A 57,671-nucleotide genomic window follows, 5' to 3' on the forward strand; every position below is an offset into this window, starting at 1 on the left:
TTCACACCGCCAAATCGAGTGGTATCAATACCATTTGGGATGGCTTGAATGGGTGCGTGAAGACCCTGCTCAGATAAGACTTGGGCTACGCCTTCAGAGACAGCCACAATTCTAGCAGTTGATTTACTTAGTTTACGCGTTTGGTATATCTTCCAAGGTGTATAGCGCTCTTTAGAGTTGTGTTCCACTTGTACCAAGCAAGGTACTTGTGCCAATAGCCCTGCCCGTCTTCCCAGTAAATGCTCAGGAAACCCATGCGCAACCAATATATCAGGTCGCCATTGCACACATAGTTTTTTTAATTCGTGAAGGGTCGCAAGATGGTTAGTACCTGTGACAACCTTGTAATCGATATCTTTACCTTCAAGTTCAGCAAGCTTTTCTGGTACGGTCGTTTTTTTGCGACGCAGTACTAACAGGTTTTCAGTCGATTCTATTTGATTGTGTGCCTCAACCAAATCAATAGCAACTTTCGTGGCTCCTGAAAAGCCACCAGTGACAAAATGTAAGACTCTCAACGGCTTCTCCATTAATCTATTCAAAGTAAAGCCAGACTTAGCTAAAAATAATGTTTTGTGACGCTCTCAATTTGAACGCACCTGCTTTAAGAATCGATATGCTAAGCAGCCGTGTTTGTAGATGGACACCATAGCTAGATATAGCTTGAAACTAAGCGACGTTATGATACCGCATCCATAAATTATGTGCGAGCGTATAGTTATAGTGTATGAACTTTACTTTAGAATACCGATTAATACCACTCAACAAAAAAGCTAAGACTTAAAACAGTCTTAGCTTTTTTATCTCATACAACATAATTCTAAATATTAATCAATAAAACTTAACCAATCCATATATTGCTCATTGCGACCATGTACTACATCAAAGTACAAGGTTTGTAGCTGCTCAGTCAAAGGTCCACGTCCACCATTGCCGATAGTACGGTCATCATATTCACGAATAGGTGTGACTTCAGCCGCCGTACCCGTCATGAATATCTCATCCGCCAAATAAAACTCATCACGAGTGATACGGCGTTCAACGACTTTGATGCCTAGATCATCGGCAAATTGAATGATAGTACGACGCGTGATTCCGTCAAGTGCACCGCCCGCTAAATCTGGTGTATGCAATACACCATCTTTTACTAAGAATAAGTTTTCGCCTGCACCTTGGCAAACGTAACCCTGCGGATCCATCAAGATAGCTTCGTCATAACCATTACGAGTGACTTCTTGGTTTGCCATGATGGACACTGGATAGTTGCTCGAGGCTTTTGCCTTACACATGGTCACATTGGTCATATGATGAGTAAATGAAGAGGTTTTTACACGGATGCCGTTCTTGATGCCCTCTTCACCCAGATAAGCGCCCCAATGCCAAGCAGCAACCATTGCATTGATACTGTTATCACGTGACGATAAACCAAGCTTTTCTGCACCGACCCAAATTAGTGGGCGGATATAGGCTTCTGCCAAGTTGTTTTGCTTGACCACATCTTTGTGCGCCTGCTCCAGAGTCGCTGCATCAAACGGTACATTCATTTGAAAGATTTTTGCAGAGCCTAACAGACGCTCGGTGTGCTCTTTTAGACGAAAAATTGCCGTACGATTATCAGCAGTTTGGTACGCGCGCACACCTTCAAACACAGCCATGCCATAATGCAGGCTATGCGTCAGCACATGGACTTTGGCATCTGGCTGCTCAATCATTGTGCCATTCATCCAAAGCTTACCATCTTGTGTTGCCATATTCATTTTATAATCCTTATGTTAGCACTAACGGCTATTTTTTTAGGTATAGTCGACGCACGTATAAATGCTTCAACTAGAGGTTTCGTTTAATCGTATTTATCAACATCATATGATAACACCGCAGCGTCAAATTTTATTGCTAAAATATAGTGTTATCCTTACTAAGTAATAACCAACAACTGACAGCTTTATCGTAATGTGTCGCCGATTATATCATTGGCGGTGCTAGCAAATGAAATCTTTTAGTTTGAGTATCACAGGCTATTATTTATAAGCAAAAACCTTCTTAAGAATTGGGCGAATCGCCATCGGACAAATTAACACCCATCAAATGTTGCCATTGCGCTTGTACTAATGCTCGTGTTTCTTTCCACAGTGACTCATCCACCAATAGCGATTGCTCTGATAGTGCCAATTGATGAGTAGCAGCACGAATTCTGAGGTAAGCATCCGTTAAATCTTGGCAGACTTGCTCCTCCCAAATACCTAGTGATGCCACTTCTTCGAAAATACGAACGTTGTCGCTCCATTTGGTCAGGCTCGGATGCTCATGCGAATAAGCCAATACTGCAAATTGCGCTAAGAATTCAATATCGATGATCCCGCCTGCATCTTGTTTAAGATGAAACTTACCTGCTTGTTGCTGCCATTGACTGGTGCCCAGATGTTTTTGCATCTTAATACGCATACTGGTGACTTCTGTACGCACCTGCTCTATCGTGCGCGGTAATGACAATACGTCTCGGCGAATATCACAAAAACGTGCCGTCACTCGTTTGTCACCGCAAATCGCTCGTGCCCGTACCAAGGCTTGATGCTCCCACGACCATGCCTTTTCTAGCTGATAGGTTTCAAAAGCATGACAAGACACCACCATCATGCCAGCATTACCTGAGGGGCGTAGACGCATATCAATCTCATAAGCGCGGCCATCTCGAGTTTGGGTATTGAGATAGTTCATCAGCTTTTGTACCAAACGGGCAGCAAACTTCATACCGCTGACTGATTTTTCACCCGTAGTCATGCCCTGCTCTTTTATTTTGTGTAAAAACACCAGATCCAAATCTGAAGAATACGACAGCTCTAGCCCGCCAAGCTTGCCATAACCAATGATGGCAAAACCGCAGTCTGCCTCAGTCACTGGATCGCCATCTTGTCCAATAGGATAACCGTAGCGTTTGACAATTTCTGCAAAAGCCCGTTCTAATGCGGCTTCTAGTACCACCGCTGCGATATAAGTGAGAGAATCCGACACCTTCATAATCGGACGCTCAGCCAATACATCACTGGCGGCGACCGCCAACACTTGGTTCTTCTTAAATAGTCTTAATACGCTGAGCAGCTCTTCTTCGTCATTAGGCTCTACGCGCAATAGCTGTTGACGCAAAATATCACGCAACTCAGGCTTGTCTGGTAAATGCCGATAGCGCTGCTGTAAAAAAGTATCTAAAAGCACAGGATAATGTGCCAACTCTTTGGCAATCCAAGGACTGGCCGACAGCATGGGTATCAGCTCAATTGTCGCATTGGGATTTTCTGCAATCATCACCAAATAGATAGAACGACGACAAATCGCTTCGAGCAATGTAATGAGACGCGGCAAAGCGGTATTGGCCAATTGCTGCTGCTCTTGATGAGCGAGTAACGCATGGATAATCACAGGATAAGCGTCATCCAACCGCTCGCGAGCCTCATCGCTTAAGTTAGCGACCATCTTTGACTGCCAAAAATCTTGTAATAGCACTCGGTTTTCTGCCGTTAACACATCATTCAATCGTGCAATCTGTTCATCAAGATGTTCGGGCTCAAGATCTGTGTCTTCATGATCCGGTACCTGACGTTCGGTCACCATACGCTCAAAGGGAACATTGACATTGTCTCGGTGGTGGTTAAGGGTATCTAACAGTGCGTTCCAATCATCAAACCCAAGGGTAACCGCCAAGTTATACTGCCACTGCGGATCATGTGGCAAACGCTGAGTCTGTTGATCATTAATCGCTTGAATGGCGTGTTCAAGCCGACGTAAAAAACGATACGCGGCTTGGAGCTCTTGATAAGTAGTCCTCTCTAAATACTCAAGCTTATGTAATACCTGCATCGCTTGTAAACAAGATTTCACCTGTAATTGAGGATGCCTGCCACCATAAATCAACTGAAAGGCCTGCACAATAAATTCAATGTCTCTGATACCACCAGCACCCAGCTTGATGTTATCCAAATCCTCCCGCTGAGCGACTTGGTTTTGAATAAGCGATTTCATCTCCCTGAGCGCTGAAAAAGCACTATAATCCACGTAATAACGGAAAACAAAGGGCTTGATGAGCGCTTGTATCTCATCATAAAACGGCTGTTCTAGCTGCCCGACTACTCGCGCTTTTAACCATGCAAAACGCTCCCATGCACGTCCATGTTGAGAGAAGTACTTCTGCAATGCGGACAGATGAATGGCCAAATCACTACCGTCACCCCAAGGGCGCAGACGCATATCGACCCGAAAGACAAAGCCATCAGCCGTCTTTTGATCCAGTAATTTAATAATACCTTGACCGAGCCTTGTCATAAACCGCTTATTATCTATGCTGCGCGTGCCTTTTGATTTATCACCGTTGGTTACACCGCGAGCCTGATGAACAAAGATAAGGTCTATATCACTCGATAGGTTCAGCTCATGAGCGCCAAGCTTTCCCATCGCCATAATCGCCATGTCATCAATTTGCACGTTACCTTTAGCATTGATAAAAGTCGGTTCGCCGTACTGTTTAATTAAATGCTGGTAGGTGTAATCTTTGGCAAATGAGATACAGCCGTCTGCAAACTCAGACAGCTCGTCGGTCAATTGCTCAAGTGCTATCAGTTGTAAGGCATCTTGCCAAATCCAGCGCATCATCAGCAGTGTACGTAGATGACGCAGGCCACTCATCACCTTCACTTCATCAGCAAGTTGGTAATTATCATCTAACGTATAATCTTGAATCAAATCATCGATTTGCTGCCGAGTTAGGGTTCGATCTAACGGGTAGCTACGTAAAAACGTTTGGCATGAAACCGTTCGACTCTCCCAAATCTGATAAGCGAACTCGCTTGCCGTCTGCAATATTTGCAGCTGTTCGGTTGTATACTGACAATCTGTACCATGGGTCGCACGTGAAGGCATAGCGGATGACATAGGGAACATAACTCCTTGCATAGAGTGATAAGACTACGTGAACTTAGCGCATAAGTTTATCGTTTTTTCTTACGAAGTAGTCACAGCATCAACTAACGATACGCAATATGTCGGTATTTAATATAAAACTACGTTTAATGACAGTGACCCTATTTGCTTTTGAGCGCTTTATGGTAGCATAAACAACTTTAGTGCAGATGATTGAAAAGAGTTCTTATGACAACCATGACCCCATTGCTTCTGATTACTGCTGATCCTGGCCACCCACTTGCCCATTTAGCGCTACGCTATGCACGCGCTTACCTGATAAATGCCGCCAATAATAAAGATACCAATGATAATGTCACCTTAAACGTGTTTTTTTATGGCGATGCGGCGCATACGGCCAATGGTTTACGCTGGCAGTCGGCGGATCAAATTAATTTAACCAAAGAGTGGCAAACGCTCGCTGAGCAGTTCCAGTTAGCGCTGCCTGTCTGTGTCAGTACTGCTCTCAGTCGCGGCATTAGCGACACGGATAACAGCAAACGCCATCAACTTAATGGTGACAACCTTGCCACCGGCTTTTCACTGGTCGGACTGAGTGAGCTTGCGATGATGATGCAAGGCGACTGTCGTTTGATGCAATTTTGATGACTTGCCGTGCAGACAGATTACATCTTATGATAATAACTGTCAGCGACCAATTAGATTAGGAATTAACCATGAAATTATTAATTCAGCTGCTCACGCCGACTGAAATGGCGAGTTATGAAGGCTGTGCGCTTGCATTAACGCTAGCCACCTTTGGTCATGAAGTACAGCTGTATTTGGATGCGCCTGTTTTTGGCTTGTTGATGCAGCCTGCGTCGCGTTTGCACGGCATGATTCAGTCGCTTGAGCTATATGACATGCCAGCCGCTTGGCTACCTGACGATGTCTTTAGCGGGTGGGTCACGGGTATGCTGCCTATTGATTTGGCTTCACAATTGACATTGATACCTGAAGTGGTGAATGCTTCAGACTTTGAGCAAATACTACGCTTTTAGCCTCGCCATTTTATTTGTAATACTTTAAATACTAGGACGTGTCCTCATTTTAAAAATAGAGATGAAAATGAGGACACGCCTTATCCTAAATCTAGCAACGAATCGGACACTGTTATGGCAACTTTATATCAAATACACAGCACAATGGATACGCTCAGGCGCAGTGTCGATGAGATGTCACGGACATGGCGCACCGGTGACAGTATTCTCTTGCTTGGTAGCACCGTGGCTTTTATCAGTTGGCTTGATGCCTATTTGAATGACAGTCAAATACAAGGCATCGCAAATATTTATGCCTTAGCCGATGATGTAGCGCAGCTGAGTACCAATACCAGTGCGAAGCTCAATTTAGAGACCAAGTTGAATGGGCTGTTAACCGATGAAGAATGGGTCAATCTAACTCAGAGCACTAGTGTTAGTAATACCAGTGCTAGTAATACCGATGCTAATAATGCGAGGTTTGATAAAGTAGTGACCATTGCCTTATGAATAACGATAATACGATCAATCACGATATAACCAATCATGATATAACAGCGGCAATCAACGTTGAATTGGATCAAGACGGTCATTTATGTGACCATAATATCTGGACCCCTGAAGTCGCTCAGCAATTGGCCAACACTCTAGAGGTGCATCTAGAAACTGAGCATTTACAAATTTTACAGCAGGTACGGGCATTTTTTACTCAGTTTAATCACGCACCAGCCACGCGCCCACTGATTAAATGGTTACAGAAAACCTTGCCAGAGCATGATATCAGCAATCAGAAACTACAGCAATTATTCAACACTGGCTTGGTTGCCCGCCATGTCAATCGCCTTGCCGGTCTGCCCAAACCACCCAACTGCTTATAAGATATATGGCATATATGATTGATAAGGTGTTATGAATGGCGATGAATACCTAAATGTTGGATCATCGCCTGCAATCAGTAAAAAATGCATGGCTATTTTGGGTCGTACACTGTCAACGTCTCATACCCGATACTACGACCTTCATCACCAGTGAAGCCTTGCTGACGCCATACCTCATATAGACATATCGCCACACTATTCGATAAGTTTAAACTGCGTGAATCAGCCAGCATAGGCAAGCGCAACCAGTGATCAGCGCCGATATCTTCACGTATATCGTCTGCCAGACCTGCTGTTTCAGAGCCAAATACTAAGGCGACATTAGGTATCTGCTCAGGCATCAAAGCACGATCAGATTCGGCAGCCATCTGTTGCCCACCAAAGTCATAGTCATAAAAAGGCTTGCTCAGTTTGGTGGTCAATGCTGTGACAATATGACAATCCGCTGCCTGTAGCGCCAGTTTTGCTGCTGCCCAATCATCATGTACTTGTAGGTGCGCGTATTCATGATAATCCAAACCTGCACGCCGTAGCTTTTTATCATCAAGCTCAAACCCTAATGGCCTGACCAAATGTAGCTGCGCGCCCGTGTTGGCACATAAGCGGATAATATTGCCCGTGTTACTAGGCATTTTGGGCGCTACCAACACAATATGAGTGGTCATATCGACTCCTTAAGTCGTCAAATCTGCATATTATCGTCGATCCGAGATAACGTGGACAGACTCTACTAAAATGATGGTTATTTGAATTTCTGAGCAAAAGGTAATTAAAAGTTACAGTTTACTGCCAATAATTACATTTTGATACTTTGCACAGTTTTTAACTTTCACTATGATGTCTCTAACGGATATCGAGATAGTATTTATCAATTATTATCTTATCCAATAACCCCTCAGTGAGGCTCAAGCCTAATGCTTAGCATCACTGTTATTATTTATAACGACCCATTTTTGAGGATTCTATTATGAAAAAATTAATCATCGCATCTTTAACTGCTATGTTTGTTCTAACTGGTTGCAACACTTTTAAAGGTTTGGGCCAAGACGTATCAAGCGCTGGCGAAGCTGTTACTGGCGGCGCACAAGACGTACAAAATAAAATCTAAGTATTGATTTTTTTGCGTATTTGAAAGGCTTGTCATTTATGTGATAAGCCTTTTTTTATAACTTTATTTTTCGATCGTAAAGACTGACATTAAAGACGCAGTGAATATCTCCAATTATAAGAAAGCTCGCAATATCTGATTGAGATAACGTTGACCCAATAGCGTTGGCTGTAGCCGCTCAGTATTGTCTACTAGCAATCCCTGAGCAATCAATTGCGCCACTTGTACAGCAATATCATCATCACTCAGCCCTGTCCTTACGGTAAACATCGACCAAGCGACGCCATCATGTAGACGTAGCGCATTCAGCATAAACTCACTGACCAACTCCTCACTATCAATTTCCTGCCAACCCACCATTTTTGGTGCGCTTTGTTTAACAAAAGAATCAGTGTTATCTTGATAATCCACATAATCTTTAGGCAGTCGTGACTTACTAAAACGATAAATACCAGAATCTGCTAGCGAGTCATTCTTTAAGCCATTCTCTGTTAATGCTGATGCTTCATGAGCAATCGTTACTTTACCATGTGCACCCGCACCAATCGCTAGGTAGTCACCAAATTGCCAGTAATTAACATTGTGACGGCATGCTTTATCTGACGCGCCTGCCCACGCGGATACTTCGTAATTGCGGTAGCCCAACTGCTGCAACAACGCTTGACCTGCCTGCTCAATATCTGCCAAGTTATCCTCATCTGGCAAAATCGGCTGGCTACGGTAAAATACAGTATTGGGCTCAATCGTTAATTGATACCAAGAGATATGCGTCGCCCCAGCATCATGCGACATCTGGATATCGTTCAGCGCCTCATTCATCGTTTGCTGCGGTAACCCATGCATCAAATCGACATTGACTCGCTCAAACCCAGCCGCGACCGCCGCACGAATCGCTGACAATGCTTGTGCAGGGTCATGTATGCGACCAAGGGTTTTTAGCTTATCAGCCGCAAAACTTTGTACACCTATTGACAAACGATTGATACCCACCTCTAAATATTGGGAAAAAGGCGCATGCTCAAGCGTGCCCGGATTGGCTTCCATCGTTACTTCAATGCCATCAGCAAACTTAAAGATGCTACGTAAGCCAGTAAACAATCGCTGGTATTGCACAATGGGTAGCAGTGAAGGCGTACCACCACCGATAAAAATTGAACTAATTTCACGCGCTTGGGTTAACGACTGCTGCATGGCAGCATCTGACAGCAGCGCATCCACATATTCGTCATACATAGATAGCTGCATATCCATCGGCAGCTCATGCGAATTAAAATCACAATAAGGGCATTTTTTGACACACCACGGTATATGAATATAAAGCGCCAGTGGAATGGCACTTACCTGTATCCCACTCGCAGTCTTATTAGAGATGCTGAGATTATCAGAAAAATGAGCAGATTTAATATTTGACATAAACGAAGGTATCTATAAAAAAGGTTACATAAATGGATGACTGCTGTCACTAGCAGAAAGTAGCGCTAGGATAACGGCTAATGTGATTAAAAAAAAGGCTATCTTAAAGAAAAGCCGATCAATAACAAAATCAGTCACAAACATGCATGTTAACCCTGTACTTTTATAGGCAAAATAGTGAAGAATAATGGCATAAAATGGCATTGTATTAAATGACATTGCATACAGTGATATTGCAAATAATGAATGGCTGATAATGATAAATAGGATAAAGATATGGCTTATTGGTTAATGAAGTCCAACCCCAAGTTTTTTGGTATTGATGATTTGCAACGCCTAGAGACCGACAGTTGGGATGGTGTGCGCAATTACCGCGCTCGTAACTTCATGCGTGACGAGATGCAGGTCGGCGACAAGGTATTCTTTTATCACTCTAGCGCTAAACCGTCTGGCGTCGCTGGCATCATGAGGGTAAGCAAAGCAGGCTACCCTGACCCTTGCCAGTTCCATCCTGAGCACCGTCATTACGATCCTATTGCCACCGAAGATGAGCCACGCTGGTATATGGTAGACGTCACTTTTGAGCAAGCGTTCATTGATATTCTACCACTATCAGCCCTTAAATTTTTACCCGCACTTGAGGATTCATTATTAATGAGAAAAGGCTGTGAGCAACTTACCGTGATTCCACTAGACGCCAAACACTGGTACGCCATTATGGATATGGCAGAAACACTTAATCTACTATCTGAGCAACCAGTGGTTAGATAGTAACGATTGAGTAAGGTTTTTAGTGTTATCAACGAACACTTATTGATGCGCTGTCTGCAAAAAATTTGCTATATTTGCGACTTATGCTCAATAATTCATTTATCGATTTTCTTTATCACACCTTTATCCCCATTATCAGGACCCGCTTATGAGCGCACCCAAACTACTATTATCTGTATTAACTGTCAGCATGTTCAGTCTTACTCTTAGCGCCTGTGGCAGTGACGGGGACAAGGTGAAAGAGGAATATGACCGAATAGAAGATCAGGTGAAAGATGAATATGATCGTGTGGAAGACAAGGTCAAAGAGAAGTATAAAGAAGTCGAAGATAAGCTGAGCGATGATGAAAAATCCATGGCCGAGATTCTGGAGTCGGTATTTTTACCAGAAGAATCACTCGATAATTTCTTGGACAAAATAACCCCAGAAGGCGGTCGCGGCGGTTTATATGTCGGACACTTTATTGAGATTGACGATAGTGACAGCGACGATATCGATATCGGTGCCGTTTACTTTGACATCAGCAAAGATGGCGCTGGCAGCGTCGATGGTAGCGTTAGTTATCAGCAGCAAGCCTGCCAAGAAAATAACACTTTGGGTATCAACTCAGCCATCAAGGTTGACAACTATATCGCGGGTAAAATAACAGGCAGTCTCGATACGTTAGCATTCTTAGACATTAAGTATGTCAATGATTTGGGCGTAGAAACACCAAACTTATTAACCACTTTTGCGGGGAGCTTTGAGGAAAAAGAAGCAGGATCACCTTGGAGAGGTAGCTTTGAGTATCAGGATGGCCTTGGCGGTAAAAAACTAACCAGTAGCGAAAAAAATTGCAACGTCACCTACACCATCAGCGATCGCTCTAATTTTAAGACTTACCCACTTGATTATAGTCTGGGCAAAATGACTCTTGATGTCATCGGTAATGGCAGTCAAAAGACCGTCACTTGGCAAAATCCTGCCAATACCAAGTATTTACTGGTCAGCCAAATTGATGTCAACAAAGCCGAGTCTGGTGCCAACGGCTATGTGCAGAATGTGATATTAAGTAATCTTGAAACGCAGTTTACCCCTGTCATTCCAGCCATGTCCACCAATTACGTGATTGTCGTGCAAGCCTTTGATGCCAATAATACCTTGATTGGCTATCAAGCGGTGGTGCAAGATTTGCCTGAGTCGCTATAAATGCCTGCTGATGTGCCTATAAGTTAGAATGGTTATCGTCCAGTGCACACTCTATGGAATCGATTACCTTTCACAGTCAGTTTTTAAGAGCTATATAACGCTTTTAAAGCGTTGACATCATAGCGTGGCTTCTTTACCATTCTATTTATTTATGACCCGTCAATCCACTGCTTGGATTGACGGGTCATTTTTATTTTTGTGCCTGCCTTTTTTTTGCATACTCTGTCTATATGGGCTTGCTCATATTATTTATCGGAGTATTATCGTCGGCACGACTCCCCCTTTTACATCCAGCCAAAAAATGGATTAGCTTAGTTAAACGTGCTTAGGGCATGTCCTCATTCTCATTTGCTTTTCTGCTCAAGTTTTTGGTCATGGTATGACCGTCTCGCTATTGTTTTGTTGATGGCAATATTTGCTCATCTATCATAATTACCGCAAAGAATAAAAAGTTGCTCACTATGGTTTTCCCATTATCTTTTAGAGATTTTAAAAGCTACAGCTTACGCTTAGGCGTTCTCGCGCTTCCTATTTTAATTACTCAGTTTTGCCAAGCAGCACTTGGTGTGGTCGATGCTATCATGGCAGGTCAAGTCTCCGCGCTTGATTTGGCGGCCGTCGCCGTTGGCTCTGGTATTTGGCTGCCGCTGTTTTTATTAGCCACTGGCATTTTAATCGCCACCACCCCTCTTATTGGTGAGGCGATTGGTCAAAATAAGCACCACCAAGTACCGCATATCACGCAGCAGTCTTTATGGACCGCCAGTGTCATTGGTATTATGGGCTTTATCATCGTTAATTTAGCACCTAATGTACTTGGGGTCATGGGTGTGCCTGAAAACATCCAACCGATAGCAACGCAGTATTTGCATGGCGTGTCGTTTGGTTTTCCCGCTCTGGCTGTCTATGCGGTACTACGCAGTTATTGCGAAGCACTTGGGCGACCTGAGCCAGTGACAGTGATTAGTATCATCGGACTACTTGCCGATATTCCCCTTAACTATATTTTTATCCACGGTCTGTTTGGCATGCCTGAAATGGGCGGCGCAGGCTGTGGGGTCGCAACGGCCATTGTGTTATGGATAAACGTTTTATTACTGGCGGCTTATACCAGCTTTACTAAGCGACAGCAGTTTGCCAGCACGCGCTTCTTTTATGCCTTTGCCAGTCCTAATCGTGAACAGATTAAAAAGCTCCTTAAACTTGGTATTCCGATTGGTATCTCTATCTTTTTTGAAGCCAGTTTGTTCAGCTTGGGCGCTCTTGTTATCAGTCCATTAGGTGAGCTAGCAACCGCATCGCATCAGGTGGCATTAGCAGTGACTTCCCAGCTGTTTATGATTCCGATATCGGTCGCGATGGCACTGACAATCATGGTATCCAATCGTTTTGGCGAAAAAAACCTCATGGCGTTACGTCAAGTGCAAGCCACTGGTCTTATCTGGACAGTATTGATTGCGCTCACTTGTATGATTGGTATTTGGCTATTTAGGCCGCAATTGGCAGCCGCATTCTCTGATAACCCAGCCGTTATCACGCAATCTATGCATTTACTTATTTTTGCTCTTGGTTATCAGCTGTTCGATGGCTGGCAAGTCAACGTCGCTGGTATATTGCGCGGCATGCAAGACACCACGATCCCAATGTGGGTCACGTTGTTCTGTTACTGGCTGGTGGCATTGCCACTCGGTGTTTATTTGGTGCGCTTCACCGATATAGGCGCACAAGGGTTTTGGATGGCATTAATTACGGGTTTATTCTTATCCTCTATTCTACTCACCCTACGCCTGCGCTATCAACAAAAGCGTCTGACGGCGATGTGGGGTTAATGCATCAGCTATACTGATGTAAATGCAGTATCTACTAACCATGACTAGCGCTACATGGTCACATAGACTATGATAAATCATTAAGCATTTCTTACTCGTAAGAAATGCTTACGTCATAATATGTAAAAAAACTCAGTTAACAACTGTACATCGATTGCTCATTGCCATGAATATAGGTATCATTAGCAATTACCTACACAATATTTAGTTACACTATTTCTTGAAATTAGTAGAAGGCAAAATTAAAACTATGGATATTGAAAAAATACGCACCCTAATCGCCCTCATGGAAGAAAGTGAACTGGTTAATTTAGAAATCAGCTCAGATGATGAACACATCAGCTTAACTCGTCACTATGATGCGCCTGCACCGACCATGATGGCCGCACCTGCTGCTGGCATTGCCCCTATCACTGCTGAAGCAAAGCCAGCGGTAAAAGCGGGTAGCGTTGAGACATCGCCGATGGTTGGTGTTTATTACTCAGCCCCTAGCCCTAATGATCCGCCATTCGTAAAGGTCGGACAAAAGGTGCAAGCTGGTGACACATTGGGCATCATCGAAGCCATGAAAATTATGAATCCTCTTGAGGCAACGCAAAGTGGTGTCGTTGACGAAATCTTAGTCGATAATTCCGAAGTGGTACAGTTTGGTCAACCCGTCATACGCTATAAAGCTTAACGACACTATTTACCAACCTTTACCTCATTATGATAGAGATTTCGTTATCATTTGGCATTTTAGCTTGAGTTATTTTATCTTTATCGTAGCTCAATTTAATAGTGCCTAAAATAACGACTCTATCAATGACCGCCGCTTCGACAAGGATGACCCCATGATAAAAAAACTGCTCATCGCCAATAGAGGTGAGATTGCCCTACGTATCGTTCGAGCCTGCAAAGCCCTTGGCATAGAGACCGTCGGTGTCTACTCCACAGCTGATGCAAACTTGATGCACCTGCGCTTTGTTGATGAGGCAATCTGTATTGGCAAACCCAATGCCAATCAAAGCTATCTTGATATCAATACTATTTTAACCGCAGCTGAAATCACTGGTGCCGACGCTATCCATCCGGGTTATGGTTTTTTGGCTGAAAATGCTGAATTCGCTGAACGCGTCGAAGAAGCAGGTCTCACTTTCGTTGGTCCTAATGCTGACCATATTCGATTAATGGGCAATAAAGTCTCTGCTATTAATGCAATGAAAAAAGCTGGCGTACCGACCGTCCCTGGTTCAGTGGGCGCGGTAACGTTGCATAATGCTGAAGAGCAAGCACGCCATATCGGCTTTCCGTTATTGATTAAAGCCGCTTCTGGCGGCGGCGGTCGCGGTATGCGCGTGGTTGAGCGCTTCGAAGAAGTCATTGGTCAAGTACAGGCTGCTAAGCAAGAAGCTGAGCTGTGGTTTGGTGATGATACCGTGTATATGGAACGCTACCTACAAAATCCGCGCCACGTAGAGATACAAGTGCTTGGCGATGGTAACGGTAATGCCATTCACTTATACGATCGAGATTGTTCATTGCAACGTCGCCACCAAAAAGTATTAGAAGAAGCCCCTGCGCCTGATATCCCTGACGATGTACGTCAGCCTATCTTAGACGCTTGCGTCAAAGCATGTGAGTTGGTGAAATATCGCGGTGCCGGTACTTTTGAGTTTTTATTTGAAAATAATGAATACTTTTTTATTGAGATGAATACTCGTGTGCAAGTTGAGCATCCGGTAACTGAGATGATTACTGGCATCGACGTGGTCGTCGAGCAGCTAAAAATCGCAGCTGGCTACGGTTTGTCTTATCGTCAAAGCGAGATTGAGATTCAAGGCCATGCCATTGAATGTCGTATCAATGCTGAAGATCCAGCCACCTTTATGCCTTGTCCTGGTACAGTCACCCAGTTATTTGCCCCCAGCGGTGCTGGTGTACGCTTTGACTCGCACCTCTACCCGGGCTACGAGATTCCAAGCTATTATGACTCATTGATTGGCAAGCTTATCTGCCATGGTCAAACGCGCCAGCAAGCCGTCTCTAAGACGCTGCATGCACTCGATGAATTGGTGATTGAGGGTATTAAAACCAATATCCCGCTGCATCGCGATGTCATTTTGGCAGATGACAATTTTATTCACGAAGCACAAAATATTCATTACCTTGAAAGAGAGCTTCTAACTGGCAATAAAAAGAACGCGGATGTATAACCCGCTTTGATTTATTGTTAAATATGAAAAAACCGCTACCTATTTAGATAGCGGTTTTTTATGTTTCTATTTTAGAAAAAAACGGTCTTAAGTCTTATAATTAACGATAAAGTGCTATGGTAACACTCTATTAAAATTCATAAAGCATTCATTACCATCAGGATCCGCACACCACTGCATTTGGTTGCCATCGTGGTTTAAAAACGCAATCAACGCTTCGTCAGTTTGGTCGATTTGGTTGCCTGAACAATCTACCTCATTGTTGTCATAGACTGTTTTTAGCGCAATAATGGGCAGCCCTTCTTCGCGGTGCGTGATTAGGTAACGACCATATGTCCACTCTTTGCCACTCACTGCCCACATCTCATTATCGGCCGCAAAATTATATAGCTCGCGGCACTGATTTGCTTTTTTGGCAGAGACCTTTAACTGGTTGTTGGTATTGGGCTTAATATTAAGGACGCGCTTTTCACTTTGCACAAGGACACCGCCTTCTGTGCCAGCAGTCACTTCTGGCTCATCACTTTTTGTCTGGTTCAGCTCTTTAGCTACAGCTTGTCTGGCTTTGGCTTCTTTGGTCATCGTGATACTACTGTCCAAGTCGATTTCCCATTGTCCTGCGATAGCTGGGCTGATATGAGTGGTAATAGTCGGTTTAGTGACCACTTCGCCATTTACTGGCAATGACGCCAAAATAGCAGCCAATGAAAATGAAGCAAGTGAGATAGGTTCCATAATTAACCTTTTGTTTATAATATAATAATATGAGTTATGTACATTAGCGTAAGTCTTAGACATCAAAAACACAAGTAACATTATGCTATTAGTCGCGATGCTTTAGCCAACTGCAAGATAGGCGGTAGTCATAAATATCTACTTTCTGCATATAGACTGTCTTTTTTCATGCAAAAAATAACGCCATCGCTTTACTTGCCAAAGACAAGAAGCGACAGCGTTACAGCTACAAGTTATCAAAACGATCATAAAAACATTAAGCAGTGGCAGTACTAACTGCTTGAGCAAACGCTGATAATGCGCCTTTAAGCATCGCTGATACAGTACTGCTGCAAGTGCCAATACCAGAATAAACTTCACCATCAACATTCAACTGAATGTAAGCAGCGGCATTGGCATTGGTTTTGTTGTCATTATTGGTATCATCATCGATGCCATCACCGCTATTGTGCTGCGGATTAATCGCATGCTCAGCGTAGTTGATGACATGTATCGATTTACCCGTGTGCTGGGCAAGTCCGTCTATAAACGATGATAATGGACCATTACCAGTGCCATCAATATTAATGATGTCCCCATTCATTTGTACTTGACCAGTAAAGTAGACTTCACCGCCTTTATTATTGACCGTATAATCTAATAGCTCAAAACTGCCTTGCTGTAGATACGTGTCTTCAAAGGTTTGTAAGATTTCATCATTCTGCAATTCGCGAGCAGCTGATTCAGCTTGCTTCTGTACCACGCCGCTGAAGTCAATTTGCATCCAGCGCGGCAAATTAAAGCCATAGTTGCGCTGCAAGATATAAGCCACACCGCCTTTACCAGACTGGCTATTGATACGTACCACATCCTGATAACTACGACCAATATGCGCCGGATCAATTGGCAAGTAAGCCACATCCCAAACGTTATCCGTCTCGTTTTGATGCTTTTCGTTATAATCGAGAGATTTTTTGATGGCATCTTGATGTGAGCCGCTAAAGGCCGTAAAGACCAATTCGCCGACGTATGGATGACGCGGATGTAAGGGCAAATTGTTACATTCGCTGACCACTTGTACAATTTCGCTCATGTTACTAAAATCAAGCTCTGGATCGATACCTTGACTAAACAAGTTCATCGCCATGACCATGATATCCATATTACCCGTGCGCTCACCGTTACCCAATAGCGTACCTTCGATACGATCGGCACCCGCTAATACCCCAAGCTCTGCTGCTGCAACCGCACAGCCACGGTCATTATGCGTATGCAAGCTGATAATGACATGCTCACGCTGGGCAAGATGACGGCAGAAATACTCGACTTGGTCGGCAAAAACATTGGGCATAGACGCTTCAACCGTCGCTGGCAAGTTTAAAATCACTTCCTGCCCTTGTTGTGGTTGCCACACATCACAGACCGCATCACAGACTTCTACAGCATATTCAGTTTCTGTTTGACTAAAGCTCTCTGGTGAATACTGGAATACCCATTCCGTCTCAGGATACTGTGCCGCATAATGCTGTAATAGCTTGGCACCAGTGATGGCAATTTCCTTAATTTCAGCTTTGTCTTTACCGTAGACCTTTTCACGTTGTACACGGCAGGTTGAATTATAAACATGGACAATCGCACGCTTCGCGCCTTTTAATGACTCAAACGTACGGGCGATCAAATGCTCACGAGCCTGCACTAATACCTGCAAAGTCACATCGTCTGGGACGTGATTTTCTTCGATAAGTTTACGAGCAAAATCAAATTCAACCTGCGCCGCTGATGGAAAGCCAATTTCAATCTCTTTAAAACCAACCTCAACCAACGTTTTAAAAAAACGCATTTTTTGTTCGATCGTCATCGGATCAATCAGTGCTTGGTTGCCATCACGCAGATCCACACTTGCCCAGATTGGTGACTTTTCAATCGTTTTGCTTGGCCAAGTACGATCTGACAGCGAGGGCGCAAAAGCAAATGGACGATACTTTTTATAATCAAAAGCGGCATTTTTGGGTGTAATCTTTGCAGTCGTTGAGGCTACAGTGCGTTTGGCTTGGTCAGACATAATCAATCCTTAGATGATATGGGAATTTATGTTTTTAGCTGGACGGCTGGTGATTAGATCAATGTTTATCATACGAGATAACCAATGTTTATACCATAATAATATCAGAGTTTATGCAATAGAAATCAGCTTTCTTTGATAATATATGACAATATTTTAGTGAAAAAATACAATTTACTCAGTATAATTAGCTGAATTCACTAATAAAGCAACAGATCATGCCAAACAGTCATCTGGATAGTCCACATTTAGCCGATATTGATGAGATCGATCGACAGCTCTTGCGCGTATTGCAAACTCAGGCACGTATGAGTATCACCGAGCTTGCCGAACGCGTCAACCTGTCAGCCACGCCTTGTGCACGCCGTATTAAACTCTTAGAAGATGCTGGTATTATCACGGGTTATCACACCAAAACGGATGCGCAAAAACTTGGCTACCCGCTCGCCGTCTTTATCGCGATTAGCATGGATCGCCATACGGCTGAGCGCTTTGAGCAATTTGAGCGTAAGATTCAGAGCTTTGATGAAGTCATTAGCTGTAGCATTGTCACGGGTCGTACAGAAGACTACCTTATCAAGGTAAGAGTACGCGATATGGCACATTATGAGGAGTTTTTATTACATAGGCTCAATCGTATCGAAGGTGTCGCTCAAGTGCATACCAGTTTTGAGCTGCGAGAAATATTTAATCGTAGTGTGGTTTAAATGGTAGTCGGTGGCTGTCGACGAAACAATAGCAACAGCACCAATCCAACCATCAATCCAGCGGCGGCAACGAGTAACCCTGCATTGAAATTGTCGTCCTGCCCTGCCAATGCTACCGTCACCAATGGCCCCAAGAACTGACCCAATGCATAAGCCAAAGTTGCCAATCCTATCAGCAAATTTGAGTAAGCAGGATTGATATTTTTAATCAAAGTGAGCGTCATCGATACCATACCCACAAAGGTCAAACCTAAAATAGCAGCATTGCCGTACAAACCAATAGCGCCGTCGAACCATATGGGCAGGCACATCCCAAATGCTTGTAATATCGTTAAGCCTATTAACGTTTTGATTTCACCAATTCGCTTGGCAAGTGCGCCCCACAGTGGATTTGATAACATCGCAAACACACCAACGACTAGCCAAATGAGCAATCCAGCATACGTCTGCGTCGTGAGGCGCTGTGCTGCCATGACTGGCAAAAAAGTCGCAGAGGTAATATAACCAAAGCCTGCCAGTACATAGCTCGCTGACAGCAAAGCAATAGCCTTACGATGACCAGCAATGACCTCATACAAAGCGCGCTTAAAGCTCAAATAGGTTTGATGCACTGACACGTGCTGTGTAGGATCAGTCCGCAGCAAGTCGGAACCCTTTGTTTGTCTTGGTTTTACCGCATAGAGTAGCCATACCAGAGGTAAGCTTGTAAAGCCTGCTACCAACCAAATGACATCAAAATGATAGCCCAATATTAACAACCACCACGTCAGTATGGCAGAGGCACTGATGCCCACACCAATACCTGCGTAGTGTACTGCCGACAGTACAGAGCGGCGTTCAGGGCTTAAGCTTTGAATCACAAACGATGAGCTTAAAATCATCGCTACACCGCTTGCAATACCTGCGATTAGACGAATGAGATACCATACAGTTAATGACATATCAGGTACGACAAGTAGCATCGTTGTGACGACACTTATAATTGCCCACAGTGTCAGCGCTTGCCACGTCGAACGCTGAGGCACAAACATGGCGATGAGGGCACCGATAAAATAACCGATGTAATTGATAGAGGCAAGCCAGCCTGCAATCGTCGTCGAAATCGACAGTTGCACCATAATATCGGGCAAGGTGGCAGTAAAGAGGAAGCGTCCATAACCCATGACGACTGCCATGCAGTACATACCGATACAGGCAATGGCAGCTTCATTAGTAATATGAGGAAAAGCACGGCTTTTGAGAGCAGTCATCATGACAGAGCCATTTTTGCGGCCATTAGCACACAATCCTTTGTGTTAGAGCATTCAAGAGCAGCGGCAGATTAATAATCAAACATACAAGCGAAAACTACGATACGTTTACTGTTGGCGTCATGGTCACATCTGTCTCTGTGTGTCCTAGCATTTGTACGCGTTGATCACTAAACATATCCATATCAGGTGCCAGCGTACGCATAAAGCGATCAAAATACAGCATCTGTTTGGTCAATAAAGCAAAGTCACGTGGGAAATGAATACCATGGCGCTTGCCCACTTCGACAATCTCAAGCATCATTTTATTTAACTCATCGGCTTGTTCTTTACTATTAAAAGGCACACCACTGGTAAAGGATTTGTCCTCCGCCATAATAGTCTTCATCATACGCTGCAAATCATTACCCAACGCCACTACATCGATTTTATTGCCACCATGGGTCATTTCCATATCAATCATATGGCGCGCCATCGCTTGATAGTCACTGTCCTGCATGGCTTGCATCATACCCATGCACGCACGCCAACTCTCAGCTTTTAGCTTACCGACAATACCAAAATCCAAAAAGCCAATACGACCATCGGTTAATAGCATCAAATTGCCCGCATGCAGGTCAGCATGGAAACTGTTGCACAGCATGAGACTGGCAAACCACGTATTCAAGGTATCCGCCATGACTTGCGCAGGATCAGCACAATACTGACGCATGAGCGACTCATCGACCATAGATACGCCGTACAAGCGGCTCATGGTTAATACACGCTTGGTCGTCAGCTCTTCATATACTTTGGGTGCTACCACGCGCGTATTGCCTGATACGGCTAAGAACTGCTGAAAATCGCGGATGTTTTGTGCCTCAGCGATAAAGTCAGTCTCGGCAAGCATACGCAGGCGAATCTCATCGATAATCGGCGCAATACTGGCAAACTTCATCGACGGCATCAGAATCTCAAGTAACTTAGTCACCCCATGCAATACGCCCAAATCGGTTTGCATAATGGTCTCGACGTCAGGCTTTTGTACCTTTAATACGACTTCATCGCCATTATGCAACCGTGCCGCATGAACTTGAGCAATAGAGGCTGACGCTAATGGCTTTGAGTCGATATGGGCGAACTTATCATCAATCGTCATGCCATCAACGGCCAACTCTTCTTTCAATACCTGCTCGATATAAGCATAAGATAATGGCGTGGTCTGATCTAAACAGCTCTGAAAAGCTTTTACATATTCGCGTGGAAACAGTGACGGCGTACTGGCGATAAACTGACCAATCTTGATATAAGTCGTGCCCAATTGCTCAAACGTTTCTTTTAATAATGTAGCATCAGGCTTTTCACCTTTTGCCACTCTCAGCGCAGATAAACCTGCCACGCTGGCTGTTTGGCGAACACGGTTCATGACATTGAAGGTATGCTTTAATAAATGCGGACGATGAATTTTCATAAAAAACAACTATGGTCATAAGAAAGGGTTTTGAGAATAGGCGATTATAAATAATGACAAGTCACACCGCCACTAATGAACAATGACTAATGTCTAATGACTGCTACAGACAGGACACGCGGCATCTTGGCGATAGCCCATTAGCCGCTGCTGCATCTGACTACCATCCCATATTAATAGCTTATTTGTCAGTGGATTTTTGGTTAATCCCAAATACTGCAGGGCAGCATTCGCTTGCAAATTACCCATGATAGCAGTGGTACTCGCTAGCACACCTGAGTTGGCACACGTACGCTCATCAGCCGCTGCATCAAGCACTACCGAACCAAACACGCAGTGATAACAACCAGTGTTTAGTTGCGGCTCAAACAGCGCCAACTGACCTTGCATCGCAATCGCTGAGGCAGATAATAGCGGGATTTTATAGTGCACGCTAATACGATTGATGACATCACGCGTAGCAAAATTGTCGGTGCAGTCTAAAAGCAAATCAGGCTTGCCTGTCGCCATATCGAGCAATTTATAAGCATTGTCTTTGCTTAATCTTGCAACTGTACCGCGAGCGGTAATGAAAGGGTTAATACGCTCTAACATGTGCGCCGCTGTTAGCGCCTTAGTTTTACCAATATCCTCAGGTAAAAACAGCGTTTGGCGCTGCAAGTTGCTGGCTTCAATGACGTCATCATCTATAAGATGAATGTGCCCAAGTCCTGCACGCACCAGCGTCTCAGAAGCAGGACAACCAAGCCCACCTGCCCCTATCATGACCACACGAGCTGATTTTAAGCGTAATTGAGCGTCAATATCCCAACCATCTAATAATATTTGCCTTGCATAACGCAGCAACTCTTCATCCAACAACTGCCCTTCATCTAATGTGTGCGCCATATTTATTACCAATAACCTATTATTAAAGAAGTCTACTAACAAAAATCTGGTGACTTAATTTGACCCAGCGTAACACGATCATTACCACCATAGTCTTGTACTGTATGCACAGATTCAAAGTCACTGTCTACAAACAACTTGCGAACGGCATCACCTTGGTCAAAACCATGTTCGATAGCCAGTAGCCCACCGACACGCAAGTATTTCGGTGCCTGTCCTACGATATGCTCTATATCGGCAAGCCCATGATTGGGGGCACTTAAGGCACTAATAGGTTCGGCTACAAGGCGTGCTAAATGCTCATCTTCCTTATCGATATAAGGAGGGTTGGACACAATCACATCAAATAATAGCTCGCCATGACTGGGCAGCTCGTCATACCAACTGCTTTGTATAAACTCAATATCAGCAACATCATTGATGGCTGCATTGTGCTGAGCAACCTTGAGCGCTTCTGGCGACATATCCACCGCAACGACTTGCCAACTTTCTGCCTCACTGTCTGAACGCTGCGTATTTAACTCGTGAGCGAGACTAATCGCAATACAGCCTGAACCTGTCCCTAAATCCAGTAACCGTTTTGGGCTGCTGACACTGTTTGGCTGAGATTTTATCCAAGTTAATACTTGCTCAATCAGTATCTCAGTATCAGGTCGCGGAATTAAAGTGTGCTCATTAACAGTAAACGTCAGCGACCAAAATTCTTGCTGACCAGTCAAATACGCAAGTGGTATTCCTTGCTGCATCTTCGTTACACCTGCATTGAATTGCTCAAATTCACTATCAGTTAATTGGTAATCTTCATCCGTTATTAAAAATATCGCAGGCTTATCGACGACATACAACAGCCAGTCCGTTAGCCAAAATGGCGGTAGCTTGCTATTTGCAGCCTCATTTGTCAATTGCTGAATGTGCTGCTTGATTTGACGAATACTTGATGCTGTCATATATAGTTCATCACCTATTAAAATTGATTACTCAAGTTTGGTAGAAAGTTCAACTGGATCGTCATTGCTACCAATAACCACATGCTTGTCTACCAAATAAATAAGTATCAAGACAGGTATTCCAATCAAGAATGTGATTAAGAAAAAGTTAGCAAATCCAATGTTGTCTGAAATGCCACCTGAATACCCACCCAATACTTTTGGAAACAAAGTCATGAGTGATGAAAATATAGCGTACTGTACAGCGGTAAACTTAACTGAAGTAAGCGCTGATAAAAATGCAATAAAAACAGCAGTCGCAAAACCTGCTGCCAAATTATCAACAACCACTGCTAGGTACATATAATTCATATCACCAGGATGATAGGTCAATAGAATAAATAGAAGATTGGTTGTACTCGATGCTATAGCACCAATCAACATGACATGCATCATCTTCATTTTTTGAGCAACAAGGCCACCTAAAAATCCACCTGCAATCGTCATAAACAATCCCAGAAATTTGACCGCGTCAGCAATCTGAATTTTAGTAAAACCCATCTTAGCGTAGAAAACGTTTGATAGATTGCCTGCGACAATATCTGACACACGATAAAAACCTATCAACAATAGCAACAGTATTGCCTGCTTACCATAGCGACGGAAAAAATCAGCAATAGGCTCTACCCACAATCTTTTTGCCACCTCTTTTTTTGCCAGCCCGACTGATATAAGCGCATATCCCACAACCATAGCCACAGCCACACTACCCAACAATCTCACTACTTCTATCAAAAACTTTAGAAAAACACTGTCATCAGGAGCTTCAAATATTTTACCTATAAATACAAAAGCACCTATAAACGCAAAAACTGACAAGATAAATAAGAATAATATTCTAATATTGTCATCACGAGACTGTACAACTGAGTCAATTTTGTTCACTATTTTGGGTTGATTTAAAATAAAAAATATCAGTAAGAAAGGTGCGCATGCCATTACCATCAAGAAATACATATTAATCGCTGGCAAGTACTCAATAGGTATTAACGTTAAAGGCCTACTCAATACTCTGGTTGCAAAGGTGCTGACGAATACTGGCAATCCATAAATCACACCAGGGATAAGGAGAAAAGCCGCGTATATGGAAAATATTTTTAAATTTCTTTTTTGTTTATATATTTCTAATGACTGTGCTGCTGGCTCATAAATAGCAAACGTCGTTAATAAACCGACTGACATGACACCCATCATCGTATAGTAAGTATTGCGCCATGCTTCATAATTATAAAGCTCTTCAGAAGAGCCAAAATAACTTGCTAAATAAAGTGCACCTGCGCCTGCGACAATCATGCCAATACGATAACCAGCGACATATACTGAAGACAACGTAGGTTGCAATTCAAACCCTGCCAACTCAATACGATAAGAATCAACAACGATATCCTGAGTAGCTGATGAAAAACCAAGCAAAACAGCACCAAGCGCCATAACCCAAAGGACGTTTTCAGCAACAGGGTTAACACTAGCCATCGTAAAAATAGCAACCAGTATCATCAGTTGTGACATAAACATCCATGCCCGACGCCTACCTAGCCATTTAGTTAAGAAAGGAAGTGGCATTGAGTCAATCAACGGCGCCCAAATAAACTTAAACGAATAACCAAGACCTGCCCAACCAAACATTGTTATCACACCGGTTTCTAAACCCGCTTCACTAAGCCATAGTGATAGACTTGAAAAAACCAACAGAATAGGTACACCTGCTGAAAATCCAAGAAATAACATAATCATCACACGAATATCTGAAAAAGATTTCAATGCATCAGACCATGATTTTTTGACAGCTGATTGATTGGGTGGCACAGATTTGACAGCAGACATAATCGCTCACTAGCACTTAAGAAAAAGAACACAACCGCGCACAATTTTTATCAATCATTAGCATCATCTATCGGTAACTGATACTGATAAATAGCACTGATAAACGGGATCGATAAAAATTGCTTAACGTTGCACAAATACAGCCATTACAACAAAATTGAATTATGGTACTTGAGAACGCTGACCTTGACTAGACATTCTAACGATATTTTTGCATTAACCTTTCTTTCTACTGGTTAATAAAACCTAGCTTATAGACTAGGGTTTACTTTCATATTGAGCATGGGTATAAAAATAAGGAAAATATCGCATTTTGCATCACAACCGTTTTATATAAACCTCTTTCTCTTGTGATTAGCCAATCATTATCCTGATAAGTTATTAATAATTAATGCTTTAACAACCAGAAATTATTACTAAATCCTTACTTTTATATATTTAAAAAATATAATTTTATTAGGTATACCATTTATTTTATAAAACAATATGTTTGTATAAATTGCTTCCATAAATCAATCATTATTCTATATGCTAGAGATGACAAATAATTTTTGCAAACAATAGTAAATAACACACTCGATTGCCATTTATCTGATTACTGCCTAGGAGCCACATGATGACTAACTCAAACTCAACATCAGATGCTGCAAGTAACACCACTTATGATAAAGGAGATGGTCATGGACCAACCATTCATAGTGAAAATGTAGATACTTCGCACGAGCCACAACGTCCAAGCATGGGTAGCTGTCCTGTCATGCACCAAGCACATACTACGAACGCCTCGGCAGCAATCGACTGGTGGCCGAATAGCTTAAACTTAGATATCTTGCATCAGCAAGATCACAAAACCAATCCAATGGATCCTGACTTTGATTATGCAGAAGCCTTTAAGCAATTAGATTTAGAAGCGGTCAAGCAAGATTTAAAAAATCTAATGACTGAGTCACAAGCATGGTGGCCAGCAGATTGGGGTCATTATGGTGAGTTGATGATTCGTATGGCTTGGCATTCTGCCGGTACTTATCGGCGCTCCGACGGGCGCGGTGGTTCTAACACTGGTAATCAACGCTTTGCGCCATTAAACAGTTGGCCGGACAATGTCAATTTGGACAAAGCACGTCGTCTATTATGGCCAATCAAGAAAAAATATGGTAACAAACTTTCTTGGGCAGATTTGATGATACTAGCGGGTAATATGGCTTATGAATCTATGGGCTTTAAGACGTTAGGTTTCGCTGGTGGACGTACCGATATTTGGCATCCAGAAAAGGATATCTATTGGGGTTCCGAGCGTGAATGGCTGGCGGCTACCAAAAATCGTTATGAAGATGATAATCAGCGTGAATCGCTAGAAAACCCTTTAGCAGCGGTACAGATGGGCTTGATTTATGTCAACCCTGAAGGTGTCGATGGCAACCCTGATCCAATCAAAACAGCACAAGACATCCGCACCACTTTTGCTCGCATGTCAATGAATGATGAAGAAACGGTCGCCTTGACGGCTGGTGGTCACACGGTTGGTAAATGTCATGGTAATGGTGACGCTACCTTATTAGAAGATGAGCCAGAAGCGGCTGATATCAAAGAGCAAGGTCTAGGTTGGCGCAACCCTAAAGGTACAGGCAATGCTGGCGACACCGTCTCAAGTGGTATCGAGGGCGCATGGACCACGCATCCAACCCAATGGGATTATGAATATTTCGAGTTATTGCTAAATCATGAGTGGGCACTGACTAAGAGCCCTGCTGGTGCTTGGCAGTGGGAACCTATCGATATCAAGGAAGAGGATCGTCCTTTAGATGCACATGATCCAAGTGTACGCCGCAACCCAATCATGACCGATGCTGATATGGCAATGATTAAAGACCCTGCTTATCGTAAAATTTCAGAGAACTTTCATCAAAATCCAGAATATTTCGATGAAGTATTTGCAAAAGCTTGGTTTAAGCTTACCCATCGTGATTTGGGGCCAAAATCTCGCTATTTAGGGGCGGATGTGCCAAGCGAGGACTTCACTTGGCAGGATCCAATTCCACAAGGCAATGTTAATCTGAGCGCTGATGATATTGCAATCTTAAAAGCACAAATACTAGGCAGTGGTATCGACCATCGCGAATTTATTATTACCGCTTGGGATAGCGCTCGTACATTCCGCGCCTCAGACTATCGCGGCGGCGCCAATGGTGCACGCATTCGTTTAGCCCCGCAAAAAGACTGGCTAGGTAATGAGCCTGAGCAATTGGCTCGCGTACTTGAGGCGCTCACTGCCATTCAAACGAACTTTGATAAAGACGTCAGCATCGCAGATTTAGTGGTACTCGCTGGTAACACCGCCATTGAAAAAGCAGCAGCTAATGCAGATGTTCAAATTGAAGTGCCATTCGATGCGGGTCGTGGCGATGCGAGCGATGAGATGACTGAAACAGAGAGCTTCTCTGATTTAGAGCCACGACATGATGGCTACCGTAACTGGATCAAAGGCAGCTATGCCATATCACCTGAAGAGATGCTATTAGATCGTACTCAGCTGATGGGCTTGACTGCACCTGAAATGGTCGTTTTAATCGGTGGTATGCGTGTCTTGGATACCAACTACGCTCAGAGCCAACAAGGGGTCTTTACTGAGCGTGCTGGAACACTTAGCAATGACTTCTTTGTGAACTTGACAGACATGAGCTATTCTTGGCATCCCGTTAAGACAGACAATAATAACGCCTCTGCTCTCTATGAAGTACGTGAACGTGCTACTGGCAATGTGAAATGGCAAGCCAGCCGTGTAGACCTCGTGTTTGGGTCTAACTCTATCCTACGCGCTTATGCTGAGCTCTACGCACAAGATGACAACTTAGAGAAATTCGTTAAAGACTTTGTGAATGCTTGGAATAAAGTCATGAATGCGGATCGTTTTCGCTAAAACCCACTGAAATAGATACGTCTTCATCTTAAAAAACCCCTCTTTAATCGAGGGTTTTTTTATTGTAATGGTTTACTTCTAGCAACGGACAAACGACTTATCCTATATTCCAAATAAATATAAATAGATAACCATTAAGTATATACAAGAATAAACACTTTGTTTTACACTATCTGCTTACTGCATATTTGTACATTTTCACTTTTGTATACAGACAGGGTTTGTATATTTATACAATAGGATTTAGTTATGGCAATCGACGTAGTGGTCAATCAGCGGCATTTACAGATTCAGCTCAAGCAGTTGGAGACAGTATGGCATACGGTGATTAATGGCTATAACTTAAGTCAGGCGGCGACCGTACTGCACACCAGCCAATCTAGCCTATCAAAACATATTGCGGCACTTGAAAATCAGCTCAAAACGGAAGTATTCGTCCGTCAAGGCAAACGCCTAACGGGTCTTACGACCATGGGCACAGCACTAATGCCGCATATCGAATCTATCTTCGCCGAGATCCGTACGATTGAAAACCTAAGTCTCGATTTTAATAATCCGAATATTGGCACGCTGACGATTGCCACCACTCACACGCAAGCGCGATATGTATTGCCGCAAGTCGTCAAAGAGTTTAAAGAGCGTTTCCCCAAAGTCAACCTAATACTACAACAAGCAGATCCAGAGACCATCGCGCAGATGGTCATTCGCGGGCAGGCAGATATTGGCATTGCAACCGAGTCTTTACTTCATAACAATTATTTACGCTGCTATCGCTATTATGACTGGACGCATCGCGTCATTGTGCCAAGCGATCACGAACTGGCCAATCACGAGTCTGTGGATTTGCCGACCCTCGCTAGCTATCCGATTGTGACCTATCACGGTGGCTTTACGGGGCGCGGTGCGATTGACAAAACTTTTGAAGAAGCAGGATTGGAGCCAGATATCGTACTAGCAGCACTCGATGCTGATGTAATCAGTACTTACGTAGGTCTGGGCTTGGGTATCGGCATTATTGCAGAGATGGCGTTTGAACCGAGTCACTATCAAAATTTAACTGCGATACCTGTAGATCACTTTGGGCGCTTTACCAGTTGGATGGCGGTGCGTGATGATGCAGAAATTCGTCAGTATGGTCGAGCATTTATGGAACTGTGTCAAAAACAATTTAGCCAGTAAAGAACCATTCATTCATATTTTCACTAAACGTCAATGGCATCGTTATCAACAGATAATGATGCCATTTTCTATTCTCATTTCTACTCAAAATCAACTGCCGCGCATGTGATTATTATAACTCTACCCCATTATTAAGATTTGTTATCGTCTTAACTTCTGACCTTTATATTCAATAGAACCGCCCCATTATATGAACTATTGAACGACTAGTTACAGCAATATTGAATTAGCACTAGATTCTTGAGGTGCTGGTTCATCATTGCTGTTGCTAGTCTCTTTTATAACTAGCATCAAATACCAATATAACCATGTCGTTGAAAGGCGGCATCATAAAAACAGGTGATTTATGAGTAACGCTATTCCCTTATCCTTTTTAGATCTAGCACCCGTGCCTGAAGGTAAAACCATCGCTGAAGGCATTGCCCAAACGGTTGAGACAGCACAGCAAGCAGAAAAAGTCGGCTTAAACCGTTATTGGATGGCAGAGCACCATAATATGCCGGGCATCGCCAGTGCAGCGACGTCAGTACTACTAGCGCATATCGGCAGCCAAACCAAGCATATACGTATTGGTGCGGGTGGTGTGATGCTTCCGAACCATGCACCGCTCGTCATCGCTGAGCAATTCGGCACTTTGCAGGCATTATATGGCGATCGCATAGATTTAGGGCTGGGTCGTGCGCCGGGTACTGATGGCGCAACCTTTCAGGCACTACGCCGTCAGATGCAAGATGCTGATCGCTTTCCGCAAGACGTCCAAGAATTGATGTACTTTTTAGGGAACGGTACAGATAATAGCCCAGTACAGGCATTTCCTGGGGCAAAGTCAAACGTTCCTATCTGGATATTAGGCTCTTCCCTTTTTGGGGCTACGTTAGCGGCGCATCTAGGACTTCCTTATGTGTTTGCCTCACACTTTGCACCGCAAATGCTTGGGCAAGCGATTACAGCTTATCGAGAACAGTTCAGACCATCAGCCTATTTAGATAAGCCTTATGTCATGCTGGCCGCCAATTTATTACTCGCCGATGACGATGCTACTGCACAGTATCATTTTACCTCTGCGCAGCAAAGCTTCGTACGCTTGCGCCGTGGTGAAACAGGTCAAATGCCGAAACCTACTCACGATATGGACAGTATCTGGAGCCCTGCTGAAAAAATGATGGTGGATAGCGCATTGTCAGTGTCATTCATCGGTTCTGTGGAAACTGTCAAACCGAGACTGGCAGCATTCCTTGCTCAGTATCAGCCAGACGAACTAATTGTGACGGCTAATGTTTACGATCAGGCAGCGCGCATGCGTTCACTGGAACTTACACCTAAGTTAAATTTATTTACTTTACAATGAAATCAGACACTTGCATAATTATTGATAAACCTTAGCTGGATGTTTGACATGGATGCAACTCCTATTATCGGTGCCTCACTACTTATTGGCTCATCAATATTTATGTACATTGTGGCTTTTCTTGCGGTGATGGCTGTCGGTGGTTATTTGACCTACCGCACCAGCCCAAAACGTAAGCAGCGGCGCGAAGACAAACGTAATAAAGACAATCCAAATTAATAACCGCTCTGAAAATATGCTAGGGCGTATTAATTTAACGTTTAAAGCAATGTAAAAAGCCCTCTTTTCTTATTTAGAAAGAGGGCTTTTTTTGGCTTGCTACATAATAAAAACACAGCAATCTTTACGTACTTTCACTTAGATGGCATTACCATTCAACTGACGAGCCAAGATTTTTTTGTGCGGCTTGTTGTGCGACATATAGAGCGACTGCTGCATCAAAACTGGCTGCACCAACCGATTTAAATAACGTAACACCATGATTAGACTTAGCGGTTTTTTCTTGTAGCGCCCCTGTGACTAGCGCCTGTAAGTCACCACTGAGGTCGTCCCATGTCCATGCACAATCGACACTATCGTGAGCTTGGATTAAATCGCCCGCTTCATGACGACTGCCAACCAAATCATCGACAACGACCATGCGACTGTTTGCAATGACATCATTGCTTATCTCTTTCATTGAAGGCTGATAGGCACCGACTGCGTTGATGTGTGCATCAGATTTAATATGGTTGAGATCAAACAAACCTTCTGTTGCGCGGGTTGCGACGTTGATAACATCTGCATCACGGACAGCATCATTGATATTTTCACAAACCGTTATAGTAACGTCCCATTGCGGATAATCACGAGTAAATTTCACTTTGAAAATCTCAGCACCTTCCCTGCTTCTATTCCATAAATATACTGTTTTAATCTCAGGACGTACTGTCATTACCGCATGTAATTGCTCATAAGCCATGCCACCACAACCGACCACCGCCACACTTTGGCAGTCAGCGCTTGCCATATATTTGGTCGCAATGCCTGACAATGCCGCCGTACGCACTTGGGTAATATAAACCCCATCCATAATTGCCAATATCTCACCAGTATCATTGTTTGACACGGTAATAATCGCCGTTGTGGTTGGTAAATTTCGGCTCGGATTATCAGGACAAATGGTGACCAATTTTACGGCTGTATACTCGTTCTTACCATCATAAATCGTCGCAGGCATTGATAAATGCGAACCTGGGCGATGAGTGTCATCTTCACTAAAAGTTTCAATGACCAAACGTTCAGGCGCTTTGATCCAATTGGGATGCGCTGCCTGTTTATGTAACAATGCTTCTATCGCCCCAATGGCAGATTGCATATTGAGATGTTCGGTCACGATTGCTTGGTTTAGTAATTGCAATTTGAGTACTCCTATTTATAGATTTACTATTAGAACATGTTTTATCACGCCAAAACGGCTACTACATTAATCCTAACCCGCGTAATATTGCCGCACCAATCGCCATTCCAAACATACCTACCACGGTGGTAAAAGCCAAAATATTAGCAGCTAACACATCATTGCCACCCATGGCTTTTGCCATTACATAGCTGGCGGCGGCTGTTGGTGAGGCTGCCATCAAAAACAACACACCCATATGCACACCTGATAGACCAAATCCCAATCCAATAGCGATGGCAATCAATGGCGCAACGACAATACGTCCGATACTCGCCTGCATTGACAGCCCTGAAGGGTGCAACATCGACTTCAAATCAATACTGGCACCGGCGCAAATCAATGCTAAAGGCAATGCCACCGCGGCCATTAGATCGCCAGTCGTATGAATCACACCTGTAATAGGCGGCAGCGGTGACGCTTTATAAACAAATGCTGCTACCAGTGCGATAATCAGTGGGTTGGTAAATAGTTTTTTGATAATCATGGTACTGCGACTGAGCCAAGTATCATCCACACTTTTGGATACACGGCTGAGAGTGATAACCGCTAAGATATTAAACAGTATCGTCACCACACCCATATAGACAGCGCCGATGCTTAAGCCACGTTCTCCGTAGGCATTAGCAACCGTTGCCAGTCCAATAATAGCCATATTACTCCGAAATATCCCTTGTACAAACACCCCTTGATCAGCCGGTTTGCTCACAAAATATTTGGCATAAATCTCTGCACCTATAAACAAGATGAATGTCACCAGAATACCAGCCACTATCAGCGTGATTTGTTTGCTGTAATCGACATCACTATCAACGACGCTAAAAAAAAGCAAACAGGGTAAACAGTAATTAAAGACAAAGCTCGATGCTTGATCAATAAAAGTCTGGCTCGCCTCACCGCGTCTCTGCATAAAAAAACCCAACCACATTAAGGCAAGGTTGGGCAAGACAATGGTAATAGCAAAGACAATAGCATCAATCATAAATAGGCTCAGTTCGTTGACAAGCCCATCATGATATGGACATCAGCGAGTTAAATTGACAAGTAATCATTAAGTTTTCTAGCCTAGTATAGAGACAAAATAGCAAGTAAGACAAGCGCCTGCTCTATTTTCTTTTAACAGCAATTGCATTATAAACAAACAAAAGCCCATAACGATATATCGTTATGGGCTTTTGTTATACTAGTTATACTACTATTACGAATCTAGCGCGGCCTTCGCTTTTTTCTGTTTCTTCACTGTCATGGCTAGCAATTGAACGGCCGCAGGCGTCACACCGCTCACGCGTCCAGCTTGGGCAAGCGTCACAGGACGTACTTGCGTCAATTTCTGTACAATCTCATTTGATAAGCCTGATACCACACTATAATCAAAGTCCATTGGCAGCGCAGTATTCTCTAGACGCTTCATCTGATCGATGTCTTCTTGCTGACGATCAATGTAGCCTGCGTATTTGACAGAAATCTCTATCTGCTCGCCTACTTGCGTATCGACTTGCGAATCAGTAATAGCAGCGATATCAGCAAAATGAATCTGCGGACGCTTGAGCAAATCAAAAGCAGTCGATTCTTTTGACAGCACCTCGCCCGTTTGCTCTGTGACTTTTTTGCCTAGCGCGTTAGCAGGGGTTGCCCACATATCTTTGAGACGTGAGGTCTCCGTTGTGATCGCTTCCATTTTTTCTTGATAAGCCTGCCAGCGCACATCATCTACTAGACCAAGCTTGCGACCTGTTTCAGTTAGGCGTTGATCGGCATTGTCTTCACGTAATAATAGACGATATTCTGCGCGGCTCGTAAACATACGATACGGCTCAGTCGTACCATGGGTAATTAGATCATCAACTAATACACCCAAATACGCTTCATCACGGCGCGGTGTCCACACGTCAAAATCGCTGTTATTAGTGGTTACCAATGCGGCATTAGTACCTGCCAATAACCCCTGCACGCCCGCTTCTTCGTAACCAGTCGTACCGTTGATTTGACCAGCAAAATATAAGCCATCGATAGACTTGGTTTCGAGCGTTGGTTTTAGGTTTTGTGGATCAAAGTAATCATACTCAATCGCGTAGCCTGGACGGGTGATATGCGCGTTTTCTAAGCCTTTCATACTATGAATAAACTCTAACTGCACATCAAACGGCAAACTCGTTGAGATACCATTTGGATATAGCTCATGTGTCGTCAAACCTTCTGGCTCGATAAATATCTGATGGCTATCTTTATCCGCAAAACGATGAATCTTGTCTTCAATTGACGGACAATAACGTGGACCCACACCTTCGATTTTGCCAGAGAACATCGGCGAACGGTCTAAATTCTCACGGATGATGTCATGGGTACGCGCATTGGTATGCGTGATGTAGCAATTGACCTGCTCAGGGTGCATCGACACGTCACCCATATAACTCATAACAGGTAGCGGCGTATCGCCCGGCTGTACGGTCATCACACTAAAATCAACGCTACGCGCATCGATACGTGCGGGCGTACCTGTCTTTAGACGACCGACTGGCAGCTTAAGCTCACGCAAACGATCTGCCAACTTGATAGAAGGTTGATCCCCTGCGCGACCACCTTTTGAGCTTTCGAGACCAATATGAATCACACCGCCCAAGAACGTTCCTGATGTCAGTACCACCGTTTGCGTATTAAAGATAATACCCGTTGCAGTAACCACTGCCGTCGCACGACCATTTTCGACTAAGATATCATCAGCTGCTTGTTGGAATATATCAAGATTTGGCTGATTCTCAAGCGTATGGCGAATGGCGGCTTTATATAAAATGCGATCCGCTTGCGCACGCGTAGCTCGAACTGCCGCACCTTTACGGCTATTTAGTACGCGAAACTGAATACCTGATTTGTCCGTCGCTAGCGCCATCGCCCCACCAAGCGCATCAATCTCACGCACCAGATGGGATTTGCCGATACCACCAATTGCTGGATTACAACTCATCTGTCCGAGCGTCTCAATATTATGTGTCAACAGCAAGGTCTGCGCGCCCATACGTGCAGCTGCCAAAGCAGCTTCTGTGCCAGCATGACCGCCACCGATCACTACCACGTCGTAATTTTTTGGGTATTGCATATACGCCTCACTTGACTCATAACGCCGCTTTTAGCCAAAAACTATCATTACCAGAATTTTATGGCTAAATAGCATGGTCATCAGCAAATAAACGTCAGTCGGATTTAAAAAGTTAACGACTTGGAAAAGCCGCTAGATATTGGATTGCTAACCCATCATTATAACAATTTTTTGATGCTTAAAAAACGCCGCAGTAGAAACTATTTACATTAAGTGTTAAGCATCATTTTTAAACTTAGTAACTAGCAACTTAATAACTAGCGCCTAGTTACCAGGGCTCAGCGGTACGATTTGATCTGATTGACCACTGCTCAGCATATGCTGACTGCCATAACCTTCTGGATTGATCTGCAAATAAGCATTCATCAAGCCAATGGCATCGCCATCATTACTGGCCAGAACTTGTTCTTTAATCATGTCCACTGGCGGTAGCAGCAAGTTTTTTAGCAATGCCAAACGCTGCTGGTTATCGCCTTTATTAACGACCATCTCGATAAGTTGACGCGCATCGATGGGTAAATCTGGCGTATTCTGTGCCAATAATGCCAAATGATAAGCACCCGCAGAATCTTGATCCGCAACGATACGCTGCTCAATCGCAATATAAGTGGCTTCTGTTGCGCCGCCTGCCACGCTAAGCTGATGAATACATTTCAGCGCTGAATGTGGCTCATTGCCAGCAATTTCAATGATGCGCGTGGATTCATTTTTTAAATGCTCACGGTGTTTTTCGATTGCCGCGTGCTCAGCAGCTTCTTTTTGCACGTTCGGCTGTTCCGTTGCTTGACTATTCATAAAGCTCTCTCACTCGTATGATAATTATTATTTATATCGCTGATATCTTGCACACTATATGGGGGTAAATTCGATAAAAACAATGAAGCCTAAAGACACTAAAGCGTAAAGACAATAAAAAACCCAAATAGCCATTAACTGACCATTTGGGTTTACTGTGCTTTATCTTATAAAGTCTATTTGAATATCAAAGACATCCAAAGCATACTCTCAAGTATTAAGCAGCAGGGCTGTTTGCTTCAACCAATGGCTTAAGCTCGCCTGATTGATACATTTGCAAAATAATGTCTGATCCGCCCATCAATTCGCCGTCAATCCACAACTGTGGAAAAGTCGGCCAATTAGCCACTTTAGGTAACGTCGCACGGATTTCTGGGTTTTCTAAAATATTTACAAACGCAAATGGACGACCGATTTGAGTAAGCACTTCAATCGATTTAGCAGAAAAACCGCACTGCGGAAATTGCGGTGTGCCTTTCATATAAATAATAACTTTATTGTCACGGATTTGATCACGGATCAATTGTTCAACGTCGTTTGCAGCAGTATTTGGGGTTTGCTCACTCATAAAAGCTCCTATTGATAAAGCGGTTCATTGAAAACAGCGATTGATATTACAAAATGATTGAGAAAAGAGATGGCTGATACATGGGGCAAGCGCCACGGTATTACAAGTACAACTCTATAGACTATATATATAAAATCTACATAGATAAAATCTGCACGCAACTGACCAAGTCAATATGACTCGGAGTGCTCAAGCAGCGATGGCACCCTATCCAAGCTATCTAGATTCGACAACATTAGGGACTAATAATACCACGGCATTGGCCATAATGCCCTCTTGCCGACCGGTAAAGCCTAACTTTTCAGTGGTAGTGGCTTTAACGCTGATATTATTGACCGCCGTCTGCAAATCACTGGCAATATTATCACGCATGGCTTGACTGTGCGGTGCCAGCTTTGGACGCTCACACATCACAGTGATATCAGCGTTGCCTAGACTATAACCAGCCTCTTGCACTTTACTGTAGACATAACGTAGCAGCACCCGCGAGTCCAACCCTGCATGGGCGGCATCTGTATCAGGAAAATGCTGACCGATATCGCCAAGCGCCAATGCGCCAAGCAGTGCATCAGCAAGCGCATGCAGCACCACATCTCCATCAGAATGTGCCAGCAAACTATGTGTGTGTTCAATAGGCACACCTGCTAGCACCACATATTGCTGCTGCTGACCATTATTATGAAAAGCGTGAACGTCGATACCTTGACCAATTTTTATCATTATTATTCCAAGATGAGTGAAACGTGATTAAAATAATTCAAAACCACTATCTAAATTTCTAAAGCGATTTTACCAATACCTAGACACCATCGGTCGCCACCAGTTTCAATTAACTGGTATAATATGACGTTTATTTTATCATAATACCAGATCCAAAAGATAAGCTGACGTCGTTCTGCTGAGACTATCTATTGTAGCAATGGCATAATTTTTGGCGTCAATATCTATTTTGGAGAACGTACAAATAGTTGAGCCGCTTTATGTCAGCCATACAAGATACCTCAAGCATAGCCGTTTCTGAGTCTTTTACGACTCATCGTCCATTAACACTTGCCGATATCGAAAACCCTAGCGCCAAACACGTGATTGTCGGTATGTCAGGTGGTGTTGATTCTTCTGTATCAGCCGTTTTACTTCAACAAGCAGGCTTTAAAGTCGAAGGTCTGTTTATGAAGAACTGGGAAGAAGATGACGGCACCGAATACTGTACGGCAATGGATGATTTAGCGGACGCACAAGCGGTATGTGACAAAATCGGTATGAAGCTACATACGGCCAATTTTGCCATGGAATATTGGGATCGGGTTTTTGAGCATTTTTTAGCAGAATACAAAGCGGGTCGTACGCCCAATCCAGATATTTTGTGCAACAAAGAAATCAAGTTTAAAGCGTTTTTAGACTATGCTTTGACGTTGGGCGCAGATTATATCGCCACCGGTCACTACACGCGCCGCAGTATGAACTATACGAATGCTAATGGCACTGAGGTTGCGCAGCTATTACGCGGGCTTGATAACAATAAAGACCAAAGTTACTTTTTACATGCGGTTGGCGGCGATAAAATCGCTAAGACACTGTTCCCAGTCGGTGAGCTTGAAAAACCAGTGGTTCGTCAAATCGCTGAAGAACATGATCTTATTACTGCTAATAAAAAAGATTCAACGGGCATTTGCTTTATTGGTGAGCGCCGTTTTAAAGACTTTTTACAACAGTACTTGCCAGCTCAAAAAGGCGATATCGTCACTGACGATGGTCACGTGATCGGCCAACATGACGGCCTGATGTACTACACCTTAGGACAGCGTGGCGGTATCGGTATCGGCGGTGTCAAAGATCGCCCAGAAGAGCCTTGGTTCGTATTGGCAAAAGACTTGGACAACAACCGTTTGATCGTTGGACAAGGTCATGAGCATCCCATGATGCTGAGTAATGAGCTGCAAGCTTATAAGCTCGATTGGGTCGATGGTTTACCGCCTGCAGATATATTTACCGATGAAGGTTTACGTTGTATGGCAAAATCGCGCTACCGTCAGCCAGACCAAGCGTGCCGAGTGTTTTCTGTTGATGATAAAGGTTTAGAAGTAGGAGTGATATTTGATGCGCCGCAACGGGCAGTGACGCCAGGTCAATCAGCAGTATTTTATATCGATGAGGTTTGTTTGGGCGGCGGTGTCATTGCCTCTATTGACGCGCCTTGCGGGATTTGACATTTCAGTTAACATTAATTAATACAATGATTTGTCTTTTTTTAGGATACTGAATGACCGCTCGCCTTTTCGCCTTGCTGAATATCTCATTTTCTTGTTCGATATGGGTAAAGAGAGGTCTTACGCTTACTTTCATTGCTGCGTCATTTAATTTGCAGGCTGCACCAACAAAGATGGGTAGTATCACGGTTACCAGCTCTGATGCTTCGGCTGGTACTGCTTCTGGCACATATGTAGCAGCAGGTTCTGGTGCTACCGGTAGTTTTACTTTAGTCCGCAATGAAAATATTGGTTATAGCAATAGCGCTGAGATAACACCAGCTAGTGGTACGCGCACCAATGGTATTGAAATCAGGAATGATTCTAATACTAGTATTGATAGAGATAAGTTCAAGTACACCTTTACTATTACTCCTGATGACAATGCTTCTATACATACCATAAAAATTGGTCAAGCCAGCTATTCAATGGGTGGTAACTCAGAAATTGCACGTCAAACGTTAAGTTTTACCCAAAATAGTCAAATTAGTCTACCTGCGCAAGCCACTATCAAAAACAACCCAGATGTCCCCTATTACTATAATGCAATGGGTGATTATTTTATGGGCAGCAAAGTCAATAGTACCCAGCTGAATTCACAAAATGCTGTGTTCAACCCGCAGCTGCGTACCGATAGCTCAAATGTGAATGGTAGTGGTTTATTTTATTATAACTTAGATTAACACACCAAGTGCAACGCTAATTAATATTATAGAACGCCTGCATAGGCGTTTTAAACCCTAAGCGTTTTCTTGGTCTGTTATTTAGTTTGTTCTCAATGTCCTGCATCTCATCATCAGAGACTTGTCTAAAGTCACAGCCTTTAGGCAGATACTCTCTGATCAAGCCGTTGGTATTTTCGTTGGTTCCTCGCTGCCATGACGCATAAGCATCGGCAAAGAAGAAAGAGCTAAAGAGCTTTTGTTTCACCTTTTTATGCTGAGCAAACTCTTTACCATTGTCAGAGGTAATGGTCTTAACCTGCAACCTCACTGGCTTTAAGAGCTCTATCATTGCCTCTGATACTTGCTGTGCCGTTTTATTATCCACACGTTTCATCTTCAGCAGCCCTGTTTTACGTTCAACGAGCGTGACAATCGCTTGCTTGTGATGCTGACCGATAATGGTATCCGCCTCCCAGTCGCCAATCCGCGTGCGCGCATCAACGATGGAGGGGCGCTCATGGATAGAGACTCTGTCATTAATACGACCACGAGTCTCAGCAGTTAAACGCTGCCGATAAGGCTTGGCTTTACGTCTGAGACACTGCCATAACCTGCCGCCCTTACGCTTGTTTGTCCATATATAGCGATAAATGCTCATATGACTGAGTCCACCATGAACACCTGCTATTTGCTGGGGACTCCAGTTCTCTTTAAGCTTGTCTGTGACCCAGTCCCATACGTCAGCGATGATGCTGAGCGCATTGTTTGATCGTCTTGCACAAGCTTTCTTATGAGCGTTATTGACTTGGTAACCGCGCAGGCTTTTATTGCGTCTGATTTCTCTTAATACGGTACTGGGACTTCTGTTTAACGCCCGCGCTATAAAATTAATACTATGTTCTGCCCCTATAAGGGCATAAATCTGGTATCGTTCCCCTAGGCTTAGATGCGTATAGTTCATGGTTGCAATCTCACTTTGGTCGGTGGATAAAGACTTTGATGCTAGCGCATCTAGGTCTTTTTTTCACCTCACATTTGGTATTGCACTTCATGTGTTAATCTAAGTAATATTACTAATCTAGCGGGTGCTACTGGTAGCCAAAATCCATATAGTCCTACCTTGAATACGAATAAACAAGTAAGCCTCAGTTCAAATAACGGGGTTTTACCATCGACGCCAACTTTTGAAAATATTATTAAAAGTATCAATAATGGCAGCACGTATTCTGCACTCTCACCTAATACCGCTATTTCCAATGGTGGTACTTATGTCAGTTATGGCATTGAAAACAGTCAAAGCAATTATGTTGTCGCGGTAAGAAACGCGAACGCCGTGACTTTGACTTATGAAGGGATTATGAATGGTAATATCGGCATTGCGCGTAACGTAATCGGTGAAACCTATAACGAATGGATCAGCTTTGGGGTAGAAAGTGAACCGTTGAATTACGTCTTTTCAGGCACTGTATTCAATGATAATGGCGGTATAAATGATAGCGACGTCAATGTCAAAAAAGATAACGCTACGATAGACAGCGGTATATATAACAATACCAACTTCTTCAATGGTACTTTTGACTCTGCTGAAAGTGGTATTGCAGGTAGCACAGTCAAGCTGGTTGACTGTACAACCAATACTCCTCTTGAAACTATCAATATTCCTACTAATATTGTCGGTAAATATGAGATTAAAATACCTATCGCTTCTCTAACTGGCAAAAGTACTGTCTGCCTGATTGAAGAAAATAGTGGTAGCACTTACCCCATTCGTACTACTAATGAAAAAACGGTTATTTCCTTAACTACTAACAAGTATAACTATGAAAATAATAACTTTGGCAGAGTGATTGATAAAAATGCAGCTTTAGTCCTTGAAAAAGAACAAGCACTTAATGATTGCAAAATCGCCTCATTGTTACCAAATCTAGAAAACAAGCTTGCCTATAGTAAAGCCGCCTTATCTGAAGTAACTCCAGGACAATGTATTGCCTACAAAATTACTGCGACCAATCGAGCCAACCTTAGTATCAATCACTTTGTTCTACAAGATGTCTTGCAAGAAAAAAATGTGAATGGCGCGATAGTGACGTCAAAACTTGTGAATCCAATCCATCAAGCAAGCGAATATGCCGCAGACAGTGTCGCTATCGGCAATAACGGTACTGTTAAAACGGTAACCTCAATTTTAGATCCAAGGACAAAACGTAGTTTTTACTTTAATACTAAGTATGGCACCACATATTCTAATACACCCGATACCCCTTAATAATAGCGTTATATGCATATTTTGGTTTTATCAACGGCTACATTTGCTACACTACCCGTATTTTTTTGACCACAGTCTTATATGATGTGTTCATTTGTGTGATTTCACAGTTTTCATCACTTTTACTTTTTTAATTTAAAGGCATTATTATGAACTTACTTACCGCACTCTCCCCAATCGATGGTCGTTACGCCTCTAAAGCTGACAGCTTGCGTCCTTATTTATCAGAATTTGGTCTCATTAAAGCCCGCGTCACGGTCGAGATTCGCTGGTTACAGTCATTGGCAGATAACAATGCGATTGGTGAATTGGCAGCATTTGATACCGATACCAATGCCTTTTTAAACAGTATCGTTGATGACTTTAGTGAAGCAGATGCCCAAGCTATCAAAGACATCGAAGCGACGACCAATCATGATGTAAAAGCCGTTGAGTACTTTATCAAAGACAAGTTCCGTGGTCAGGCATCACTTGAAGATTCATTAGAATTTATTCATTTTGCGTGTACCAGTGAAGATATCAACAACTTGTCTTATGCGTTAATGCTAAAAGACAGCCGCGAGATTGTGGTTGCGAAAATGCAGCAATTGACTGATAGCATCGTTGGTTTAGCGATTGCTCATGCTGACCAGCCGATGTTGTCACGTACCCATGGCCAAACCGCTAGCCCAACGACTCTTGGTAAAGAAATGGCAAACGTCGCTTATCGCTTAGCCCGTCAAATCAAGCAAGTCGGTCAAGTAGAGCTATTAGGTAAAATCAATGGCGCGGTTGGTAACTATAACGCTCATTACGCCTCATACCCTGACGTTGATTGGCAAGCACATGCAGAACGCTTCATTGATGAAAGCCTTGAGCTGACTTTTAACCCTTATACCACGCAAATTGAGCCACATGATTATATCGCTGAGCTATTTGATGCCGTCAAACGTTTTAATACCATCCTAATCGATTTTAACCGTGATATTTGGCAATATATTAGCTTAGGCTATTTTAAACAGCGCCTAAAAGATGGCGAAGTTGGTTCTTCTACCATGCCGCATAAAGTCAATCCGATTGATTTTGAAAACTCAGAAGGTAACTTGGGCGTGGCGAATGCGATGCTTGCTCACTTAGGTGAAAAACTACCGATTTCACGTATGCAGCGCGATTTATCAGACTCTACCGTACTTCGTAATATCGGTGTTGGCTCTAGCTCAAAGTATGATTGCGTTATGATGCCTGCCTAAAAGGTGTGAGCAAACTTGAGTTAAATGCGCAGCGCTTAAATGATGATTTGGACAATGCCCAAGAAGTGTTGGCAGAGCCGATTCAAACGGTCATGCGTCGCTACCGTGTCGAAAACCCATACGAGAAGCTAAAAGCTTTAACCCGTGGCAATGCCATGACTCGTGAGGCCATGCTAACCTTCGTTGAAAGTGATGAGTTGATATGCTGTGAGCGATGCGGATAAAGCGCGCTTACGTGAAATGACGCCTGCCACCTATACCGGTAATGCAGCTGAGCAAGCACGTACCATTAAAGAGTGGATTGCTAAGATTTAACTGGTAACAATCTTATCTTTATAAAATGCAAAAAAGATATAAACGAGCATTCATTTATATCTTTTAAAAAAAACCTTACTCTAAACACTATGATTTTTTGAAAACACATAGTTAATGGGTGAGGTTTTATTCTTTATCGTCTTCATCTTTTTTATCACTGCTATCACCCGGTATGATGGCTTTGGTAACAGCAACAGTACCTTTGACGACGCCTTTAGTGGTTTTGTAGGCGACTTTTACAGGTACAGTGACGATTTTATGCACACAAGCTTGCAGCATAAACATACTGGCGATAATAACGATAAACTGTAATTTTTTCATATATTTCCTACGGATAATGAGAGGCACTGATGGCTATATTTTGACCATCAGCTAGACGCTAATCATAAACCAATACACGTCAGCTATAAAGCACTGTTCTAGTTTTATATTCTGTTGACCTTGATATCCTTTCTACTTAAACACACGGATCTACCCATGACTTCTATACCGCTTTGTTTACCCGACTCTATCACGCCTGAGCAATTTTTAAGCGAATACTGGCAAAAAAAGCCACTCTTAATTAAACAAGGCTTACCACAGCTAATTGGCATGTTTGAACCTGACGACATGCTCGGTCTAGCCCTAGAAGAAGACGCCTCGGTGCGCTTACTAACTCAAGCAGCAAGTAAAAAAGAAGGTCAGGCGCAGTGGCAACTCAAGAAAAGCCCATTGACTGAAACTGATTTCGATAACTTACCTGAGCAATGGACGGTATTGGTACAGAATATGGAACAGTGGTCGCCTGAGCTTGGTCAATTGTGGCAAGCCTTTGACTTTATTCCGCAATGGCAACGTGATGACATCATGGTTTCTTATGCACCAAAAGGTGGTTCAGTCGGCAAACACTATGACGATTATGATGTGTTTTTAGCGCAAGGGTTTGGGTCTAGACGTTGGCAACTGGGCAAATTCTGTGATAAAAATACCGAGTTTGTCGCCGATGAGCCGATTCGCCTCTTTGATGACATGGGTGAGATTATCTTTGATGAGATATTAGAAGCGGGTGACGTGCTTTACGTACCACCGAAGCTGTCGCATTTTGGTGTGGCACAAGACGATTGCTTAACCTTTTCATTTGGCTGCCGTCGTCCTAACTTGATGCAAATCATCGACAGCTTAGCTGATATCGCCACCAACGATAGCGATTTATTTATCCCAATGCTGTTGCCACAAGCGCTGCAAGCGTCAGGTGAATTGCAAGCGAGCAGCATCAATGCGATCAAAGATCAGCTATTGCAAATGCTACAGTCTGAGCGTGGTGATGATATCATTCGTCAAGCAGTTTCTGAAGTCGTCAGCAAACGCCAGTATGATGCGCTGATGCCAGAGGATACATTGGATACAGATGAGCTCATGCAAGCTCTTGCAGAAGGTGCCACCTTGCAAGCGGATTATAGCAATCGTTTGCTCTATAGTCAGACTAATGATGGCATTGTGCTATATGCCAATGGTCAGCGCATTGACGGGCTTGACGAGGCAGCAGTAGCGGTATTGGTGCGTTTGGCTAATGGCGAACACCTAAATAGTCAAGATGTCACCGATGTTGATGCAGATGATTTGAGCGAATGGCTAGAGAACGGCTGGGTGTGGATTGATATTGCTGAATAACATCTATTAATCAGACATTAGGGCGTGTCCTCAATTCACTCGATAGTCATCTAAATGGGCTAAAAATGGCTAACTCTTGCCAAACATCGTCAAATAGCTTGTTAATATCCCGATATTATCTACGCTATTTTTCTTGTTTGACGGCAATTTATCTCATTTTTATCGCCATTTTTGAAATGAAGACACGCCCTAATCAAATAACGTAAATAAAAAAAACCGCTATCTGACAATTGCTCAGATAGCGGTTTTTTCTTATACATCCTATTCGGTATTGATAGCTATACCAAACACTGCTTCGCACTTATCAAAACGGATATAAGAGCCAAGCGGGTTTGTAATTAATACGGTTATTCTGTACCAAGTTCAAGCAAACTAGCATTACCACCGATCGCTGTGGTATTGATTGTTTTGACACGCTCAGTGACAAAACGATGTAAATAATCAGGCGTTAGCATCTCTGACAAGCCTTCCATATCGGTGACGCTGATGACTTGCGTTAAGATACCGTCTGTATTGGCAAGCTCTTGACTGATAATCTGCACTTCGCTTCGATTGCCAGAGACTGCCACCTGTGCCAGACGATCGATATATAAAAGCGTGACGGTTTGCGAGTCATTCGCCACACTCAATACATCTTCGCTGATACCTGTATCGTATAGTATTTTGGCAGCTTCATTGCACATCTCATCTTGGCTTGGGCAATGCAGTATGACTTCATTACCTGTCAATAGTGCGGCTACCAGCTGTCCTAATACTGCCATGGCTCTAGCAGATTCACCACCAATAACCATCGTCTTACCACGACCAGTGACATATAGATCGTTGGACTCACCAGTTGCACCAGTCATGCGATGCACCTCATCCAAGCTAGGCGCGGCGCTCAATAGATGATTGAACAAACGCTTTGCTTTATTGGCGTCACCAGTCAGCAATGCCAACTTTGGAATAGCCGCTTGCAGATATGTTGCGCGATTCACTGCGCCAAGTAATCGCCAAGATTCACAAACCTGGGCATGATTTTTTTTGAATTCAGTCGCCATGTTGCTACTCCTTATGCGAGTTCTGTTTGAGTGGTGGTTTGGGTAGTAGTATTAGCAGTCGTCCGGTTGCTGCTATTTGACTCTGAGCTAAGCTGCATCAAACGTGCGACATAATGCGGGCCACCAGCTTTAGGACCCGTGCCAGACAGACCACAACCACCGAATGGTTGTACGTTTACGACGGCACCGATTTGGTTGCGGTTGATATAAGTATTACCTACAAACGCACGGCGCTCGATGTGCTCAACGGTATTTTCGATACGACTATGAATACCTAGGGTCAAACCAAAGCCTGTCGCGTTGATGGCATCAATCAGCTTATTCAGATCACGTGCTTGATAACGCAGTACGTGCAAAATCGGACCAAAATGCTCGCCACCGATCACGTCGATACTTTTTACTTCGATCGCTGTTGGCAATACAAAGGTAGACTGTTCTTGACTAACAACTGAGCTTGAGCTCATTGGCGTCTGTGCCAAGATAGTCGCCGTTGGCTCAGCGTCCATACGCTCGATATGCGCTTCAAGACTACGTTTGGCATCTGCATCAATCACTGGACCCACATCTGTAGCAGCATATAAAGGATTGCCGACCGACAGCTCAGCCATATTACCTTGTAATAGCTCAATTAAATTATCAGCCATTTCTTCTTGCACGCATAATATACGGCAAGCTGAGCAACGCTGACCTGCTGAACCAAATGCAGATAAGACAGCGTCTCTAACCACTTGTTCTGGCAATGCCGTTGAATCGACAATCATAGCATTCTGACCACCAGTTTCGGCGATAAAGACAGGTAGCTCACCACTGGCTTGTGCATGATTATTTAGGCTTTGGTTAATACGTTGAGCCGTTTGAGTTGAACCCGTAAATATCACACCTGCTATATTGTCAGCCGCTGTCAATGCACCACCAACATCGCCAGCACCGATCACTAACTGTAAGGCTTGTGTTGGTACGCCTGCTTGGTACATTAGCTGAGCACCAAAATGGGCAATCAAGCTGGTTTGTTCGGCAGGTTTCGCCACCACCGTATTACCTGCTGCTAGTGCCGCTACGATTTGACCAGTGTAGATAGCCAATGGAAAGTTCCATGGGCTAATACAGACAAAGGTGCCACGTGGTTTATAAACTTGACGAGATTGCTTGCCAGCCAAATCGGTGAATTCATGCACGACATCGTCTAGACGCTCTGCTTCATCGGCATAAAAACGGCAGAAATCAACGGCTTCTTTGATTTCATCAATACCGTCTTGAAGGGTTTTGCCCGCTTCGATTTGGCATAGCGCCATTAGCTCAGCGTAGTTTTCTTCATAGAGATCAGCTATCTTACGCAATATTTCAGCACGCTTAGCAGCTGATACTGCTTGCCAGACACTTTGCCCTGCCACTGCCGCATCGATTGCTTGACCAGCTATTTCAGCATTGGCATAAGTGACTTCCCCAGCACTTACTTCGTGGTTCCAAGGTGCACGTACGGTTTGAGTCTCAAGCTTATGCGTTACGCCCTCTACTTCATATTCATCAACTGCTTTGCCATTGACGATGGACGTCGCTGACCAAGTTTTATGCAAATGGCTATCGATAGCAGATTTAAAGGGCAGCCATTGTGACTCTACGAATATATTAGGACCAAAACTGGCACGGCGCGCACCATAAATCTCTAACGGCAACGGAATCTCTGGATTGTGTAACGTCGCATTGGCCAGTAGCTTGTCATAGGGATGTACTGTCAGCTTTTCAATCGGATAAGACTTGTCTAGCAGCTGATGGACAAACGAGCTGTTGGCACCGTTTTCGAGCAAGCGACGTACCAAATACGGCAGCAAGTCTTTATGCGCGCCAACTGGGGCATAGATACGTACCGGAATTTTATACGCTTGTAAGATATGATCATAAAGCGCATCGCCCATACCGTGCAAACGCTGAAATTCAAACTCTCTATGCTTACTCATGGTCATAATTGACGCTAGGGTGTGCGCATTGTGTGTCGCAAACTGTGGCCAAATCAAGCCGCGCAGATGATCTGATAATAAGAAACGCGCACAGGCAAGGTAAGCAGTATCCGTGCCTTCTTTGCGTGTCCAAACAGGATAGCCTGACAGACCTTTTTGCTGGGCAAGCTTGATCTCGGTATCCCAGTAGGCACCCTTTACCAGACGTACTGGAATACGATCTCCCACCTCAGTCGATAGACGAGCCAGCCACACCAAAATAGCGATGGCGCGCTTAGAGTAACCTTGCACGACCAAGCCAAGACCATCCCAGTCAGCCGTCAAATTGTCACGGTACAAAGACTCAAACAGTTTTAAAGAAATTTCAAGGCGGTCGGCTTCTTCGGCATCGATACTAAGATCCACATTGACTTCACGTGCCGCTTCGATGAGCAGTAAGCAGCGTTGACGCAATAAACCCATGACTTGGGCTTCTTGCGTGGCTTCATAGCGAGGGTGCAATGCTGACAGCTTAATAGATACTGATGGCTTAGGCATGCCTTCTTTGACTTTGATACTGGCAGTGGCTCTGATCGCATGCAGGTAGTCATTGAAGTATTTTTCAGCATCTTTATGCGCAATAGCCGCTTCACCGAGCATATCAAACGAATAGGTATAGCCTTTATTACGATAAGGTTGGCTGTTTTTATTGGCGTCCTCGATGGTCTCGCCCAATACAAACTGATGACCCATGATACGCATGGCTTTTTGCATGGCACTACGAATAACAGGCTCACCCATCTTTTTGGTCATGCGATCCAAAAAGCCTGATGCTGTGGTACTACTATCAATACTGACGACACGACCTGTCATCATCATGCCCCATGTCGAGGCATTGACCATAAAACCGTTGTCATTTTTGATGTGCTTTTTCCAATCAGCCACACTCATTTTGTCATGAATCAAGGCATCAGCAGTATAATTGTCTGGCACTCGAATCAAGGCTTCTGCCAAGCTCATCAGCAAGATACCTTCTTGGGTATCAAGACTATACTCAAGCAGTAACGAGTCGACCATCTTGACCGCTTTGCCATCATTACGTACATGCTCAACCAGCTGGCGCGTTTGCTCAGCAGCGGCGTCACGTTCTTCTGTACTAGGTTTAGCAAGTGGCAATAATTTGGACAACCAGCGCTCTTCATCAACGCTATACAACGGCGAAATACGGGCGTGCAGCGTTTCTGCCGACTGGGCAATATAATCTGGCGATAGTAAATCGACAGGATTAAACAAAATCGGCTCTTGCGGGGTAAACTGGTCTACTGGGTTCATAACAACTCCATAACTATCGTTTAAAAACCATCATAAATAGTGCTTTAGGAAGTCTGATCGTCTGGTATAACTAGCCATCACCATCATTCATTTAGATGATGGCTATCGATAGATACTTATAACAATAATCAAAAGTCCAAACGGCGCCATCACAAAACGAGAAAATCCAGCGTAGGCTGGAAGCGGTTAAGTAGGTCGTTCGACTGTTAAACGGGCTACGTTAACAATACAAAGGCAACAACGAACAGCTAAGCGGCATTAGTGCCTTCTTCTTGTTTGTAGTGAAAGGAGTGTGATGATCAGATATCGCTACATTAAAACGAAAAAATCGCTTTAGCAAAAAAATCTGCCATCTTGGGTGCTGCTAATTCACTGTAAGAAAAACCTCTACGGCGTTGATTGAGGTGATGCGCTTAACTCGGCTATAATATCATGAAAAAAATTTTCAAACTAACGATATTGCTTATTTTCACAAATTAATATATTTCTAAAAAACAATCAGTTAACAGCACTTTATCCCTTATGACGCACTGGTTATACTTTTCTATTTACTATTGGTGATTAATTGTTTTATTAAATCAAACACTTGAATAAATTTAGGGAAATTTGAGCCATTTTAAATCAAAAAAAACCCCTTTATCGTTTCCGAATAAAGAGGAATTTAACGTAACAAAACTCAAAAGCAGTAAAATAATATCGAAAGCAGTAAAGTAGTATCGAACGCTCACCGCATCCTAGTAAAACTTATAAAACCACCAACTTGGTCAGCAAAATAACGGTCAATACCCAAACCGGGATCGTGATTTCAGAGAATTTACCGGTCATCAGTTTTACCGCGGTAAAGGTGATAAAACCAAGCGCAATACCATCAGCGATAGAGTACGTCAGCGGGGTCAATAACAGAACAACCGCTACAGGAGCCGCTTCTGTCAAATCTTCCCAATTGATTTCTTTTAGGGTAAATAACATCAGTACCGACACATAGAAAATCGCGCCAGCTGTGGCGTAAGCAGGAATCATACCAGCCAATGGTGCAAAGAAAATACTCAGCACAAACAATACGCCAACCGTCACTGCCATCAGACCTGTACGACCACCTGATGCCACTCCAGAAGCACTCTCAATATAACTGGTGGTCGATGACGTACCCAACATTGCACCAGCGACCGTAGCAGTAGAATCCGCCAGTAACGCTTTGTCCATATTAGGAATATTGCCGTCTTTATCAATCAAACCCGCTTTATTGGCAATACCAACCAAACTACCTGTCGTATCAAATAAATCGACGAATAAGAAGGCAAAAATAACGCTGATCATACCAACGTCAAACGCACCCGCAATATCAAGCTCCATCAATGTTGGTGTGATAGATGGCGGCGCAGACATGATGCCAGCAAACTGTGTATGGCCTGTCAACAAGCTAATCACGGTGATAACCAAGATACCAATCGTCACGGCACCTGGGACTTTTTTATAGACCAAACCAATAATAATAAAGAAACCCAAGGCAGCCATCATAGGCGCAAATGAGGTCATGTCACCAAGCATCACCAATGTCGCATCACGACCGACAATGATACCTGAGCTCTGTAGCGCAATAAATGCTAAGAAAGCACCAATACCTGCCACAATACCCTGCTTAAGGCTGTTTGGAATGGCATTGATAACCCATTCGCGAATCTTAAACAAACTCAAAATGATAAACAAGCAACCCGATAAGAAAACAGCACCTAGCGCAGTTTGCCAAGCGTAGCCCATACCCAATACAACGCCGTAGGTAAAAAAGGCGTTCAAACCCATACCTGGTGCGAGTGCCACCGGCAGTCTGGCATAGATACCCATAATAAAGCAGCCTATTGCCGCTGCTAAACAGGTGGCAACAAATACCGCCCCTTTATCCATACCAGCTTCCGCCAATACGTTGGGGTTGACAAAGATGATATAAGCCATGGTCAAAAAGGTAGTTATACCGGCAAGGATTTCCGTTTTGACTGTGGTGTTTTCACCATTAATCCCAAAATAGCGTTCAATTGCATTCATAAGTGTCGCGCCCAGCTTGCTAGTGAAAGAACAAATTTATTGATGCCTAAAATAAATATGACGTCAGCCAATAGATGGCGACGTCATTATCAAAAGACAGCGGTAACAAGGTGCAACATTTTAGAGAAGTTGCGGTACAAATTCAATCATTACCAGTGCCTTATGGGTACAAACCCACCTTTTCAGTCAATTGAGACATAACAGCCAGACAATATTTCAGACATCCGCATATAAATTAACCTTATACTATGGATTGTACAAACAGCTGTTAATTATTTGGTATTTAACACTTTAACAAATGACCTTTTCGACATTTAGCAGTACACTAGGCGGCTGATAGCAATATGCATCATGACTGTCATATTATATTTTCGTTATTAAAGATCCTATCTGGTCTGCGTGTCGCGCCATACCAGCTATTATTAATTACCCATGAGTCCCATACATGCCTGAATCATTAAATATTATCGACCTTATTACCCAAGCCAGTCTCTTGGTGCAGATTGTGATGGCATTATTGTTATTGGCGTCTTTAGTCAGTTGGGTAATTATCTTTCGTATGAGCGCGCGGCTTGGTACGGCCAAAAATTTCGATCAACAGTTTGAAACTTGGTTTTGGTCAGGTGAAGACTTAGCCAAGCTTTACCAAGGCGTGCAAGGTTCTCCTGAACGCCAAGGACTTGAGCAAATATTTTATGTGGGATTTTCTGAATACTTAAGAATGCATAAAAAGCGCCAACCCAAGGATGACATCATCGATGGTGTTGAGCGCAAGCTACGAGTCGGTTTAGGACGTCAGCAGCAACTATTAGAATCAGGACTGACCACGCTAGCGAGCATTGGCTCAGTCGCGCCTTATGTTGGATTGTTCGGTACAGTTTGGGGCATCATGAACGCCTTTTTAGGATTGTCACAAACGGAGCAAGCAACCCTCGCCTCTGTTGCACCTGGTATTGCTGAAGCACTAATCGCAACCGCTATGGGCTTGTTTGCAGCGATTCCTGCCGTACTGGCGTATAACCACTTTACCGCCAAATCTAGTCGCCTTTATGACTCACGTGCTTTATTTTGTGATGAAATGACAGGCATGCTCCAGCGCGAGACCAGTGCAGAAAGCACTTTTGGTAGAGACAATATCGCTACGAGAGAAACGACATCTACGGCCAATCAGGCACAAGGACTATGAAATCATGAAACAGAGTCCCTATCGCCGTGAAAAAAAAGCGCTAAATGCGGAGATGAATGTCGTTCCTTATATCGATGTGATGTTGGTGCTGCTCGTCATATTTATGGTCACAGCGCCCATGCTGATTACGGGCGTCGATGTTGACTTGCCAAAAGAGCAAACCAATACCATGAGCCAAAGCCAACTACCCGTCATTGTGTCCTTGACCGATAGTGGCGATATTTTTATCAGTTATGAAGACAATGTTGACTTGCCTATCAGTGAGCCAGAATTGATTGATACGCTCGCCAATCTGCAAAGCCAAAGCAGCAATGTAGGCGCTCAGCCCGTACAAGTGATGATTAATGCCGATCAAAACAATCAATATGGCGCTATCATGACACTCATGGCCACCTTACAACAAGCAGGCATTCAAAAGGTGGGATTATTAACAGGCGCACCCTTGCCCACACCATCATTGTAATAAATCCTATTCCTCGCTCAGCTTGCTATAATAAAGTAGATAATTTGATGAACCTCGTCCTTGAGTATCTTTAACATGCATAATGCCCCTGTCGTTTATGTACCGACCCAACCTGAAGGCAATGGGCTAACATTGCCTACGCTACTTAGCGTGCTGGCACATGGTCTGGTGATTGGGATACTCGTTTATACTTATCAACACACTAAAACCGACACTGTGGAAAGTATTGAGACGGTCATGGTCTCCCCTGAGCAATTGGCTGAAATGCAAGGTCAAATCCTTGCCAATCGTGCAGCGGCAGCTAGCGCGATGCAAGCTGAAACTAGCACAAGCAGTGCACCGAGTACCTCATCATCAGAAAGCTTTAGCGATAGTGCCAGTCAGCCAATGCTGATGAGCGAGGAACAAAATCAGCGTCTGCTTGAGCAAAATCAAGAATACGAGCGCAATATGGCTGAGTTTGCAGCACAATTAGATGAGTCGGTGACAGAAGAGCATAGTCAGGTGGAGCAAAACAAAAATGAAAAGCTGATAGAAGAACAAAATCAGCTGGGCGATTTCCGTCATAAACAAAATAATCCGCCTCATATTCCACGCCCGACTGCGACTGATAAAAATTTAAAGATTAATACAGGTAATTCTGGTAGCGCAGGTCAGAGATACGATCTAGAAGCAGACGGCAACTCAACAACATCTAATGGTGGTAGTAGCAGTACCTCTCGTTCTACTGGTGAGTTCAAAAGTGCTATATTAAGTAAAATACAAAGCAAACTTGATACCCCAATCGAAACACAGGGTCTAACCACGTCATTGTCGCTCAAATTAGATACCAGAGGCAACGTGAAATCTGCAAAGGCTAGTGGTCCAAATGCTGTCGTCAACCAAGCAGTTGAAAAAGCTGCACGCGCTGCTAGCCCATTGCCAATTGATTTAGATAATCCTGAAAGTTTTACAAATTTGACAATCAACGTTACTATTAATTGATTTTGCATAGCCTCTAATTCTATATCGTTAATGATTTTCTACTATCTTAAGGTTCTGGTTTATGAGTTTAAGCAAGTGTCATATATTACGTAATACCTCAACTTTGCTGCTATTGCTATCTTTCTCTCTACTATCTAGCTACTCTGTCGCTGGCACATTACCAGAAAGCCATAATGTCAAAAATGAGTTTATGGATCAAAAAGCCTTGTTTGCCGCTATTACTACTAGAAAAAATGATTTAAGTAATGAGAGTCATGTAACAACAGCTATATTAGAAAAAATTAAACGTAATATTACTCTACCCACTGCTACCCCAGAATCAACAACTACTTTATACTTTAAGTTGGATGAAAAAGGTAATGTGTTATCTGTTAAGGCTCAAGATGCAAATCCTGCTGTAAATCAGGCAGTGGAAAAAGCTGCTCTATCTGCTAGTCCATTACCCATTGGCTTAAATAAACCTGAAAACTTTAAAGACTTGATAATTAAAATTAACGTTCAATAAAAAATACCTAACGTTGTACAGTTAATCTCACTATAAATAATAATTAAGCCTGTATGATGAACCAATTATTTCTATTTTAGGATATTACTTCATGAAGCTATCTACACATTCTATCCTTCGTGCCACTTCAAGCCTGTTGTTAATCACTCCCTTGTTATCAGTGCCTGCTTATGCTGCTGAATCAATGGTGCTTGATATGACTGTTACCGCGCCAAGACAACAAAACCAAGTCGCGTTTGTACCCTTTGCTGGTGATTCTGTATTATCGCCGATTATTCTAAATGATTTAAGCAAAACAGAGCTAAAAGTGACTAGCAAAGATCTACCACAGCAGCCGCGCAGTAGCAGCGAGCTGGCAGGCACATTGCCAGTATGGCAAAGCATGGGGATTCCTTATCTAGTGGTCGGCAGCACCCGCAGCAATCGCGGTAAAATAGTAACCGATTACGAAGTAATTGACGTTAAATCTGGTAGAGTAATCGAAGGCAAACAAAGCTTAACGGCTGACAATAATAAAGAAAGCATGCGCTATGCTGGTCACGTCATCGCTGATAAAGTATATGAGCTAATTACTGGTACGCCAGGTGACTTTTCAGGGCGTATTGCTTATATTGAAGAGACTGGTACTGGTAAAGAAAAAGTCTCACGTTTAAAAGTAATGGATGCCGATGGCGAAAATGCCAAAACCATTACTGAAGTAACCGGTTCTATCTTTTCACCAACATGGTCGCCAGATGGCAATCGCATTGCTTATTCCGTACAACGTGATAAATCTTATCCCGTTATTTATGTACAAAGTGTGAGCGGTGGCGGTGCAACTCCGTTAACCCCCTTCCCTGGCAGCAATCTCAGTCCATCATTCTCTCCTGATGGCAGCAAGATATTATTCTCTAGCAGCTTTGAAGGCAGTGCCGATATTTATGAGATGAGTGCCAGTGGTGGTCAACCTAGAAGACTTATCAATTGGCCAAGTAGCGAAGTGCAACCAAGTTATGCGCCTGATGGCAAATCCTTTGTTTTTGTATCAGACAAAACTGGATTTAACAAACCACAGATTTATCGTTATGAGTTTGGTTCAGGACGTACTACTAAGGTATCAAGTAGCGGTTATGCCACTAGCCCGCAATTTAGTAACGATGGCTCACAAATTGCCTTTTTAAGTGGTCGCTCAGCGGCGATCATGAATAGCGGCGGCGCTGTTACTACTAACTTGGGCAATACGGGTATCGATGAAGCGCCAAGCTTTTCGCCTAATGGTAAGCGTGTCGTTTACGCCTCAAAGCAAGGTGGCAAAGGTGTATTAACCATCAAATCATTGAATGGTGGTGAGTCGTTTGGTAAGTCTGGTCAAGGCACTATTCGCTCACCAGTCTGGTCATCGAGTCCTAAATAAATCCTCTTTCTTAATTCATAAAGTCTTGCTCATAAAAAAGCGCCTAATTATTTATTAGGCGCTTTTTTATATTGCGAAGCACGGTTAAATCATTTCGCTACTAGCATGTATTGGACAATTATCGATCAAAATAGTAAACACGATTAATCATCACTCGGATCACCCGCTGATGGATTGGAATGCCGCAGTTTTGCCACATCTTCAGCAGTCACGGTATCAGTAAAACCATTTAAGTCACTGACCACATATTGAGTAACCGCCGCCATCTGCGCATCGTTCATCATCCCATGGAATGAGGGCATACCACGAAAGCCATTAATCAAGATATCGATGATGTAATACTTTGATTGCATCTTACTGTTATTCGCCAGTGGCGGATAATAGCCTGCACCGTAAGCACCCTCGCCTTTGTGCATGTGACAAGCCGCACAAGAGTCGTGATACAGCTTTTTGCCATCTGTCGTTACAAAGCCATTTGTGCCTTCAAACTTTGCGTCCCATTCAGTAATACTTGGGTCGTCTTCCATATTGGGCAATGAGCTGTCGTCGACAATATTGATAGCAGGTGCAGTAAGCTCTTCACGGCTCATATAAACGCCGCCCCATGCACCCGTATTTCGGCTTGCTTGATAGTCATTGGTTGTTAAGGAATCCTGATCTTGTACACTGGAAACCGTCACTTCATCATCTGGCTGTTGACTACAGCCCAACAGTGCTGCACTGCTTATCCCACTCAGCAGCATCAGCGTCAGCAGTTTGAGTGTCATGTTTTTCATGACTCTTTTCTCCGCGATTGCCTTCTTCACGATTGCATTGTCCATGATAGCCTCTGAATCTTATAGTTATTTATATAACCCAAGCGTTATTAAACCAGCATTTTTGCTTTTTTATGTAGGCGCTTTGCGGCATCCATACCAGATAAAATAGCGCCTTCTTGCCATGCCGGAATGTGTGAGCAATGCTCGCCCGCCAGCACAATACGATTATCAATACTGCACAAGGTATCGTAATGCTGACGACGGGTTGACTCATTCCAAATACCGTAACAGCCGAGCGTCCATGGGATACGGTGCCAGACAACTGATGTCCCTGCACGGAATTCTTTTGGATACTGAGGATGGATGTATTTACCATAAGCAAGCGCAACATTAATACGTTCTTGCGGCGTTAAGCTATTAAACTTATAAGACGTCGGACCATAACCATACGCACCGAGTAGCACGCCCGTACCATCTTTAAACATATTTTGTGACGGGTAGGCAATCTGCGCAATGGGCATGTCGGTATAAGTCAGACCACCAAATATCCATTCATCTTCTTCCCAAAAGCGGCGGTTGAACTCTAGACCAACTTTATAAGAGGTTTCATAAGGCACGGCGGCCATCGCCTGCTTCATTGGTTTTGAGACATTGATATCCATCTGCGTCAGCACCGTTAGCGGAATATTGCACACGCACCAATCTGCACGAATGGTCTTGGTAGCACCATCTGGACTGTTGCTGTCGACATAATCGACGGTGACGCCACTGTCATCTTGATGAATTTTAGTGACCTTTGCATTAAACTCAATCATATCGCGACATTCACGGGTGAACGCATCACCAATTTTCCCCATACCACCTACTGGCTGAAACATCGTCGGTTGATGACCATAAGTCATATGGTTGCCATAAATATCTGCCCACATACCTGAATCTAGTATCTCACTGATCGGCAAAGGTTTTGATGGCGTCGCATCAGGCATCAAGCCACCACCCGGAAACACACTAAAGCCACGATGTTTACTGGTCTCATTACTGGCGCGGTAACGATAATCTTTATCTAGCACCCCCCAGCCTTTTAAACCTTCTAATAACTTTTCTTTGTCCTCAGTATTGACCGAGCGATCAAGAC

The 57,671-nt window shown here is 43.5% G+C and carries 49 protein-coding genes and 1 pseudogene (1 of these 50 running past the window's edge); 25 read left to right on the forward strand and 25 right to left on the reverse strand.

The window, feature by feature from the left end; all coding sequences use genetic code 11:
* From B2575_RS12180 to glnE, 3 genes are all read right to left on the reverse strand, one after another.
* Positions 1 to 518 (reverse strand): glycosyltransferase (locus tag B2575_RS12180; protein ID WP_296242323.1); only part of this gene is annotated, 518 nt, incomplete at its 3' end.
* A 309-nt stretch (positions 519 to 827) separates the two neighbouring features.
* A complete protein-coding gene (locus B2575_RS12185; protein WP_055124135.1) occupies positions 828 to 1,757 on the reverse strand; it encodes a branched-chain amino acid transaminase in 930 nt (309 codons plus the stop codon).
* Positions 1,758 to 2,040: 283 nt separating this feature from the next.
* Positions 2,041 to 4,920, reverse strand: a complete 2,880-nt coding sequence (gene glnE / locus B2575_RS12190; RefSeq protein ID WP_296242325.1) for a bifunctional [glutamate--ammonia ligase]-adenylyl-L-tyrosine phosphorylase/[glutamate--ammonia-ligase] adenylyltransferase — start codon at positions 4,918 to 4,920, stop codon at positions 2,041 to 2,043.
* 216 nt (positions 4,921 to 5,136) lie between these two features.
* On the opposite strand from glnE, the gene tusD reads away from it, so the two are divergent.
* The 4 genes from tusD (at position 5,137) to B2575_RS12210 (ending at position 6,805) form a co-directional block, all read left to right on the forward strand.
* Positions 5,137 to 5,553, forward strand: a complete 417-nt coding sequence (gene tusD / locus B2575_RS12195; RefSeq protein ID WP_211181263.1) for a sulfurtransferase complex subunit TusD — start codon at positions 5,137 to 5,139, stop codon at positions 5,551 to 5,553.
* 71 nt (positions 5,554 to 5,624) lie between these two features.
* Positions 5,625 to 5,948 (forward strand): hypothetical protein, encoded by a 324-nt coding sequence (locus tag B2575_RS12200; RefSeq protein ID WP_045454966.1) that lies wholly within the window; start codon positions 5,625 to 5,627, stop codon positions 5,946 to 5,948.
* 114 nt (positions 5,949 to 6,062) lie between these two features.
* A complete protein-coding gene (locus B2575_RS12205) occupies positions 6,063 to 6,437 on the forward strand; it encodes a hypothetical protein (protein ID WP_296242329.1) in 375 nt (124 codons plus the stop codon).
* On the forward strand, positions 6,434 to 6,805 hold the full coding sequence (locus tag B2575_RS12210) for a TusE/DsrC/DsvC family sulfur relay protein (protein WP_109591289.1): 372 nt from the start codon (positions 6,434 to 6,436) through the stop codon (positions 6,803 to 6,805). Before B2575_RS12205 ends, B2575_RS12210 begins: the two co-directional genes overlap by 4 nt.
* 92 nt (positions 6,806 to 6,897) lie before the next feature.
* Here B2575_RS12210 and B2575_RS12215 read toward each other — a convergent pair whose 3' ends face one another.
* Positions 6,898 to 7,470 carry a tRNA (cytidine(34)-2'-O)-methyltransferase gene (locus tag B2575_RS12215; RefSeq protein WP_045454970.1) on the reverse strand — a complete coding sequence of 191 codons (573 nt, stop codon included), beginning with the start codon at positions 7,468 to 7,470 and terminating at the stop codon, positions 6,898 to 6,900.
* A 302-nt stretch (positions 7,471 to 7,772) separates the two neighbouring features.
* Here B2575_RS12215 and B2575_RS12220 point away from each other — a divergent pair, with 302 nt between their 5' ends.
* Positions 7,773 to 7,913 (forward strand): entericidin A/B family lipoprotein, encoded by a 141-nt coding sequence (locus B2575_RS12220; RefSeq protein ID WP_045447789.1) that lies wholly within the window; start codon positions 7,773 to 7,775, stop codon positions 7,911 to 7,913.
* A 114-nt stretch (positions 7,914 to 8,027) separates the two neighbouring features.
* On the opposite strand, the gene hemW is transcribed toward B2575_RS12220, so the two are convergent.
* Complete coding sequence (gene hemW / locus B2575_RS12225) at positions 8,028 to 9,326, reverse strand: radical SAM family heme chaperone HemW (protein WP_296242333.1); 1,299 nt, start codon at positions 9,324 to 9,326, stop codon at positions 8,028 to 8,030.
* A 276-nt stretch (positions 9,327 to 9,602) separates the two neighbouring features.
* Here hemW and B2575_RS12230 point away from each other — a divergent pair, with 276 nt between their 5' ends.
* From B2575_RS12230 to accC, 5 genes are all read left to right on the forward strand, one after another.
* Complete coding sequence (locus B2575_RS12230) at positions 9,603 to 10,097, forward strand: EVE domain-containing protein (RefSeq protein WP_296242336.1); 495 nt, start codon at positions 9,603 to 9,605, stop codon at positions 10,095 to 10,097.
* 148 nt (positions 10,098 to 10,245) lie between these two features.
* Positions 10,246 to 11,286, forward strand: a complete 1,041-nt coding sequence (locus tag B2575_RS12235; RefSeq protein ID WP_296242337.1) for a hypothetical protein — start codon at positions 10,246 to 10,248, stop codon at positions 11,284 to 11,286.
* A gap of 461 nt (positions 11,287 to 11,747) precedes the next feature.
* Complete coding sequence (locus B2575_RS12240) at positions 11,748 to 13,115, forward strand: MATE family efflux transporter (protein WP_296242339.1); 1,368 nt, start codon at positions 11,748 to 11,750, stop codon at positions 13,113 to 13,115.
* 250 nt (positions 13,116 to 13,365) lie between these two features.
* A complete protein-coding gene (gene accB, locus B2575_RS12245) occupies positions 13,366 to 13,794 on the forward strand; it encodes an acetyl-CoA carboxylase biotin carboxyl carrier protein (protein WP_109591299.1) in 429 nt (142 codons plus the stop codon).
* Positions 13,795 to 13,948: 154 nt separating this feature from the next.
* Complete coding sequence (gene accC / locus B2575_RS12250) at positions 13,949 to 15,310, forward strand: acetyl-CoA carboxylase biotin carboxylase subunit (RefSeq protein ID WP_193216889.1); 1,362 nt, start codon at positions 13,949 to 13,951, stop codon at positions 15,308 to 15,310.
* 114 nt (positions 15,311 to 15,424) lie between these two features.
* Here the strand turns inward: accC and B2575_RS12255 are convergent, their stop codons facing one another.
* Together B2575_RS12255 and leuA are read right to left on the reverse strand one after the other, a co-directional pair.
* Complete coding sequence (locus tag B2575_RS12255; protein WP_296242346.1) at positions 15,425 to 16,045, reverse strand: hypothetical protein; 621 nt, start codon at positions 16,043 to 16,045, stop codon at positions 15,425 to 15,427.
* Between the two features lie 256 nt (positions 16,046 to 16,301).
* Positions 16,302 to 18,086, reverse strand: coding sequence for a 2-isopropylmalate synthase (gene leuA / locus B2575_RS12260; RefSeq protein ID WP_296242347.1), 1,785 nt, complete (start codon positions 18,084 to 18,086; stop codon positions 16,302 to 16,304).
* 218 nt (positions 18,087 to 18,304) lie between these two features.
* Between leuA and B2575_RS12265 the strand changes: the two genes are divergently transcribed.
* Positions 18,305 to 18,793 (forward strand): Lrp/AsnC family transcriptional regulator, encoded by a 489-nt coding sequence (locus B2575_RS12265; RefSeq protein ID WP_296242349.1) that lies wholly within the window; start codon positions 18,305 to 18,307, stop codon positions 18,791 to 18,793.
* Here B2575_RS12265 and B2575_RS12270 read toward each other — a convergent pair.
* From B2575_RS12270 to B2575_RS12290, 5 genes are all read right to left on the reverse strand, one after another.
* Positions 18,790 to 20,046 carry a YbfB/YjiJ family MFS transporter gene (locus B2575_RS12270; RefSeq protein ID WP_296242350.1) on the reverse strand — a complete coding sequence of 419 codons (1,257 nt, stop codon included), beginning with the start codon at positions 20,044 to 20,046 and terminating at the stop codon, positions 18,790 to 18,792. The two genes, B2575_RS12265 and B2575_RS12270, sit on opposite strands and share 4 nt — an antisense overlap.
* 94 nt (positions 20,047 to 20,140) lie before the next feature.
* The gene (locus tag B2575_RS12275; protein WP_296242351.1) at positions 20,141 to 21,493 is read right to left on the reverse strand and encodes an ABC1 kinase family protein; all 1,353 of its coding nucleotides are present in this window, start codon (positions 21,491 to 21,493) and stop codon (positions 20,141 to 20,143) included.
* A 93-nt stretch (positions 21,494 to 21,586) separates the two neighbouring features.
* Positions 21,587 to 22,381 carry a HesA/MoeB/ThiF family protein gene (locus B2575_RS12280; RefSeq protein ID WP_238034166.1) on the reverse strand — a complete coding sequence of 265 codons (795 nt, stop codon included), beginning with the start codon at positions 22,379 to 22,381 and terminating at the stop codon, positions 21,587 to 21,589.
* A gap of 35 nt (positions 22,382 to 22,416) precedes the next feature.
* Entirely contained in the window at positions 22,417 to 23,328 is a 912-nt protein-coding gene (prmC, locus tag B2575_RS12285) for a peptide chain release factor N(5)-glutamine methyltransferase (protein ID WP_238034165.1), read from the reverse strand.
* Positions 23,329 to 23,355: 27 nt separating this feature from the next.
* The gene (locus B2575_RS12290; protein ID WP_238034164.1) at positions 23,356 to 25,191 is read right to left on the reverse strand and encodes an AmpG family muropeptide MFS transporter; all 1,836 of its coding nucleotides are present in this window, start codon (positions 25,189 to 25,191) and stop codon (positions 23,356 to 23,358) included.
* A gap of 739 nt (positions 25,192 to 25,930) precedes the next feature.
* Here B2575_RS12290 and katG point away from each other — a divergent pair.
* The 4 genes from katG to B2575_RS12310 all read left to right on the forward strand — a co-directional run bounded on the left by katG (position 25,931) and on the right by B2575_RS12310 (position 30,854).
* Positions 25,931 to 28,108 (forward strand): catalase/peroxidase HPI, encoded by a 2,178-nt coding sequence (katG, locus tag B2575_RS12295; protein ID WP_296242456.1) that lies wholly within the window; start codon positions 25,931 to 25,933, stop codon positions 28,106 to 28,108.
* Between the two features lie 249 nt (positions 28,109 to 28,357).
* Positions 28,358 to 29,287 carry a LysR substrate-binding domain-containing protein gene (locus B2575_RS12300; RefSeq protein ID WP_045446223.1) on the forward strand — a complete coding sequence of 310 codons (930 nt, stop codon included), beginning with the start codon at positions 28,358 to 28,360 and terminating at the stop codon, positions 29,285 to 29,287.
* 346 nt (positions 29,288 to 29,633) lie between these two features.
* The gene (locus B2575_RS12305) at positions 29,634 to 30,635 is read left to right on the forward strand and encodes an LLM class flavin-dependent oxidoreductase (RefSeq protein ID WP_296242356.1); all 1,002 of its coding nucleotides are present in this window, start codon (positions 29,634 to 29,636) and stop codon (positions 30,633 to 30,635) included.
* A 48-nt stretch (positions 30,636 to 30,683) separates the two neighbouring features.
* Complete coding sequence (locus tag B2575_RS12310) at positions 30,684 to 30,854, forward strand: hypothetical protein (RefSeq protein WP_157908376.1); 171 nt, start codon at positions 30,684 to 30,686, stop codon at positions 30,852 to 30,854.
* A 148-nt stretch (positions 30,855 to 31,002) separates the two neighbouring features.
* Here B2575_RS12310 and B2575_RS12315 read toward each other — a convergent pair whose 3' ends face one another.
* The 6 genes from B2575_RS12315 to ispF form a co-directional block, all read right to left on the reverse strand.
* Positions 31,003 to 32,034, reverse strand: a complete 1,032-nt coding sequence (locus tag B2575_RS12315; RefSeq protein WP_296242360.1) for an ornithine cyclodeaminase family protein — start codon at positions 32,032 to 32,034, stop codon at positions 31,003 to 31,005.
* Positions 32,035 to 32,095: 61 nt separating this feature from the next.
* Complete coding sequence (locus B2575_RS12320) at positions 32,096 to 33,055, reverse strand: AEC family transporter (RefSeq protein ID WP_296242362.1); 960 nt, start codon at positions 33,053 to 33,055, stop codon at positions 32,096 to 32,098.
* Between the two features lie 216 nt (positions 33,056 to 33,271).
* Positions 33,272 to 35,167 (reverse strand): tRNA uridine-5-carboxymethylaminomethyl(34) synthesis enzyme MnmG, encoded by a 1,896-nt coding sequence (gene mnmG, locus B2575_RS12325; protein ID WP_296242364.1) that lies wholly within the window; start codon positions 35,165 to 35,167, stop codon positions 33,272 to 33,274.
* A gap of 264 nt (positions 35,168 to 35,431) precedes the next feature.
* Complete coding sequence (locus tag B2575_RS12330; RefSeq protein ID WP_296242366.1) at positions 35,432 to 35,962, reverse strand: hypothetical protein; 531 nt, start codon at positions 35,960 to 35,962, stop codon at positions 35,432 to 35,434.
* Positions 35,963 to 36,179: 217 nt separating this feature from the next.
* The gene (grxD, locus tag B2575_RS12335; RefSeq protein WP_045446215.1) at positions 36,180 to 36,530 is read right to left on the reverse strand and encodes a Grx4 family monothiol glutaredoxin; all 351 of its coding nucleotides are present in this window, start codon (positions 36,528 to 36,530) and stop codon (positions 36,180 to 36,182) included.
* A 216-nt stretch (positions 36,531 to 36,746) separates the two neighbouring features.
* The gene (gene ispF / locus B2575_RS12340) at positions 36,747 to 37,250 is read right to left on the reverse strand and encodes a 2-C-methyl-D-erythritol 2,4-cyclodiphosphate synthase (RefSeq protein ID WP_045446213.1); all 504 of its coding nucleotides are present in this window, start codon (positions 37,248 to 37,250) and stop codon (positions 36,747 to 36,749) included.
* A 260-nt stretch (positions 37,251 to 37,510) separates the two neighbouring features.
* Here ispF and mnmA point away from each other — a divergent pair, with 260 nt between their 5' ends.
* Both mnmA and B2575_RS12350 read left to right on the forward strand, forming a co-directional pair.
* On the forward strand, positions 37,511 to 38,737 hold the full coding sequence (gene mnmA / locus B2575_RS12345; protein WP_296242371.1) for a tRNA 2-thiouridine(34) synthase MnmA: 1,227 nt from the start codon (positions 37,511 to 37,513) through the stop codon (positions 38,735 to 38,737).
* A gap of 53 nt (positions 38,738 to 38,790) precedes the next feature.
* A complete protein-coding gene (locus tag B2575_RS12350) occupies positions 38,791 to 39,459 on the forward strand; it encodes a hypothetical protein (RefSeq protein WP_296242373.1) in 669 nt (222 codons plus the stop codon).
* Between the two features lie 16 nt (positions 39,460 to 39,475).
* On the opposite strand, the gene B2575_RS12355 is transcribed toward B2575_RS12350, so the two are convergent.
* A complete protein-coding gene (locus B2575_RS12355) occupies positions 39,476 to 40,402 on the reverse strand; it encodes an IS30 family transposase (protein ID WP_296242375.1) in 927 nt (308 codons plus the stop codon).
* A 159-nt stretch (positions 40,403 to 40,561) separates the two neighbouring features.
* Between B2575_RS12355 and B2575_RS12360 the strand changes: the two genes are divergently transcribed.
* Together B2575_RS12360 and purB are read left to right on the forward strand one after the other, a co-directional pair.
* On the forward strand, positions 40,562 to 41,707 hold the full coding sequence (locus B2575_RS12360; protein WP_296242376.1) for a hypothetical protein: 1,146 nt from the start codon (positions 40,562 to 40,564) through the stop codon (positions 41,705 to 41,707).
* Positions 41,708 to 41,856: 149 nt separating this feature from the next.
* Positions 41,857 to 43,251 (forward strand): annotated as a pseudogene (gene purB / locus B2575_RS12365) (adenylosuccinate lyase).
* A gap of 126 nt (positions 43,252 to 43,377) precedes the next feature.
* Here the strand turns inward: purB and B2575_RS12370 are convergent.
* Positions 43,378 to 43,572: an NF038104 family lipoprotein gene (locus B2575_RS12370; RefSeq protein WP_109591335.1), complete on the reverse strand. Its 195-nt coding sequence runs from the start codon at positions 43,570 to 43,572 to the stop codon at positions 43,378 to 43,380.
* A gap of 156 nt (positions 43,573 to 43,728) precedes the next feature.
* Here B2575_RS12370 and B2575_RS12375 point away from each other — a divergent pair, with 156 nt between their 5' ends.
* Complete coding sequence (locus B2575_RS12375; RefSeq protein ID WP_296242378.1) at positions 43,729 to 44,901, forward strand: cupin domain-containing protein; 1,173 nt, start codon at positions 43,729 to 43,731, stop codon at positions 44,899 to 44,901.
* Between the two features lie 347 nt (positions 44,902 to 45,248).
* Here B2575_RS12375 and B2575_RS12380 read toward each other — a convergent pair whose 3' ends face one another.
* From B2575_RS12380 to B2575_RS12390, 3 genes are all read right to left on the reverse strand, one after another.
* Positions 45,249 to 45,941: a 1-pyrroline-5-carboxylate dehydrogenase gene (locus tag B2575_RS12380; RefSeq protein WP_296242379.1), complete on the reverse strand. Its 693-nt coding sequence runs from the start codon at positions 45,939 to 45,941 to the stop codon at positions 45,249 to 45,251.
* A gap of 11 nt (positions 45,942 to 45,952) precedes the next feature.
* A complete protein-coding gene (gene putA / locus B2575_RS12385) occupies positions 45,953 to 49,207 on the reverse strand; it encodes a bifunctional proline dehydrogenase/L-glutamate gamma-semialdehyde dehydrogenase PutA (protein ID WP_296242381.1) in 3,255 nt (1,084 codons plus the stop codon).
* Positions 49,208 to 49,951: 744 nt separating this feature from the next.
* A complete protein-coding gene (locus B2575_RS12390) occupies positions 49,952 to 51,247 on the reverse strand; it encodes an NCS2 family permease (protein WP_055124161.1) in 1,296 nt (431 codons plus the stop codon).
* 445 nt (positions 51,248 to 51,692) lie between these two features.
* Here B2575_RS12390 and tolQ point away from each other — a divergent pair, with 445 nt between their 5' ends.
* From tolQ to B2575_RS12415, 5 genes are all read left to right on the forward strand, one after another.
* Positions 51,693 to 52,433 (forward strand): protein TolQ, encoded by a 741-nt coding sequence (gene tolQ / locus B2575_RS12395; protein WP_296242383.1) that lies wholly within the window; start codon positions 51,693 to 51,695, stop codon positions 52,431 to 52,433.
* A 4-nt stretch (positions 52,434 to 52,437) separates the two neighbouring features.
* Positions 52,438 to 52,896, forward strand: coding sequence for a protein TolR (gene tolR, locus B2575_RS12400; RefSeq protein ID WP_045446195.1), 459 nt, complete (start codon positions 52,438 to 52,440; stop codon positions 52,894 to 52,896).
* A 60-nt stretch (positions 52,897 to 52,956) separates the two neighbouring features.
* Positions 52,957 to 53,880, forward strand: coding sequence for a cell envelope integrity protein TolA (locus B2575_RS12405; RefSeq protein WP_296242386.1), 924 nt, complete (start codon positions 52,957 to 52,959; stop codon positions 53,878 to 53,880).
* 61 nt (positions 53,881 to 53,941) lie between these two features.
* Positions 53,942 to 54,385, forward strand: a complete 444-nt coding sequence (locus B2575_RS12410) for a hypothetical protein (protein ID WP_296242388.1) — start codon at positions 53,942 to 53,944, stop codon at positions 54,383 to 54,385.
* Positions 54,386 to 54,476: 91 nt separating this feature from the next.
* Entirely contained in the window at positions 54,477 to 55,778 is a 1,302-nt protein-coding gene (locus B2575_RS12415; protein ID WP_109591351.1) for a PD40 domain-containing protein, read from the forward strand.
* 143 nt (positions 55,779 to 55,921) lie between these two features.
* Here the strand turns inward: B2575_RS12415 and B2575_RS12420 are convergent, their stop codons facing one another.
* Both B2575_RS12420 and B2575_RS12425 read right to left on the reverse strand, forming a co-directional pair.
* On the reverse strand, positions 55,922 to 56,554 hold the full coding sequence (locus B2575_RS12420; RefSeq protein WP_296242458.1) for a c-type cytochrome: 633 nt from the start codon (positions 56,552 to 56,554) through the stop codon (positions 55,922 to 55,924).
* 89 nt (positions 56,555 to 56,643) lie between these two features.
* Positions 56,644 to 57,671, reverse strand: the 3' portion of a protein-coding gene (locus B2575_RS12425) for a flavin monoamine oxidase family protein (RefSeq protein ID WP_060490921.1). 574 nt of this gene lie beyond the right edge of the window; only the last 1,028 of its 1,602 coding nucleotides appear in the window; its start codon lies off the right edge, out of view; the stop codon is at positions 56,644 to 56,646.

Source organism: Psychrobacter sp. UBA6739, assembly GCF_002453835.1.
GTDB lineage: Bacteria > Pseudomonadota > Gammaproteobacteria > Pseudomonadales > Moraxellaceae > Psychrobacter > Psychrobacter immobilis_A.

What these genes read in the sequence shown, in the direction of transcription:
- ispF (WP_045446213.1), bottom strand. Translation starts at nt 37,250, where the DNA reads ATGATAAAAATTGGTCAAGGTATCGACGTTCACGCTTTTCATAATAAT.
- putA (WP_296242381.1), bottom strand. Translation starts at nt 49,207, where the DNA reads ATGAACCCAGTAGACCAGTTTACCCCGCAAGAGCCGATTTTGTTTAAT.
- B2575_RS12320 (WP_296242362.1), bottom strand. Translation starts at nt 33,055, where the DNA reads ATGATTGATGCTATTGTCTTTGCTATTACCATTGTCTTGCCCAACCTT.
- B2575_RS12240 (WP_296242339.1), top strand. Translation starts at nt 11,748, where the DNA reads ATGGTTTTCCCATTATCTTTTAGAGATTTTAAAAGCTACAGCTTACGC.
- B2575_RS12280 (WP_238034166.1), bottom strand. Translation starts at nt 22,381, where the DNA reads ATGGCGCACACATTAGATGAAGGGCAGTTGTTGGATGAAGAGTTGCTG.
- B2575_RS12265 (WP_296242349.1), top strand. Translation starts at nt 18,305, where the DNA reads ATGCCAAACAGTCATCTGGATAGTCCACATTTAGCCGATATTGATGAG.
- B2575_RS12350 (WP_296242373.1), top strand. Translation starts at nt 38,791, where the DNA reads ATGACCGCTCGCCTTTTCGCCTTGCTGAATATCTCATTTTCTTGTTCG.
- accB (WP_109591299.1), top strand. Translation starts at nt 13,366, where the DNA reads ATGGATATTGAAAAAATACGCACCCTAATCGCCCTCATGGAAGAAAGT.
- katG (WP_296242456.1), top strand. Translation starts at nt 25,931, where the DNA reads ATGGGTAGCTGTCCTGTCATGCACCAAGCACATACTACGAACGCCTCG.
- leuA (WP_296242347.1), bottom strand. Translation starts at nt 18,086, where the DNA reads ATGTCTGACCAAGCCAAACGCACTGTAGCCTCAACGACTGCAAAGATT.
- B2575_RS12205 (WP_296242329.1), top strand. Translation starts at nt 6,063, where the DNA reads ATGGCAACTTTATATCAAATACACAGCACAATGGATACGCTCAGGCGC.
- B2575_RS12355 (WP_296242375.1), bottom strand. Translation starts at nt 40,402, where the DNA reads ATGAACTATACGCATCTAAGCCTAGGGGAACGATACCAGATTTATGCC.
- B2575_RS12210 (WP_109591289.1), top strand. Translation starts at nt 6,434, where the DNA reads ATGAATAACGATAATACGATCAATCACGATATAACCAATCATGATATA.
- B2575_RS12390 (WP_055124161.1), bottom strand. Translation starts at nt 51,247, where the DNA reads ATGAATGCAATTGAACGCTATTTTGGGATTAATGGTGAAAACACCACA.
- accC (WP_193216889.1), top strand. Translation starts at nt 13,949, where the DNA reads ATGATAAAAAAACTGCTCATCGCCAATAGAGGTGAGATTGCCCTACGT.
- prmC (WP_238034165.1), bottom strand. Translation starts at nt 23,328, where the DNA reads ATGACAGCATCAAGTATTCGTCAAATCAAGCAGCACATTCAGCAATTG.
- B2575_RS12290 (WP_238034164.1), bottom strand. Translation starts at nt 25,191, where the DNA reads ATGTCTGCTGTCAAATCTGTGCCACCCAATCAATCAGCTGTCAAAAAA.
- glnE (WP_296242325.1), bottom strand. Translation starts at nt 4,920, where the DNA reads ATGTCATCCGCTATGCCTTCACGTGCGACCCATGGTACAGATTGTCAG.
- hemW (WP_296242333.1), bottom strand. Translation starts at nt 9,326, where the DNA reads ATGTCAAATATTAAATCTGCTCATTTTTCTGATAATCTCAGCATCTCT.
- B2575_RS12305 (WP_296242356.1), top strand. Translation starts at nt 29,634, where the DNA reads ATGAGTAACGCTATTCCCTTATCCTTTTTAGATCTAGCACCCGTGCCT.
- B2575_RS12185 (WP_055124135.1), bottom strand. Translation starts at nt 1,757, where the DNA reads ATGAATATGGCAACACAAGATGGTAAGCTTTGGATGAATGGCACAATG.
- B2575_RS12220 (WP_045447789.1), top strand. Translation starts at nt 7,773, where the DNA reads ATGAAAAAATTAATCATCGCATCTTTAACTGCTATGTTTGTTCTAACT.
- B2575_RS12410 (WP_296242388.1), top strand. Translation starts at nt 53,942, where the DNA reads ATGAGTTTAAGCAAGTGTCATATATTACGTAATACCTCAACTTTGCTG.
- mnmA (WP_296242371.1), top strand. Translation starts at nt 37,511, where the DNA reads ATGTCAGCCATACAAGATACCTCAAGCATAGCCGTTTCTGAGTCTTTT.
- B2575_RS12230 (WP_296242336.1), top strand. Translation starts at nt 9,603, where the DNA reads ATGGCTTATTGGTTAATGAAGTCCAACCCCAAGTTTTTTGGTATTGAT.
- B2575_RS12275 (WP_296242351.1), bottom strand. Translation starts at nt 21,493, where the DNA reads ATGAAAATTCATCGTCCGCATTTATTAAAGCATACCTTCAATGTCATG.
- B2575_RS12415 (WP_109591351.1), top strand. Translation starts at nt 54,477, where the DNA reads ATGAAGCTATCTACACATTCTATCCTTCGTGCCACTTCAAGCCTGTTG.
- mnmG (WP_296242364.1), bottom strand. Translation starts at nt 35,167, where the DNA reads ATGCAATACCCAAAAAATTACGACGTGGTAGTGATCGGTGGCGGTCAT.
- B2575_RS12300 (WP_045446223.1), top strand. Translation starts at nt 28,358, where the DNA reads ATGGCAATCGACGTAGTGGTCAATCAGCGGCATTTACAGATTCAGCTC.
- B2575_RS12310 (WP_157908376.1), top strand. Translation starts at nt 30,684, where the DNA reads ATGGATGCAACTCCTATTATCGGTGCCTCACTACTTATTGGCTCATCA.
- B2575_RS12200 (WP_045454966.1), top strand. Translation starts at nt 5,625, where the DNA reads ATGAAATTATTAATTCAGCTGCTCACGCCGACTGAAATGGCGAGTTAT.
- B2575_RS12330 (WP_296242366.1), bottom strand. Translation starts at nt 35,962, where the DNA reads ATGAATAGTCAAGCAACGGAACAGCCGAACGTGCAAAAAGAAGCTGCT.
- B2575_RS12370 (WP_109591335.1), bottom strand. Translation starts at nt 43,572, where the DNA reads ATGAAAAAATTACAGTTTATCGTTATTATCGCCAGTATGTTTATGCTG.
- tolQ (WP_296242383.1), top strand. Translation starts at nt 51,693, where the DNA reads ATGCCTGAATCATTAAATATTATCGACCTTATTACCCAAGCCAGTCTC.
- B2575_RS12235 (WP_296242337.1), top strand. Translation starts at nt 10,246, where the DNA reads ATGAGCGCACCCAAACTACTATTATCTGTATTAACTGTCAGCATGTTC.
- B2575_RS12215 (WP_045454970.1), bottom strand. Translation starts at nt 7,470, where the DNA reads ATGACCACTCATATTGTGTTGGTAGCGCCCAAAATGCCTAGTAACACG.
- tolR (WP_045446195.1), top strand. Translation starts at nt 52,438, where the DNA reads ATGAAACAGAGTCCCTATCGCCGTGAAAAAAAAGCGCTAAATGCGGAG.
- tusD (WP_211181263.1), top strand. Translation starts at nt 5,137, where the DNA reads ATGACAACCATGACCCCATTGCTTCTGATTACTGCTGATCCTGGCCAC.
- B2575_RS12420 (WP_296242458.1), bottom strand. Translation starts at nt 56,554, where the DNA reads ATGAAAAACATGACACTCAAACTGCTGACGCTGATGCTGCTGAGTGGG.
- B2575_RS12255 (WP_296242346.1), bottom strand. Translation starts at nt 16,045, where the DNA reads ATGGAACCTATCTCACTTGCTTCATTTTCATTGGCTGCTATTTTGGCG.
- B2575_RS12380 (WP_296242379.1), bottom strand. Translation starts at nt 45,941, where the DNA reads ATGGCGACTGAATTCAAAAAAAATCATGCCCAGGTTTGTGAATCTTGG.
- B2575_RS12270 (WP_296242350.1), bottom strand. Translation starts at nt 20,046, where the DNA reads ATGATGACTGCTCTCAAAAGCCGTGCTTTTCCTCATATTACTAATGAA.
- B2575_RS12375 (WP_296242378.1), top strand. Translation starts at nt 43,729, where the DNA reads ATGACTTCTATACCGCTTTGTTTACCCGACTCTATCACGCCTGAGCAA.
- grxD (WP_045446215.1), bottom strand. Translation starts at nt 36,530, where the DNA reads ATGAGTGAGCAAACCCCAAATACTGCTGCAAACGACGTTGAACAATTG.